We start from the raw sequence: 57,671 nt of genomic DNA, 5'->3' as shown, positions 1-57,671 counted from the left end.
GATCGCGAGCGTGCCGTCGGCGCTCTGCGGGAGGGGCTGCACCCCGTCGTTGGCGATGGTGAGGACCAGCTCGCCCAGGGCGGTCGTCCAGCTTTCGAGCCGGCAGTGCTCCGCCTTGCTGTGGCGCAGCAGATTGGTGATGGCCTCCCGGAGGACGGTCGCCATGATGGTGTTCACCTCGCCCTCGGTGGGCGCGCCGCGGAAGTCCGTGGTCACCTGGATGCCCGCGGCCTCAAGGACCGACTGCGCCGACACCGCCTCCGTGGCCAGCGACATGTCCCGGTAGCCGCGGGCCACCGTGCGGACGTCGGCGAGTGCCTGCCGTGAGATCTCCAGGATGCTCTTCAACTCCTCCAGGGCGCGCTCGGGAGTCGCCGGCACGAGGCGGCACGCCAGCTCGCTCTTGAGGGTGACCGCCGACAGGCTGTAGCCGAGCAGGTCGTGCAGGTCCCGGGCGAACCGCAGCCGTTCCTGGCTGACGGCCAGCCGGGCGAGCTCGGCCTGCGCCGCCTGCACGTCGACCACGAGCTGGGCGAGACGGCTCAGCCCGTACACGATCAGGCCCGTCAGCACGGTGGTGACGGTGATGTCGGCCGAGTCCGCGGCACCCATACCGAGCATCGGCCCCGTGGCGGCCGCCGTCATGGCGACGAGCCCGAACAGCGGCCAGGCCACCACGGGTTTCAGCACCAGCAGCAGTGAGGCACCCAGGAATCCGGCCATTTCGCCCCATCCGAGCCCCAGGACGAACAGTGGCAGATAGGTCAGCACGGCCTGCAGGCTGAGGGTCCACCGGTACCAGCGGGCCCGGAAGTGCCGCAGACGGTACGAGGAGTGGACCAGCTGGAGAAGGCCGATGAGGCAGAAGACGAGACCCGAGACGACGAGGATGACCGCGCCCGGTTTCTCGGCCATGACGTTCAGGAAGCCCACCAGGGCGAAGCCGCACTCGACGATCACCACGACGCTCAGGGCGAGCCGGGGTGGCGGAGCGTTCAGGCCGAGCGCGCGCACCGCCGTCGACAGGGCGGAACCAGCGATGCCGGCGCCGCCGGTGGAGATGTCCCGAGAGGACGTGTCGGTGTCTCTCCCCGAGCGCGGCGCAGCAGCCTCCATGAACGTCCCCCACAACGCGTACCGGATCAAGTGCTCTCAGTTTAGGTGGACTGGCTGAAATTCGAAGGGGGGAATGCGAGGCTCATGTACTAACTGTGGGAGAACTGGGGGAAGTTGATGACGGTTCGGGTGATGTGCCCAGGATGAAGCCGCCGACGCTTGGCTCGATCCGCCAGTCCGTACCGGTGGTGCGGGCGGCCAGTTCGATGTCGCCGCTGTCCAGGGCGCAGGAGGCCAGCCCCATCGCGGTTCCGATCAGGTACAGGTTCTGGATCACCGCGCCGACGTGCTTGAGCGTCAGCGCGTAGGGCAGGCCGCTGTACTTCCACGCCAGACGGTGGATGCGCGAGGTGATGGTGATGACCACGGCGGGCGGCTCGGTCAGCCCGGCGGTGATCTGCGCCTCCGCGAGCAGCTCGGACAGCGTCGGGTCCGTCTCGCCGTCGCCGAGCCGCACCAGGCAGTGCTCCAGCGGGGCGTAGTAGTAGGTGCCCGGCGGGATGTCGGCGCAGTCCCGGACCGTGAGGTAGAACTCCAGCTCATAGGCGCGGCCGCCGCTGGGGTAGGGGCGGTCGCTGAACGACTCCGGGTGGTCGGCCTCGTCGTCCGGCTCGTACAGGCTGCGGATCCTCAGCGCCCGGTACAGGAACTCGCCGAGCACGGCGGCCGTGAGCCGGGCCGGGCCGAAGGAGCGGACGGTGCGGCGCTCCTCCACCACGGTGGTCAGCGGAGGGTCGCTCGCCGCCACCTCGCTCAGACAGGGCCGGGCGAGGGGGAGACGCGGGCCGTCCGGCAGCGGCTTGACGGCCGGGGCGGGGGCCACGCGCTGGGCGAGCGGGTACGTGGCGCCGAAGTCCGCGTCGTGCCTGCCGAGCGTCGAACGGCTGTGGAAGAGCAGGTCGACGGCGGACCACGACAGCAGTGCCGGGTCCTCGTCCTCGGCGAAGTGCGGGACCGCGCCGCCGCCCGCCGGGGCATCGCCCTGCGTGCCCTCCCCGGTGTGCGGCTGCTCGGCGGGGACCACCATGCCGGTGGCCAGCAGATGGGCGATGATGCCCGCGATCACCGGGCTGCTCAGCGGTACGGAGGCCGCCATCTGGTCGACGGTGACCGGACGGCCGAGCATGCCGATCAGCCAGGAGACCTCCGGGCCGTGCACCACCACGCGGTACAGCGACGCGGGGGACTCCAGCACGAAGCCCTGGCCCTCGCTGTGCAGGAACGCGAAACGGGACAGCCGCACCGGATGGCTCTGGTCGGCCGCGACCGGCCGATAGCGGGCGGACCGGGCGATCGGGACCACCGACATCAGCAGACGGTCGGACTCCTCCATGCTCAGCGAGCGCACCACCAGGTGCTGCAGCCGGTGCAGCACCGCGAGGATCTCCGTCTCCGGCCCCCCGGAGGGAGGGTGCATGGAGTCGTCGGCCGTCAGCCCGGCCACCGCGTTGGCCAGCGAGATCGGGCCGAGACTCATCCGGCGCAACGTCTCACGCACCGACGGGCCCGCCCCGTGCAGCCGCACTTCCCCCCACCGCCCGGAGAGCACCACGGAACCGCTCGGGCCGCTCGTATCCACCAGGACGTCCTCGCGTAGCGACCAGAAGGAGACACAGCGTCTCTCGGCCTGCGTGGTCACGGTGGTGCTGAACGGGCTCACAACGGACATGGCGGCTCCTACGGTGTACCAGGCGGCGGCGGTGGGGGACGCTGCGCGGCTCGGGCGGACGCGGACAGACAGTGCTCGGGCGGACGCGGACAGACAGTCAGGGGCAGGGAGGAGACAGGCAAGGGGAGACGGCCATGGGGTGACGGCCAGGGGCGGCGAACAGGGTCAGGCCAACACGGAAACGGCTGTGTGTGGATGCACAGCCGCCGTGAGCTGATCGGCACTGATCCGCACCGATCGGCATACAGGGATTGTTCGGGCATCGAGGGCACCGAAGACAGTGTTCGTTTCATGGCTCCCCTGTGAATCCGTCATGGGTCGCCACCTCGGTAATTCATATGCGGCCGATGAAGCGCTCACTGGGGCGGCGTGGGCCGAGGTGCCATCGTTGAGCGCCGAGGAAGCCGAGCGGTTGGGGCTGCCGAGTGGTATTGGCTGTGGTATTGGCTGAAGGGAGAACCAGATGGAGATCCGGGTCCTGGGGCCGCTCGTCGCCCAGCTCGACCGTACGTCCGTGGTGCCCAGCGCGGCCAAGCCCCGTCAGGTGCTCGCCCTGCTGGCCCTGCACGCGGGCCAGGTCGTGACCGTGTCCACCCTGCTCGACGAACTGTGGGGGGACGCCCCGCCGCGGACCGCGCCCGCCACGCTCCAGACGTACATAAGACAGTTGCGCCGCATGCTGGCCTCGGCCCTGGGCCCGGCCGCCGTGCGCGGACCCAAGGACGTGCTGTGCACGCGCTACGGCGGCTACGCGCTGGACGTGGCGCAGGCCGGTGACGCGGTCGAGTTCCAGCGGCTGTCCGTGGCCGGGCAGACGGCGTTGCGTGAGGGAGCGCCCCGTGAGGCCTCCCAGCTGCTGCACCAGGCGTTGGGACTGTGGCGGGGGCCCGCCCTGGCCGATGTGCAGATCGGCCGGGCTCTGGAGATCGAGGTGGTGCGGCTGGAGGAGACCAGGCTCGGCGCCCTCGACGCCCGGATCGAGGCCGACATGCGGCTCGGCCGGCACGCGTTGCTGCTGGGCGAACTGACCGCGCTGGCCGCCCAGCACCCGCTGCACGAGACCGTGCACGCCCAACTCATGCTGGCGCTCTACCGCTGCGGCCGGCCCTCCCACGCCCTGAGTTCCTACCAGCGGCTGCGCGGCTCGCTGATCCGTGAGCTGGCCCTGGAACCGTCGATACGGCTTCAGCGCCTGCACCAGGCCATCCTCCAGGCCGACCCGGCCCTGGAGTCACCGGCCCCGTCCGTGGTCGGCGGCGACGACTGGTCGGCCCTGCCTCTGACGGCCGCTCCGGCCTGAGCCGGTCACCTCCGTTCGCTGCCGTTTGGCGGTCCTTAAGCGCCACTGGCGACGCTGTGTGCACTGGCTGTGTGTACTGAGGGCCCCCGCTCATTCGGTGGCCACCGCGTACCGAGAGGAGATCGGGGCACTATGACGCGATACCTGAGGCGCGGTGGTACGGGCCACCCCGACCGTCTCCGTATGTTCTGCTTCCCCTACGCGGGCGGCGGCGCCTCCGTGTACGCGGGGTGGCAGCGGCAGCTGGGAACCCGCGTGGAGGTGCTGCCGGTACAACTGCCCGGCCGCGAGGGCCGGATGGCGGAGCCGCGCTTCACCGATCTCCCCGCGCTCGTCGAGGACCTGGACCGCGAACTCGGCGAGGAACTCGACCGTCCCCATGTGGTGTACGGGCACAGCATGGGCGCCCTCATCGCCTTCGCCCTGGCCCAGCACCGCCGGGCCCGCGGCGAACGGCTCCCCCTCGCCCTCCTCCTCGCAGCCCACCGCGCCCCGCATCTGCCGGCTCCGCCGATCACCCACGGCTACGGGGCCGACGACAGCGAACTGGTGCGAGGACTGGCCTCGTTGGGCGGTCTGCCGCGGGTACTGCTGGACCGCCCGGACTGGCTGGCGGCCCTGCTGCCCGTCGTCAGGGACGACCTGATGCTCTGCGACGGCGCCGGAGGCGTGGACCGTACCCCGCTGCCGATTCCGTTGCACACCTTCGCCGGGGTCGACGACCGGCTGGTGACCGTCCCGGAGGTACGGGAATGGGCCCCGTACTCCACTCGGGACAGCGAGACCGTGGAGGTGCCGGGCGGCCACTTCTTCATCAGGGAGCAGGAGACGGCCTTCCTCGACCGGCTCTCGGACGTGGTGAGCCGGTACGTCGACATCGTCGATCTGATGGGCATGGACATGAACCTGGTCGGGGCGCCGGGCGACTAGGGCCGGTCGTCGAACCCCCGTCGTCCGCCCGGAGGGGGCACTGAGGCGCTTCTCCGTTCTGCCGCCGCGCAAGCCGTACTTCAGCGTCGCTCCCTACGGTCACGTCGGCGCTGCCCTCGGGCGAGTGGCGGCGAACCGAACACCGAAGGAGGTGCCATGGAGATCCCGGTACGGCTGCGACAGGCCCGCACCGCGCTGCTGCTGGTCTTTCTCGTCCACGGAGCGGTCTTCGCCCTGCTGGTCACCCGCATCCCGGCGATCCAGGATCGTTACGGCCTCAGCGACGCCCAGCTCCCGATGTTCCTCGCGGCCGTACCGGCCCTGGCAGGCGTCGGCAGCATCACCGTCTCGCGTGTGGTGCGCCGGGTTCCCGCGCCCGTGGTGGTCCGCGTGGTCCAGCCCGTGATCTGTCTGTGCCTGGCCGGGGTCGGGGCGGGCGAGACCGTCTGGCAACTCACGGCCTGCCTGGCCGTCTTCGGGCTGCTGGTGGGCGCCATGGAGGCGAGCCTGAACATGACGGGTGTCGGGATCCAGCGCGGCTACGGGCGCAGCATCATGCTGGGCTTCCACGGTGCAGCCAGCCTCGGCGGCATCCTCGGCGCCGTGCTCGCCTGGGCCGGAGCCCACTGGGACCTCTCCCTGCTCACCCTCTTCGCCGGTTCGGTCGCCCTGCTGCTGCCGGTCGCGATGGCGGTCGCCCCCCGCCTGACCCGGCAGGCGGACGGACCGGTCGGAGGGGACGGACGGGACGGATCGGCCGGACCGGCCGCGGAGCAGTCCTCCCCGCAGTCCGCTCGCCCGAGTGGAGTCCCCTGGAAGCCGCTGCTGCCGCTCTGCCTGATCATGGCCGTGTCCGTCGTCGCCGACTCCACCGCCACCAACTGGAGCGCCAAGTTCCTTGAGGACACCCTGAACAGCTCGGAGGCGATGGCGACCGTGCCGTACGCCCTGTACATGGCGGCCACCCTGGTGGGCCGCGGACTCGGGGACGGCTGGGTGCAGCGCTGGGGAGCGGTGGCCGTGGTACGGGCGGGCGCCCTGCTCACCGCCGTCGGGTTCGCCGTCGTCGCCGCCGCGCCGGAACCCCTGACCGGTGCGTTCGGTTTCGCCGTCCTCGGCGCGGGGCTGTCCGTGATCCTGCCCCAGGTGTTCGTGATCGGCGCGCAGCGGCTGCCGGGGGCGCCGGAAACCGCCGTGGCCCGCGTCAACCTCTTCAACTACGTGGGCTTCCTGGTCGGCCCGCCCCTGGTCGGGGCCGTCGGGGCGGCCGTCTCCTACCGGGCGGCCATGTGCGTGCCGCTGCTGCTCATCCTGAGCGTCGTCATCGTCGCCCGGTCCCTGACCCCGCCGGACCCGGCCGATCCCGATTCCGGTCCCGGTCCCGATTTCGGCTCCGGCTCCGGTTCCGACTCCGGCTTCGATTCCGGTTCCGGTTCTGGCTCCGCCTCCGGCTCGCCGGTCCCGCGACCGGAGGCGAGCACGACAACCACCAGCTGAGGAACACCAGTTGAACGTGCCCCGGCTGCCCGAACGGCAGCCGGGGCACGACCGTGTCCGCCCGCCCCGTACCCCGGGCCCCGGGCCGCCCGCGGGTCTTTAGCCAGGCCAAAGCCCAAGCACCGACGATCACCGCACGGCGGATCCCAGGACACCCCAGCGTGCGGCCCGCCCGATCGCAGACACCCGAGGAGCAGCGATGACCGCGACCAGGGTCGGATCCCTCCCGGCCCTGGTCCCGGAGGGCGACCGCGACATGCCCCTCTTCGCCGTCCCCGATGTCTGCCACGCCCTGACCGCCCTGCCGCCCACCCCCACCGGCAAGGCCCACCGCAAGGAGCTGTGCCGACGGCTCATGGAGGACACCGATGTCCGCTGACAAGAACCCCACGCGGCGCTCCGGCGACGACCTGACGCTCCGTCGGCTCGTCGACCGGTACGGCAGCCCGCTCTACGTCTACGACCTGGCCCGCGTGCGCACCGCACTGGAGGACCTGCGCGCGTCCCTGCCCCAGCCGGCCCGTATCTACTACTCGCTCAAGGCCAACGCGCACCCCTGCCTCGTCGCCGAACTCCGGCGGGGCGGAGCCCGCGCCGAGGTGACCTCGCGCGGCGAACTGGCCGTGGCCCTTCAGGCGGGTCATCCGGCGGCGGAGCTGATGTACTCCGGCCCCGGCAAGGTCCCGGCGGAGATCGACGAGGCCATCGCGGCCGGCCTGCGCACCTTCTCCGCCGAGTCGTTCGGCGACCTGGAGCGGATCGGGGCCGCCGCGGACGCCCGGGGCGTGACCGCGGACTGCGTGCTGCGGATCAACGCCGCCGGCGCCCCCGGCCAGGCCGGGCCGTGGACGACCGGCGGCCCGTACCGGTTCGGCTTCGACCTCGACGAACTGGCGGAGCACGGCGCCCGGCTCCTGGTGAAGGGCGTGCGGATCATCGGCACGCACTTCGTCCCGCTCAGCAACGCCGGGAACGAGGACGTTCTCCTCGCCGAACTGGCCCAGGGCGTACGCACCGCCGCCCGGCTCCGGGACGAACTCGGCATCCCGCTGCACCTGCTGGACCTCGGCGGAGGGTTCGCGGCCCCGTACGCGACCCCCGGCGAGCGGCCCGTCTACCCGGGCCTGCGCAGGGCGTTGTGTGCCGTCCTCGACGAGCACCTCCCGGGCTGGCGGCACGGCGAACCGGTGGTCGCGTTCGAGTCCGGGCGCCATCTGGTCGGCGACAGCGGACGGCTGGTCGTCACCGTCACCGATGTGCGGAACAGCCGCGGCACCACTTACGCGGTGCTCGACGCCGGCGTCAACCATCTGGGCGGTCTGCCCGGTCCGGGCCGTCTCCTGCCGCTTGCCGCCCAGCCACTGACCGCCCTCGACCGTGCGGCGGACGACACCGGCGACACGGGGGCCGCCGACCCGTCCTTCGTGACGCTCGCCGGACCGCTGTGCACGCCCGCCGACGTCCGGTCGCGCGCCGTGGACCTGCCCGGGGCGCGCCCGGGTGACCTGCTGGTGCTTCCCAACGTGGGTGCCTACGGACTGTCCGCGAGCCTGCCAGGGTTCCTCGGCCATCCGGCCCCCGTCGAAGTCGTCGTGGACGGCGGCGAGACCGTCTCCGCGACCCGCCTGACCCTGAGCCGCCGTATCGCCGAACCCCGCATCGCCGAACCCCGCACCTAGCCGCCGTCGAACCCGGCACCGCATCCGGCACCGCATCCGGTACGGACGACACCACCGCTCTGACCAGGGGTTCAGGCGTGCTTTATCGGTGCACAAGGCGCTCCTGCGACGGTCGCCTGACAACCCGAAACACGAAACCCGGCACCCCCGACGCCCGACACCCGAAACCCGACGCCCGACACGTCTGCGAAGTCCGCAACCCTGGAGGCCACCCGATGGACACCGCCTCATCGCCGTCCGCCGAGACCGAGACCAAGACCGGGACGGAGCCTGGACTCCAGTACCCCTTCCACCGTCCCTCGGCGGTGGAGGTGCCGCCCGTCTACGAGGAGCTGCGCGCCAAGTGCCCGGTGGCCAAGGTCCAGCTGCCCACCGGTGACGACGGGTATGTGGTCAGCCGTTACGACGACGTCCGTACCGTCCTGGCCGACCCCCGCTTCAGCCGTGCCGCGATGCTGGCCGAGGGGGCCCCGCAGCTCACCCCGGCCCCGCCCGTGCCCGGCAGCCTGTTCACGATGGACCCGCCCGAGCACACCAGGCTGCGCAGGCTCGTCTCGCGTGAGTTCACCGCGCGCCGGGTGCAGAACCTCCGCCCCCGTATCCAGGAGCTCACCGACCAGCTGCTGGACGAGATGGAGAAGCAGTCCCCGCCGCTCGACCTCAACCCCGCCTTCGCGTTCCCGCTGCCGGTGATGGTCATCTGTGAACTGCTCGGCGTTCCCTTCGAGGACCGGGAGAAGTTCCGCGGCTGGTCCGACGCCTTCGTCTCGCTCACCGCGCACACCGCCGACGAGGTGATGGCGCAGCGGATGGCGATGGTCCAGTACCTGGGCGAGCTGGTGCAGCGCAAGCGCGAGGAGCCCGCCGACGACCTCATGAGCGCCCTGGTCTCCGTGCACGACGAGGACGGCGACCGGCTCAGCGAGCACGAGCTGATCATCATGGGGATCACGCTGCTGGTCGCCGGGCACGAGACCACCGTCAGCATGATCGGCAAGTGTGTGCTGACGCTGCTGCGTCACCCCGAGCACCTGGCCGCGCTGCGGGAGCGGCCCGAGATGATCGAGCATGTGGTGGAGGAGCTGCTGCGGGTCAACCCCATCGGTGACGGCGGCCCGTTCCGCATCACCCTGGAGGACGTCGAGATCGGCGGTACCACCATCCCCAAGGGCAGCGGTGTGATCGCGGCGGTCGCCTCCGCCAACCAGGACCCGGACCGCTTCGGTGAGGCGCCCGACGCCTTCGACCCGTCCCGGTCCTCGGCCACCGCCCACCTGGCTCTGGGCCACGGCCCGCACTTCTGCCTGGGCGCCGCCCTCGCCCGGGCCGAGCTGCAGATCGCCATCTCCTCGCTGATCCGCCGCTTCCCGAAGCTGAGCCTGGCCGACGACGTCGACAAGCTCTCCATGACCAGCGGCATGATGGTGCACGCTCTGAACCGTCTGCCCGTCACCTGGTGAACCACCCCCGGTGAACGGCCGACGCTGCCCGGGTTCCCCCGAAGGGAACCCGGGCAGCGGTCTGTCGTACGGACGCGGACGCCGACCCGTGCGACGGATACGCCGGATATGACGGATCAGTTGTGCGAGGCCGGCTGCTGGACCACGCGCCGGGCCACGGTCGGACCCGGCTCCTGCACCTGGAAGTACGCCCTGGCCAGCACCCGCTGCTGCAAGGCCCGGTTGTGGTCCACGATCCGGTAGAGGGACCGGCGGCCCAGACCGCCCAGCCGGCCGTCGAGCGCGAACAGCCGCTCCTGGCGCAGCTGGAGGGCACGCGAGAGACGTACCGCTTCCTCACGCGACTGCTGGAACTTTTCGCCGGCCCGTGCCAGTGCGGCCGTGCCGCCGCCGTCGGCCATCGCCTCCTCGACCAGCGGCGCCAGGGTGACCGCGTCGATGATGGCGTGGTTGACGCCCTGACCGAGGATGGGGGTCAGCGTGTGCGCGGCGTCGCCCATGAGGACCAGACCGGGCATGGACCAGCGGGGCACCACGGTGGTGAAGATGTCCAGCATCGACGTGTCCGACCAGCCCCGCACCTCCTTGCGCACCGAGGCCGACAGCTCGGGGGCGAGCCGGTCCAGCTTCTCGTGGAGCGCGCTCAGCCCCTGGGCGCGCAGGTCCCTCAGGCCGCCCTTGGCGATGTTGAGGCCCACCCGCACACTGTCCGGGTGGGTGGGGATGAACAGCCCGTGCTCACCGCCCCGGATGCGGATGCGGTACGTGTGGCTGTCCCACTCCTCGGGGAAGGGCAACCGCAGCCAGATGACGTCCCGGTCCAGCGGCTGCTTGTCGTACGCCAGCCCGGACATCTCCCGGACCTTGCTGAACCGTCCGTCGGCCGCCACGGTCAGGTCGGCCCGCACGAGCAGTTCACCGTCGGGGGTGCGGGCGCGCACCCCGGTCACCGGGCCGCTCTCGCCCTGCTCCCGGAGCAGGTCAATGGCGGTGGCCCCCTGGCGGAGCGTGAAACCGGGGTGCTCGCGTCCGGCGTCGGCGAGGGCGGACAGCAGGGCGGGCTGGGGCAGTTCCACCGGGTACGGGTGGGGGTAGGGGAAGTCGGAGAAGTCGACGCTCAGCACGGTGCTGCCGGAGTCGAGGATCTCCATACGGTGCATCTGCGCGTACGTTCCGTCGAGCCGGCCGAGCAGTCCGAGCCGGTCCAGCAGCCACACCGAGTCCGGGGACACCGACTCGCCGCGGAACGACCGGTTGAAGTGCCCGCTCTGCTCCAGCACCACCACGGACACGGAACGCTTGGCGAGCTCCACGGCCAGGGTGAGCCCGGCGGGTCCCCCTCCGACCACGCACACCTGTGCGGTCAGCTCTGCTGTCATCGTTTTGCCGCCCCTCCAGGGAAAGTCATGGTCGGTCGATCGTGGGACGGCGGACTAAAGCTCCCCTTGCAGCGACCCGGGGCCCGGCGCCGAGGTGGCCGGTGCGGGCGAGGGCGGCGACCGAGGCCGCGCACACCAGCCCGGTGGCGGTCAGGGCACCCCAGGTGAGCCAGCGGGCGTCATGCCGCTCGGCGAAGTCCCACAGGGCGCCGGTCACGAGGTTGCCGAGGGTGATGCCCAGGCCGGAGACGGTGTTGTAGAGGCCGTAGTGGGTGGCGACCAGGCGGTTGCCGGACAGGGCGACGACGGTGTCCATCTCGAAGGGGTAGACCACGGCGGAGCCGGCCGCGAGCAGCGCCACCGCCGTGACCAGCGACGCGAGGACGACCATTGACGAACCGGGTGGGGTGAGCGCGAGCGGAAGGAACGCCAGACCCATCGCGGTGAGTCCCCGCACCAGCGCCTGGCTGGGCCGCCACCGGGTCTTCGCCCAGCCGGTCAGCCGCAGTTGGCCGACGACGGAGACCGCGGCGGAGACGACGAAGAGCCCGCTGGTGGCGGCCGTGCCGTGCGCGCCGAGAGCGTCGGACGCGGCCAGCGGCAGAGCCAGGTAGACCTGGAAGGCCAGCACGTACGAGCCGATCATCGCGGCGGCGAAGAGCAGGAAGGGCCGGTTGGCGACCACCGTGCGCCACTGGGCCAGGACCCCGCCCCGGCCCTCGGTCTGACCGCGGTGGTCGGGCAGCGCACGCCACTGCAGCACGGTCAGTACGGCGAAGATGGCCGCCGCGACCGCGCACACCAGGCGGAAGTCGGCGGCCAGCAGGGCCAGTCCGACCAGCGGGCCGAGGAACATGCCCGCCTGGTAGTAGACGTTGAAGGTGGCGAAGGCGTCCACGCGCCGCTCTCCCGCCTCGGCGGCGAGGTAGGCGCGCACGGCAGGGTTGAACAGGGCCCCGGCGAAGCCGGTCGCGGCGGACGCCGCGATCAGTGCGGGCAGATGGTCGACCCAGCCGAGCAGCGCGAAGCCCACGGTGCGCAGGAGGCACCCGGCGAGGATGGGCGTCTTGTAGCCGAAGCGGTCGGCGAGGGTGCCGCCGATGAGGAACATGCCCTGCTGGGAGAGGTTGCGCACGCCCAGCACCAGACCGACGGCCCAGGCGGCGAGCGCGAGTTCGCCGGACAGATGGGCGGCCAGGTAGGGCATGAGCATGTAGAAGGCGAGGTTGATGGCGAACTGGTTCGCCATCAACAGCCTCACGGCCGGCGGGAAGGAGCGGGTCTGCCGCCACAGAGCCCTCACACCGACACCTCCACCGTGAGGCGCTCGCGGCCGGCGTGCTCCTTGCCGAACTGTGCGGCCAGGGGGTCGACGACCGTGGTGCAACGCGTCCAGCGGGCGACGGTCGTCTCGCCGGGGTGGGCGATCTCCTCCGGCTCGTCGGCCACTTCACCGTGCAGCAGTCCGTGCGTACGGCAGTAGGCGTCGTCGAAGACGGTGCCGACATAGCGCTGCGGCCCGTCGGGGAACACCGCGACGATCCGTGCCTCGGCCGGCATCCGGCCCGCCAGCCAGCGTGCCACCAGGGCGACCGCGCCGACGCTCCAGCCGCCGCTGGCGTACCGGCAGCGGGCCAGCGAGCGGGCCGCCCACACCGCTTCGGGGGCGGCGACCCAGTGGACCTCGTCGAACAGGTCGTAGGCGACGTTGCGGGGGTAGATGCTGCTGCCCAGGCCGCGCATCAGCCGCTGCCCGGCGGGCTGCCCGAAGATCGTCGATCCCGTGGTGTCGACGCCCACGATCCTCAGGGAGGGGAAGTAGCGGCGCAGCACCGAGCCGATCCCGGCGGAGTGGCCGCCGGTGCCGACGGACACCACCAGCGCGTCGATACGGCCGAGCTGGGCGACGAGTTCACGGGCGAGCGGTGCGTAGGCGGCCACGTTGTCGGGGTTGTGGTACTGGTCGGGGCACCAGGCGTCCGGGTACGCGGCGAGCAGGCCCTCGACGCGTTCACGGCGGGCCTGCTGCCAGCCGCCGTCCGGGTGCGGGGTGTCGACGACCTGGACGTCGGCGCCGTACGCGGTGAGCAGCCCGGTCATCAACGGTTCCATGCCGGGGTCGGTGACGACGGTGACCGGGTGGCCGAAGGTGACCCCGGCCAGGGCGAGTCCGAGGCCGAGGGTCCCGGAGGTCGACTCCACGATGCGGGCGCCGGGCAGGAGCAGGCCCCGATCCCGGGCCGCCCGCACCATGTGCAGGGCGGTGCGGTCCTTGATGCCGCCGGGGTTGTGGCCTTCGAGTTTCGCCCAGAAGCCGTGTCCGGCGGGGGTGAAGGGCTCTCCGATCCACAGGACGGGGGTGTCGCCGACCAGCCCGGCCGGGGTGAGCGTGGGGCGTTTGGCCTCGGCGAGGAGTTGGGCGGGGCAGTCGGGGACGGTGGTGCGGATGGGGTGATTCATGGCGTGATTCATGGCGTGGTTCATGGGGTGGTTCATGGCGTGGCTCTCCCGCGGTCGGCGGGCGCAGGGCAGGCCGACCGGATGGTGGTGGTGACCGGACGGAAGGGGGATCCGGCCAGGAGGGCGGGACTGATCGACGGCCGCGGTGGGTCGGACTGCTCGACGGGTGCGGTGGCTCGGCGGGAGCGTGGCTCGCCGCTCGGTCCGTCGGTGCGGCTTCAGATGTCGGTCAGGTCCGCCACACGCCCAGGCGGGCTCGTGCCTGCCCGGCGGGAGACGGCGCGGCGCCTGGATGTGGCGGCGCGCCCGCGCGAACGGAGGAGGGCTGCGGTTCGCCGTGCTCGACGGCGGGCTCGGTCTGGAGGGCCGGTGCCGCAGGGGCCACACCACGGGGCGGCTGCACGATGGGTTCGTCCCGGTCCAGGCAGCCCGCCGCACCGCCCGAGCCCTCTACGCTCCGCTGCTCACCTTCACGGTGAGCGCTGTGCGGCGTGCCGGACGGCTGCCCGCAGGACGGGGACGCGGCAGCCGCCGACGGGGAGTCGACGCGGCCCGTGGCCGTCGGTGTCGGGCCGTGGGAGCAGGCGAGCAGATGCAGCAGGGCGGCCAGCAGCACCACGAGCACCGCCCCCGCCCACGACCGGGAGCGGCTGCCCTGGAAGACCGTGACCGTCCCAGCCGTCATGAACACACACCGTAGTCAAATGAACGCACAAAGTTCTCGCGAGTTTGGCGGTGCGGTGCGCGCCGTGGGGTCGCGGCGGATGCGGGGAAACCGGGGGAGTGGGGGAAAGCTGCTGGATGGCGGCCGGCTGCTGCGGCCTGGGCGGACGAAGAAATCCGGCTCCGGATCATCACCGCATCGGGTGAATCGGCCCCCGATCGGCCGGTTCAGGGGAGGGGATTCAGAGTTCAGGGTGTTCTGAATTCAGGAAACTGTGTATCGTCAGGCTCATGCTCTCCATCGCCTCTGACATCGACGCCCTGGCCCGATTCGGCCGTGCGCTCGCCGACCCGATCCGCTGCCGCATCCTGCTCGCCCTGCGCCAAGCCCCCGCCCACCCGGCCGATCTGGCCGAGAAGCTCGACATCTCCCGCACCCGGCTGTCGAACCACCTCGCCTGCCTGCGCGACTGCGGCATCGTCGTCGCCGTCCCCGAAGGTCGCCGCGTGCGCTACGAACTCGCCGATGCCCGCCTCGGTCACGCCCTGGACGACCTGCGCGGCGCGGTCCTCGCCGTGGAGGCCGACCGCACCTGCCCGGACGCCGACGAGGACGGATGCTGCTGATGACGACGGTTGCTCTCGGCCCGAGCCCGCAGCGCGCCACCCGACTGGCCCGCCGCATACGGCTGCTGGTCGCCGTCACGATCACCTACAACGTGATCGAGGCAGCCGTCGCGATCACCGCGGGCACGATCGCTTCCTCCACCGCCCTCATCGGTTTCGGCCTGGACTCGGTCATCGAGGTCTCCTCGGCGGCGGCCGTCGCCTGGCAGTTCTCCACCGCCGACCACGCCCTCCGCGAAGCCCGCGAGAAGACCGCCCTGCGCGTCATCGCCGTCTCCTTCTTCGCGCTCGCCGCGTACGTCACCGTGGACTCCGTCCGCGCGCTCGCGGGCACCGGCGAGGCCGGGCACTCCACCCCGGGCATGGTGCTGGCCGCCCTGTCCCTGCTCGTGATGCCGTTCCTGTCCGCGGCCCAGCGCCGCGCCGGACGCGAACTCGGCTCCGCCTCGGCGGTCGCCGACTCCAAGCAGACCCTGCTGTGCACCTACCTGTCCGCCGTGCTGCTCGCGGGCCTGCTCGCCAACTCCCTGCTCGGCTGGTCCTGGGCCGACCCGATCGCCGCCCTGGTGATCGCCGCCGTCGCCGTCAAGGAGGGCCGCGAGGCATGGCGCGGCGACACCTGCTGCGCGGTGCCGGCGGCCGGTACCGTCCCTCGGGCGCAACAGGACGAGTGCGGCTGCGGCCAGGGATGCGCGTGCCGCGCCCCGTTGCGGGAAGCGGGCGTACGGTGACCGGCTGGGCCTGGACGGCACTCGTGCTCTACGTGGTGTGGCTGGGCGCCGCCTTCGGCATCCGCACCCTCATCCAGCGCCTCCGTACCGGCGACACCGGCTTCCGCCGCCCGTCCGGCGCGCAGGGCTCGGCCGCACGGTGGGCCGGAGTGCTCTTCGTCGCCGCATTCCTCGGCGCCGTCGCCGCACCCGCCGCGACCCTGGCCGGCTTCCCGGTCCTCGTCGAGGACGCTCCGGTCCTGTACGGCGCCGGGGCGGCGATCACCGTGCTCGGCATCGTCGGCACACTGGTCGCCCAGGGAGCCATGGGAACGTCCTGGCGCGTCGGCGTGGACCGGGAGGAACGGACCGCCCTCGTCACGAGCGGCCCCTTCTCGTACGTACGGAATCCGATCTTCACCGCGATGGGCATCACCGGGATCGGACTCGCGCTCATGGTGCCCGGCATCCTGGCCCTGGCTGCCCTCGCCGCGCTGGCCGTCGCCGTCGAACTACAGGTCCGGATCGTCGAAGAACCCTACCTACGGGCCGTCCACGGCAGGGCCTACCTCGCTTACGGATCCACGACCGGGCGCTTCGTGCCCCGCGTGGGGCAGTTGGGATCCGCCGCGAGGAACCCGGACACCACGTGACGACCAGGCCCTGGCGCCCGGCCGCCAGGGCCCGCGTCACCGTCCCGGCCCGCGGCCGACTGAAGAGGCCCACCGTCGTCCGGCTGAGTCAGGGCCCTCCAGGCAGCCTCGGGATTCCGGTTCAGCGGACGCAGTGTCTCCGACGACCGCCGTACCACCCCGGCGATCGCATCGAGAGCCACCGGTTCGGCCGCGACCTGCTCCCTGACCGCTCGCGTGCGCCGATCCCGCAGGCGCGAGCGGGAGTTGCCTCCCTCACATCCATGCCGTCGAGCCGTCGGGGCGTACCGGCACCTTCCGCTTCCAGGTGACCCAGTCGTCCGTCGCCAGCGCGCCCTCGTCGATCTCGATGCCCCACCCGGGGCGGTCCGGTCGCAAGGTGAGGTATCCGTCGGCGGGGAGGTAGGGGTCGGGGCACCACGACACGTCGTCCAGCTTGTACTCAAGGATGCTGAAGTTGGTCGTCGCGGCCGCGAAGTGCACGTTCGCCGCGGTCGCGAGCGGTCCGAGCGGATTGTGCGGCGCGACCGGAACGTAGTGCGCATCGGCGATGGCAGCCGTCTTCACCATCTGGGTGAGACCTCCGACGACGCAGATGTCCGGCTGCACGATGTCGGCTCCGCCGGCGCCGAGCAGGGCCAGGAACTCATGCGGGGAGTACAGGGACTCACCTGTCGCCAGCGGCACCGTGAGGGCGGACCGGATTCTGCTCCAGGCGGGGATGTGCTCGGGCCGCAGGGGCTCCTCAAGGAAGAGCGGCTGGTTCGGGGCGAGCGCGGCACCGAGGTCGATCGCCTGCCGCGGTTCCCACAGACAGGCGTGCGCGTCGAACGCGAACTCCCACTCCGCGGGGTGGCTTTCCCTGACCTGACCGAAGTACTCGCCCAGCTCGCGGACGACGAGCCCGAACCGGGTCCGGTGCAACTCGGTCCGGTACGGACTCAGCTTGAACGCCGTGAAGCCGAACCGCTCATGCAACGCCGCGGTCGTCTCGCGCAGTTCCTTGACGTCGGGCGCGGAGTACAGGCCGGCGTAGACGCGTACCCGGTCGCGTACCGCACCGCCGAGCAACTGGTAGACGGGTACTCCCATGGCCTTGGCCGCGATGTCCCACAGCGCGTGGTCGATGGCGGAGATGGCGGCCAGCCCCAGCGCACCCTGCGGGAAGCGGCAGGACTGCAGCAGGAACTGGTTGACCCGGCTCGGGCTTCGGGCGTCCATGCCCTTGATCTGGTCGAACAGGTAGTCGAGCAGCGGTGGGTAGGCCAGGTCCGGGCCGTGGTTGTACACCTCCGACCAGCCGTCGATCCCCTCCTCGGTGCTGATCTTGACCAGCACTCTGGGCCGGTCGCCCACCCGTTGCAGGAAGGTCTGGAGCGACTGGATCCTCATGCCGCACGCTCCCCGGAGATCCCGGAGATCCCGGAGATCCCGGAGACCCCGGAGACCCCGGAGACCCCGGAGCCCTCGGGCACCACGGGGCGCCACCGCACCAGGCGGCCCGGCGGACCGGCGTCCAGGCGGGCGATGTTCGGCGAGGTGGTCACAAGGTGCTCCCTTCACGGGGTTCGGCGGGCTCAGCGGGCGGATCCTGGTGCCGCGCCACAGGCTGGACACGAACCCAGAGCAGATAGATCGCGGCGCTGATCAGACAGCACGCCGCCGCGCCGAGCAAGGGGCCCTCATAGGACCCGTTGCTCGAAGCCAGAAAGAGTCCGATGGCGATGGGGCTGAGGAGGTTGCCCACCTGGGAGCCGAAGTTCTGGAAGCCGGCCACCGCGCCGACGCTCTCCGATGAGCGAGCCACCTCCGCCGGCAGACTCAGGATCGCCGCGCCGGCGAACGAGTGCGCGGCGCTGCTGATGGTGAGCACGACCATCAGCACCAGATTGCTCTCGATGAACGGGGCGAAGCCGATGCAGGCGCTCAGGCCGAGCCCGGAGACGATCGGAACCTTCCGGGCCAGGTTCGGGGAGAGTCCGGACGCCAGCATCCGGTCGGACACGACGCCGCCGAGCACGGTGGAGCCGATCGCGATGAGCGCGGGTATCCAGCCCACCATGCCGAAATCCGCCTCGGAGAATCCGCGGTCGTCGAGCAGATAGCTGGGATACCAGGTGAGGAAGAACGCCCCGGCCAGAGAGCGGAACACATAGCCGATCATCAGGGCCCACACCTGAGAGTCGTTCAGCAACTCCCGCCACGGCACCTGGGCGCCGGGCGATTCCTCGGCGATCGTCGAGCCCTGGTCGGACCGAATATGCGCCAGTTCAGCCGCGGAGACGCGCGGATGGCGGTCGGGTTCGCGGTAAACAACCGCCCACCCCACAATCCACAGCAGCCCGCTGACGCCGATCACGATGAAGGACAGACGCCAGCCGCCGAAGAGCGCCAGCGCTGTCACCACCGGGATCGACAGCGCCGTACCGATCTGCTGGCCCATGTCGAACAGGCTTGACGCGAAGGCGCGTTCCTTGCGCGGAAACCACCGTGAGACGACCTTGATGTTCGCCGGTTGCACCGGCGCCTCACCGATGCCCAGGCCGAGGCGGAACACCATGACCGACCCGACCCCGTGAGCCAGGGCCGTCAGCGCCGTCCAGATCGACCACCAGCCCACGGCGATGGGATAGATGATCCTCGGGCCGAAACGGTCGAGCAGCCGGCCGGAGGGAATCTGGAACAGCGCGTACGTCCAGAAGAACGCCGAAAGCATCACGCCCTGCACCGAGGAGCTGATGTGGAACTCCTCCGACATGTAGGGCATGGCGACGCTCAGCGCGGCACGGTCGAGATAGGCGATGGTGAGGCCGAGCGCCGAGAAACCGACGATCGTCCACCGCATGCTGCTGCGCTGTCGAGCCGGTGATCTCCCGGCTTTGGCCAAGCGCGCGCTGGAAAGGGGCACCCTCGCTCCTTGATTTAGGTAGGCTCCCCTAAGAGGGGAGTATCGGAACTCTCTGTCGCGGCCCGGGATCTTGGCGGTGAACGGGCCGCATCTCATCTGACAGTTCAGTCAGTTCAGCCGGTTCAGCCGGTTCAGCCGGTTCAGCCGGCTCGGTCGGCTCGGTCGCGGAGCAGGGACTCTGGACCGCCCGCTCGTGGCGCGCACCGAGGCACGGGGTGATCCCCCCGTGGACACCAAGGTCATTGAGCCCCCAATCCAGACATAACGCATCTCGTATATGACGTACGATGCACGACGCGATGAAGGTAGGAGTCCCCTCCTGAATTCGTCAACGCTTTTGACAAAATCAGCCGTTGACGAGCCGTCGCCCGGGTGTTGGTCAGGTGCTGAACGGGAGCGGCTCGGCGGGTATCCGCTCCAGGACTCCGCCCGCGAACACGTCGTACAGCGGCAGGGTCTCCAGGTGGACGTAGCCGATGTGGCAGTCGCACAGGGCCAGCGGGCAGGCGCGGGGGCGCAGTGCCCGCCGGTAGGAGCCGTCGTAGAGGTTGCCCAGCTCAGAGCGGACGAAGTGGCAGCGGCGGACCGTGCCCTCGCCGTCCACCGAGAGGACGGACTCGCCCGTCCGGCAGGGCAGTCCGGCGCTGCGATGTGCGTGGCGGCTGTACGGGAAGAGCGGGTCGAGGGCGGTCCACTCGTCGGCCTCGGCGTCGGTGTACGTACGGCCCTCGGCGGCGTTGACCCACAGGTACACATGAGCGGGGAGGTCGGCGCGCAGACGCCGCGCGTGCTCCAGGTGCTCGGGCAGGCCGACGACGCCCACGCTGTGGCGGACCCCGCGGGTGGCCAGGTCATGGCACTTGCCCAGGAAACGGTCGTACGGCGTCTGCCCGGGGTGGAACGTGCACCACAGGGCGACGGTGTCCAGGTCGGCGGAGGCGAGCCAGTCCGTACGGCAGCTGAGATTGGTCTGGATCGCCACCCGGCGGATGTGCGGCAGCCGGCTCAGCTCCACGAGCGCCCGCCGGTACCAGGAGCGCACCAGGCCCTCGCCCCACGGCGTGAACAGCAGGGAGAGCCGGTCGTCGCGCTGCGCGGCCGCCCAGGTCGCGAACCGCTCCAGCGCGGCGCGGTCCGCGGCCAGTTGGGCGCGGCTGTCCCGTCGCTTGGCGAAGGGGCAGTACGGGCAGTCGTAGTCGCACGACGCCAGCGGACCGCGGTAGAGGATCGTCAGGTCCATACGGGCTCCGTCACTTCGGTTCGTACGAGGCCATGCGCTTCCGCACGGCCGCGGAGAACAGCTCGGGCCCCAGTGCGTCGGAATGGGCCAGGCCCTCCGGGGAGAGCCGCAGCAGGCCCGGCCCCACGGAGTCGTCCAGCCAGCCCCGGTCACCGAACCGCCCCAGCTCCGTGGCGAAGTCGTCGACGGGCGAGGTGCCGAAACGGGTCCGGTAGCCGGCGACGGGCATGCCCTCGGCCTGCAGCAGCGACTGCAACAGATGGCGGCGCCGGGCCTCCCCGGCGTCCATCCGCCAGCCGAAGTCGGCGTGACGGAAGTCCTCGACCCCGCGGGCCGTGTAGTCGTCGATGATCCGGCGTATCTGGTGCATGTCCACGGCGTAGTCGAAGGAATAGTGCAGCGCGGAGGTGTAGGACCGGGCGCCGCAGCCGAGGCCGACCATGCCGTCGGTCTGGCACGCGTAGTCCTCCCCGCCGGTGCCGGGGGCATCCGCGCGGCGGAACATGCGCATCGACACCTGTGCGTAGCCCTGTGCGAGCAGATGGTCGCGTCCGTGGCGGTACAGCCGCAACCGCTGCTCGTCCCACTCGGCGTCGCCCGGTTCCGGGCCGAGGTGCCGACCGAGACCGGTGAGCGGGCGGACGTAGAGGGGGTAGAGGTACAGCTCCTCGGGCCGCCAGGCGAGCGCCGCGTCGAGGGAGTGGCGCCAGGATTCCTCGGTCTGGCCGTCGATGCCGTAGATGAGGTCGATGTTGAGGACGGGGATGCCGACGTCGCGGATCCTGGCGAGGGCCGCCTCGACGTCCGTACGGCGCTGGGGGCGTACGGCCGTGCGTGCCTCGGCGTCGACGAAGCTCTGCACGCCCAGGCTCAGCCGTGTGGTGCCGCGCGCGGCCAGCACGGCCAGCCGGTCGGCGGTCGCGGTGGCGGGCGAGGCCTCCACGGACAGCGGGATCGCCGACAGATCGGCGCCCAGGCCCTGCTCGGCCAGATCGCACAGCCGCTCCAGCTCGGCGGCCTCCAGGAACGTCGGGGTGCCGCCGCCGAAGGCCGCGGCCGCGAACCGCGCGCCGTCGCCCAGCGCCTCGCGCACCGCGGCCGCCTGACGCTCCAGCGCGTCCAGGTAGGCGGTGGTCAGGCCGTCGGGCGCCCCGATCCGGGTGAAGAGGTTGCAGAAGCCGCAGCGCACCTCGCAGAAGGGGATGTGGAAGTAGAGCGACAGCGCGTTCTTCGGCTCGTCCGCCCACAGGTCGCGCAAGGGCGCTTCGTCCCGGAGCAGCGGGCGGTACGCGGTCTTGTGCGGATACGCGTACACGTAGTGCTGGTACGGGCGGACGGCGGGCGAGGCCGCCGTTTCGGTGAGGGGCGTTTCGGTGAGGGTTGCTTCGGTGCGCGTTGCTTCGGTGAGGGGCGTTTCGGCGCTGGTCATGAGGCCTCGTCGAGGAAGAAGTGGGCGTAGGGCACGGTCCAGACGACGTCATGGCCGATGCGGTGGCCGCTGTAGCCGTCCTCGCCGTACGCGGTGCCGTGGTCGGAGCAGACGATGGCGAAGCAGGGGCGGCGGCTGCGGGCGGCCGCGAAGAGCCGTCCCATGTGCCGGTCCACGTACTCAAGGGCCGCGGCGTGCGTAGCCCGGGAGTCGCCCGCGTCACGGGTGGCGCCGGGCAGATGGAACCAGTTGGGCTGGTGCAGCGCCGACACGTTCACGAAGAGGAACAGGCGCTGTTCCCGTGGGAGCCCGGCGACGACCTGCTCGGCGCACGCCACCTGCGCTTCGAAGGACGTGGGGGACGGCACTCCGAACTCGGGTTCCCAGTGGCTCTCCTGGAACATCCCGGGCAGGACGGAGCCCAGCGGTCCCCGCTTGTTGAAGAAGCCGACGCCGCCGATGCACACGGTGCGGTAACCGGCGGCGGCCAGACCCGACACCAGGTCGGGTGTGTCGTACACGAAGGTGTCGGTCGCGGTGGTCTCGCTGCCCTCGAAGCGGGCGGCGAACAGACGCGGGTGGGGTCCAGGGGTGGCCGGTGTCGGCAGGAAGCCCGCGAACATCGCCTGGTGGGAGGCGTAGGTGAAACTGCCCGGCGCGTGCCGGCGTTCCCAGACGCCGCCGGGCAGGTGCCGGGCGAGGTTCGGGATGCGACCGTCCGCCGCCAGTTCCTGGGCCACGTCGTAGCGGAGCGTGTCGAGCGTGACCAGCAGGAGGTCGTGGCTGCCCACGACGTCGTTCATGTTGACCGAGTGGACCGCGTTGACCGAGTGGACCGCGTCGATCGGTGGCGTCATGACGGTGTTCCTTGCGTCTCGCGCATGCGCACGGCGGCCGGTCCGGCGGCGACCTGCGCGGCGTAGGTGTCCATGCCCTCGGCGCCGCTGCCGGGCAGGCCGGTCAGACGGGGCAGCAGGTCCCCGAAGGCGTTCACCTCGCCGACGGTGAAGCGCCGCCATCCGGTGGACGGCAGGACGTCCACGCCGACGCACAGCGTGCCCGGGAAACAGGCGGCCGCCTGCTCGGCGGCGTCCAGTACCCGGTCGAAGCTGCCGCCCGCGGCCCGGATGGCCTCGCGTGCCGTGTTCAGGTCGCCGCGGGCGCCCCCCAGGTGCAGATTCGTCATGGGGTGACGGCTGGTCCGCACGACGGCGTGCGTGGCGCGTCCGGCGACCACCACCACTCGGAGATCGGCGGCGCGTCCGCCCTGCGAGGCCTTCGGCAGCCACTGCTCGACATGGATCCCGTCCGGGGCCAGCGCGTCGACGAGGGCGGCGACTTCGGGCTCCGAGGCGTACTGCCGTACCCGCAGGGAGTTGAAGAGCCGGCCGTCGGAGGCGGTCTCCACGGAGGTCGTCGCCCTGACCCGGCCGGGGCCCGCCACCGAGAGCGCCACGACGCCGGAGGCCGACGAACCGTGCGCCGGCTTCACGAAGGCCCGTGAGATGCGCGCGGTTCTCAGCTTCTCCCGCAGCTCGTCCCAGCCGTCGAGCGGGCCCGTCAGGGCGGGAGGCACCGGGACACCCGCGGCGGCGAGCCGGGCATGGCAGCGCCGCTTGTCGAACATCACCGCGACGTCCTCGGCACCGGCGGAGGGCACCGCACCCGCACGCCGCGCCGCGTCCGTCACCTCCCGGACCGCCGCCGTGAAGCGCCGGTACCACAGGGCCGTTCCCTCCACCCGGGTGGGATCGTCGGTGTTCCGCAGCAGCCGGTCGACCTCGGCGTTCTCACCGGGGGAGTCGATCCGTACGAACTCGCCCGCCCTGAACGCGAACCGCCCGCGCAGCACGTCGCGCCACGCCAGGACGCGCGGTTGCGTGTGCCCCGCCGCGCGGACGGCGTCGGCGAACAACGTGGTCCGCCGGTTCTCCGGATTGCCGACGACGGCGAACCGTACGCCGGTGCCGGGGGTGTGGCTACTCGGAGACAGCGACATAGCGCCACTCCTGGTTCTGCCAGCGGTGCGGGGTCTGATGCTCGGACAGGTCCACCTCGGTCCCGGCGGAGCCGAAGGCCGTACGGACCCGGTCGGCCATGGCCTCACTCAGGAAGTGGTGGTGCAGGTCGAGCCACTTGAGGTCGGTCAGCGGCTGGCCGCCGAGCAGGGCTTCGGCACCGCTGTCGGTGAGGGTGCCCATGGACAGGCTCAGCGATTCGAGCTGGGCGACGACCGGCGCCGACGCGACCGCCGCAGCGATCTCGTCCTGCACCTCGCTGTCCTGCAACCCGAGATGCCGCAGCGCCGGGAACCGGCCGCCCGCCAGGATCGGCGCGAGGTCGGAGACGGTCGCGTCGCCGCCGTAGTGCGACACCCCGAGCCACAGCTCCAGGTGCTCCAGAGCGGGCAGTTCGCACGCTCCGACGGCCCGCACCACGTGTCCGGGCAGGCCTCCCGACTCGAACCGCAGTACGCGCAGCGCCTCGTGCCGCACCGGGCGCAGCGACAGGGGTTCCTCGCCCAGCCCCTGGGAGTCGCCGCCGCGGACGCAGAACTCCTCCAGCAGCGGAAAGGCCTCCAGGACGGGGGTGACATCGGTGAGCTGCAGCCAGGAGATCTCGCACTCCTCGCCGGTGACGTCGGCGAGGAAGAGGGCGCGCAGCGCGGGGAAGCGCTCCGCGTCGGCCAGGATCAGCTCCAGCGCCGGGCGCAGCTCGGTGTACTCGTCGTCCCACCACGGCCCGATGACCAGAGCCCGCACATCCGCGCTCGGCACCCGGTCGGTGAAGCTCCGCCACAGCTCGGCGAACGGCATCTCCCCGGCGTCGAAGCAGTCCAGCCGCCAGGCCACGCCGTCCGCGGCCGGGAGAGGCTCCTCCCGGGGCTCGGGGAGAGACAAGACGGGCAGCCCGTGAAACGTCTCAAAGTGATCAGCGAAGGTCATGACCGCCTCATTACCGTCATTCCGGGACTCGTCATTCCGGGACTCGTCATTCCGCGACTGGTCATTCCGCGACTCGTCATTCCGAGACCGCGGTGAAGCGGTGGACGACGCCGTCGTCCTCCCACGAGTCGCCTGGCTCGGACAGGTCGACCTCGACGCCGGCCGGCTCCAGCGCCTCCTGAACCCGCCGGGCCACCGGCTCCGTGACGAAGTTGTGGTGGAGGTCCAGCCGGGCCAGGTGGGTGAGCGGCTGGCCGCCGAGCAGCGCCGTCACGCCCTCGTCGGAGAGCACACCGAGGGACAGGTCCAGCGACGTGAGCTGGGCGACGACCGGGGCCGAGGCCACGGCGGCGGCGATCTCGTCCTGGATCTCGCTGTTGCGCAGGCCGAGGTGGCGCAGCGCCGGCAACTGCCCGCCGGCCAGGATCGGCGCCAGATCGGCCACGGTCGCGTCGCCGCCGTACTCGTCCACACCGAGCCACATGTCGAGGTACTCCAGCGCGGGCAACTCGCTGGCGGCGACCCCGCGCACCACCTCGCCGGGCAGGCCTCCGGCCTCGAAGCGGAGCCTGCGCAGTTGCTTGTGCCGTACAGCGGGGAAGCGCAGTTTGGTGCCGCCGCGGACGCCGAACTCCTCCAGCAGCGGATAGGCGTCGAGGACCGGCGTCACATCGGACTGCTCGATCCAGGAGATCTCGGCCTCCTCCATCTCCAGGTCACCGATGAAGACGGCCTGAAGGCCCGTCAGCCGGTGCCGGGCATCCACCAGTCGCTGCACGATGCCGCTGGAGTCGTTGTCGTAGGGCTCGTCCCACTGGCCTACGACGATGGCGCGGACACCCGCAGGGTCCACCGAGTCGAGGAAGCGGTCCCAGACGTCATCCCACTCCTCATCGCAGACGCCCCTGTAGGGATCGACGGCCAGCCGCCAGGCCACCGCGCCTGCCTCCGGCAGTTCCTGCGGCGCGCCGGGCTCGGGGAAGTCGAAGGCCGGGAGGCCGTGCAGTTCCTTCAGATGCTCGACGAGGGACATGTCGCTGGCCTCCAGAGGCGGATGAACGTGGTGCGCTGATGCGGTGTGTTGCTTGCGGAGAGTTCTACCAACCCGCACTGACAACGCCTTCCACGGGCCCGTGCGGGTTGGTCGGGAGGACGTCGGTCCGGAGGCTGACCGGGGCCGGTCCGGGGCCGGTCAGCCTCCGGACCGGGGGGCGTTGTCAGACCCCCCGCGTAGCTTCGTGGACATCGGGTCGGCGAGGCGCCGACGCTGAAGGGAGACACGCATGTACCGGCAGGGGGACGTCCTGATCGTGCCCGTCGCGGAGGCGGCCGTGCCGCCGGGCACGGACCGGCTGCCGCGGCAGCCGCGCGACGCCCGGGGACGGCTCGTACTGGCCCTCGGCGAGGTCACCGGACACGCCCACGCGGTGGTGGGGCCGGGCACCCTGGTCCGGGAGGCGGGGCCGTTCGGTGCCTCCTACCTCCATCTCCCGGACGGCGGACGGGTGGTGCACGAGGAGCACGCGGCGATACCGCTGCCGAAGGGCTGGTACCGGGTGGTGCGGCAGCGTGAGTACGTGCCCGGCGCGGTGCGCGTCGTGGCGGACTGAGGCAGCGGGGAGCAGAACGATGACGACGACAACGACGCACACCGCACAGACAGATGCGACGACCGCACAGACCGACGTGACGGCGGTGTGGCGCGGGGTCGCGGCGGCGACCGGCCCGGCGGACCGCACAACGGCGGAGGACGGCGTGCGCCTGGCCTACCGGCTGGCGGGCCTGCCCGAGCCGGTGCGCATCGTCTGGGCGGGCTCGCCCCGCGAGGGCGCGGCACTGGCCGCTCGGCTCACGGCGGAGGGCACGGCCGGCCGCAGTGTCCGCGACGAGGTGCGCACGCGGCCGTGGGCAGCCGCACGGAAGCGGCTTGCCGACCGCCTCGGGCCGGCCGGCTGGGCCGAGCACTGGGCCTTGACGGGCGCTCAGCTGTGGGACACCACACTCATGCTGACCGAGCGCATACGGACGAGCGCGGTCGAGGCATCCAGCGGTGTGCCGGGAGGGGAGCAGGCCGTTCGGCTCGTCATGCTCGACGCGGTCATGGGCCAGCACGACGCGCCCTGGCTGGCCGCCTTCGACGGCCAGGACGGCGGGGAGGAGCTCGACGGAATCGCCGCGGTCGCCCGCGCCGCGGGCTGGTGGTGGCCGTACGAGAAGACGGCGGTCGTCGCTGAACGCCCCGTGGAACTGCACCGCGACGAGGCAGGCCGGCTCGACCGCGCGGACGGCCCGGCACTCGCCTTCCCCGACGGCTTCGCGCTGCACGCCTGGCACGGCATGCCGGTACCCGCGGAATTCCTCGACGGCCTCGCCACCCTGACCCCGCGGCGGATACGCGAGGAGGAGAACGCCGAGCTGCGCCGCGTGATGCTGGAGCACTACGGCTACGACCGTTACCTGGAGGAGTCCGGCGCGAAACCCGTGCAGCGGGACGAGGCCGGTGTGCTGTGGCGGATCGAACTGGAAGGGGACGAGCCGCTGGTGATGGTCGAGGTCGTCAACTCCACCCCGGAACCCGACGGCACCCACCGCACCTACTGGCTCCGAGTACCGCCACGGACCCGGACCGCCAGGGAGGGCGTCGCCTGGACCTTCGGACTGGATGAGGCCGACTACACGCCGGGGAGGGAAACCTGAGCTGCGCAGAGGAACCATCCGCGCGGAGTGAGGCGACCGGTCGAGGGGCGACAGCGCGGCGAGTGAACCCGCTTCGCTTTCGCCTTGCCGGTGAGGACGCACCCGTCGGTCATCGCGTTGCCGTCGGAGTCGGTCGACCAGTTCACTGCGCCACCCTGGTACGGCCACACTGATCAGGTCGGTGTCCCCGCCGGATACCGTCCTGGTGAATGGTGCGGTCACCATGTCACCACCGATCGACAGAGAGCCGTTGTCGAGGCCACCAGCGGTTGGTAGGCGGCGGGTGACGGAGGCGCGCAGTGCGCCCGGGCCGAGCCGGTGCGGCGCGCGGTTCGTCGTGAAACAGGCGGCTGTCAGCGGTTTCCGGAGCCCGGTCAGGCACCGGCCGTGGACGGGGCGCCGTCGAGGAACTCGGCCACGATGCCGTCGGTGGCGGCGAGGACGGCCTCGCGGGTCGCGGCAACCGGACGGTCCGAGACCGTGTCGTAGACGAGCCGGACGGCGATGTCCTCCAGACCGCAGAACTTGGAGATCCCCACCCGCAGATGACGGTCCATCATCTCGTCCAGGCCTTGCTCGGCGTAGGCCGCACGCGATCCTCCGGCCAGGCCCAGCCACAGGATCCTTTTGGTCGCGAGGGGAGAGGGGTCGACACCGTAGGTGAGACCGTGGTTCCACACCCGGTCGATCCAGCCCTTCAGGATCGCCGGCACGTCGAACCACCAGACCGGGAAGACCACGACCAGGGTGTCGGCCGCGTCGACGCGCGCGATGTGCGCGTGGACCTCGTCGGAGTAGCGTTTGCCCGGGTCGTCCCAGTCGGGCTCGTCCTGCGCGGACATGCGCGGATCGAAGCCCTCGGCGTGCAGATCGAGCACGTCGACCGTGTACCCGTGTCGCTCCAGGTGCTCCTGCGTGCGCCTGCCGGAGTGCGCCGTCAGAGAGTCAGCGCGCGGGTGCGCCAGCACGAGCAGTGCCCGCCCGGTGCGGTCCCCCGGTTCGATTGCGGATGAGCCGGTGAGAGACAAGATAATGAGCCTTTCTTTTTTCCCGAGAACTGACGGGCGCCACATTTCCAGAGCCTGAGGGGTGCCAAAGCGGCGGAGGAGCAGCCCGACAGCGTGCGGCGCACTCCGCTTCCTGCCACAACACCCGGCCGCCGCAAGGCCATTCCTGCCGGACGTCGCTGTCGGCCGAACCGGCGCGCGGCCGGACGGAGGCGACCGCGGGGGATTACCCGCGTTCGAACAACCGCCCGGCCGCGCGCCGTGCCGTCCTTTCTGTGCCGCGGGGCACTACGTGCGCCCGCGGCGTGCGGTCAGGCCGCCCGTGCCGGAGCGGGGGCCGGGGGGAAGTGGCCGGCCCGTACGAAGAACTCGACGTAGCGGGTAGTTCTCGAACCGCTCCTCGGACAGGCCAAGGCGCTCCTCGGCCAGGTCGCCCACCTCGATCGCGAGCCGGTCCGCGTCGACCGCTTCCCACACGCCGTACCACTCCATGTTGGCCGGCAGCCGGGCGAGCGCCGCGTCGTGGTCCTCACCGCGCACCAGGCAGTACACGGTCGCCGTGGTGTCGCGCATCAGATCGTGGAGCAGGAAGGCACCGAGGAATCCGGTCGCCTCGGCGCTTTTGCCGGCCAGGAGCAGGTCGGCGAGCTTGACGTGCTTGCACGCTCGGCAAGGCGAGGACGGAGCCCGTCTCCGCCGAGCGGATACGGCCGAGGGCGACGGTGGACAGCACCATTCAGCCGTGAGCGAGCCCGGCGAGGGGGATCTCCGCCGCGTAGCGGGCAGCTCCCGGTGACCTTGTCGCGGCCCTCCAGGCGGCTGTGCGCGGTGCCGACGAAGCCCTGCACAGTCGAGGTCATCGGAGGGCCTCCTCGGCGAGTTCGGTCAGTACGGCCACGACGAGGTCGCGCATCAGCGCCACCTTGTACGTGGTGTGGGGCAGCGGTGTCGCGGCGGCCAGTTCGGCGTCCGCGCAGGCGGCGAACGCCTCGGCTGTCGCCGGTGCTCCCAGTAGCGCCCGCTCGGCCTTCCGGGCGCGCCACGGCCGGGACGCGACCGCCCCGAAGGCCAGGCGCACATCGCGTACGACGCCGTCTTGGACGTCGAGCGCGGCAGCGATCGAGCCGACCGTGAAGCGTAGGACGCGCGCTCGCGCACCTTCCGGTACCGGGAGCGGGCGGCGACCGGGGCGAGCGGCAGGGTGACACCGGTGATCAGGGAAGCGGGCGGCAGAGTCGTCTCCCGGTGCGGGGTGTCACCACCGGCAGGTAGAAGTCTCCGGGCAGCGTCTCGCAGGGCCCCTCGGCGCTCGGGTACGACACCACGGCGTCGAAGGCGATGAGCGCGCCGCCATGTCCGCGGGGCGGGAGGACACACAGTGCTCGGAGGCGCTGAGGACCGCGTGGTTGTGATGCCCGCCACCGCCCGCGTCGCCCTCGTCCTCATCAGCCAGTGGAAAAGACAGCGGGACATGGCACGGATCGCTGAGCTGATGCGCCAATATCGGGGCTTTCCGCGGATGCTCGGTGGTCGCTGCGGGTGTGCCCTTCTTCGGCGGGTCGGCCTTCGCCGCCGCGACCACCTTGGAGAGGACGACGACCGGCCCGTTCGGAGTAGCCGGCTTGCCGCCGGGCCGGGGCGCGCCGTTCTGTGTCCAGGCGTACAGCGGGCCACCCAGGCACGAGGTGGGGTAGCCGTCCTTGTGGCCCTTGATCTCGTCCCCGGCGCCGTTCTCCTGGAGGTGCTCGATCGCGTCGCGAATCGCGTGCAGCAGCTCGTCCGCTGTCGCGGCCTTGTCCGACACTGCGCCTGCTCGCGCTCCCGTACGCCGATCGCGACGGCTACCAGGAGTCCTGGCGCCCGTGAGCCCGAACGCAGCGAGGCCCCGTCGACCTGAATGACGGGGCCTCTGTGTTGTGCGTGTAGCGCTTCCCGGCAGCGGGGCCAGCGGAAACGACCGGGCACTGTCAACAGGGTGGACGCGCCCACCGGCAGCACGGCGCCAGCTTGGACGGCGGAGGAGGTTACCCGCCGATACAGGAATGTGCATATCCGACAAAACCCACGAATGGGTGCGCACGGTGTGGGCACTCCGACCAGGGAACCCCATCCAGCGAACGGAGCCACCCATGATCATCAAGCGAATGCACGACATGGGCGTCCGCAGCGAACATGCCTACACCGCCGCCATGGCATCCATCGTCTTCTCCGTCGCGGCCTGGGCCGCGAGCCTGGCCGCCGAACCCGGGCAGGGCCTCGCCCGCGCCGACCGGTGGGGCATCTTCGTCGGCGAATGGGCGCCCACCTTCTTCGGCCTCGGCGTAGCCCTATCCCACTACGAGCAGCAAGAGGGCACCCTCACCTCCAGTGTCCGCGAACTACGTGAACAGAAGAAGGCCGGCTGACGCGCGGACGCCCCACCCCTCAACCGGTGAGGCGTGGGGCGCAAGGCGATGGAGGGGGAGCCGCCCTCCAGCGCACGGCAGTCAGGTGGCGATCTCCCGCCTCGGACCAGATCCGCCCGCACCCGGTGCGGCGCGCGACCGGGCTCGCGCCAGCGCCTCCGTGGAGGGTGGCATCGCCGCCGGGCCACGGTGCGCGCCTGCCCGCCGCACTCCCATCTCTGTGCTCCGGGGGATGAATCCGACGGTACGCCGATTCGTGATGGGAGCAAGGCGCTTGGCTAAATACCGCTGTCAGGGCGGGCATGAAAAGACCCCTCACCTAAACGTGCAGGTGAGAGGGCGTTTGCGCCCCCGGCAGGACTCGAACCTGCGGCCAAGCGCTTAGAAGGCGCCTGCTCTATCCACTGAGCTACGGGGGCCAGGTGTGGTGGCCTGTGTCGTGGTGCCCGGGTGTGGGCTGATCCGTGACGTTGCCGGGGACAAGGATAGGGCTCTCCGGTCCTTGTCCCTGTTGCTTCGCCTCCGTGGCTCAATGTGGAGGTTCGGTGAAGCGGTCCTGATAATCGCAGGCAGGTACGAATCGTGCATCGCTTTTGGCGTCTCGGGCATCGGGTGTTGTGTACTCGTTATGCCTGCGTCCCACTAGTCCCTTCCGTCCCTTGTGTTCTGTCGGCGCGCTGACATGCTCATATGCTTCCGAATGGCCGTAAAATTGGGCATTCTTCGCATGTGGTGACCTTGGACGTACGGCCTCAGCTGCTCGACGCACTCTCCGCGCTGCGCGATCGTGTCGCCGCCGTGCGCTTTCCGCTGCCCCTGGCGGGGGCCCCACGGGCGCGTGCCAACCGCGACGAACTGCTCGCACAACTCGACGACTACTTGGTGCCCCGGCTGAGGGAACCCGAAGCACCGTTGCTGGCCGTCGTGGGCGGATCCACGGGGGCCGGGAAGTCGACACTCGTCAACTCCCTGGTGGGCCGGCGGGTGAGCGAGGCGGGTGTACTGCGGCCCACCACACGCAACCCCGTGCTGGTGTGCCACCCGGAGGACCATCACTGGTTCACCGGGATGCGCGTGCTGCCCAACCTCACACGCGCGCGGGTGCCCCATCAGGAGCCGGGCAACGAGCCCTTTCTCCTGGGCAGGGGCATCGAGCCCTCCACACCGGGCAGGAAGAACGAGCGGGTCCTGCGGATCGAGACCACCGAGACCCTCCCACCCGGGCTCGCGCTCCTCGACGCGCCCGACGTCGACTCCCTGGTCGCCGACAGCCGCGTGCTGGCCGCCGAGCTGATCTCCGCGGCCGACATCTGGGTCATGGTCACCACGGCCGCCCGTTACGCCGACGCGGTGCCATGGCATCTGCTGCGTACGGCCAAAGAGCACAAGGTGACGCTCGTGACCGTGCTCGACCGGGTGCCCCACCAGGTGGTGGCCGAGGTGTCACGGCAGTACGGGGCTCTGCTCGCCAAGGCCGGGCTCGGCGAGGTGCCCCGGTTCACCGTGCCCGAGCTGCCCGAGTCCGCGTGGGGCGGCGGGCTGCTGCCGGCCACCGCTGTCGCACCGCTGCGCACCTGGCTCATCCACCAGGTGACCGACCCGGGCGCCCGGGAGGAGGCGATGGCCCGTACGGCCCACGGAGTCCTCGACTCGCTGAGGGCGCGGATGCCCGAGCTGGCCAGTGCGGCAGCCGCCCAGTACGCCGCCGCCCTCCGGCTCACCGCGGCCGTCGACGCCGCATACGACAGCGAGCACGCGCGCGTGAGGACGCGCTTGCAGGCCGGGGCGGTGCTCGCCGGGGACGCGCTCAAGCGATGGCGCAGCTATCCGCTCGACTGCACCGCCGGTGAACTCCTCGACGCCCTCGTCGAGAGCCTCTGCGCGCTGCTCCTGTGCGCCGTCACGGCCGCCGACGAGCGCGTCGAGGAGGCCTGGCGGCGCGAACCGGCCGCGAAGGCGCCCGGACTGGCCGGCGGCGACGCGACGCTCGACGGCGCGGAGGACCGCATCGGGATGGCCGTACGGCGCTGGCGGCGCGTCCTGGAGGAGTACGCCGAGGAAGAGGTGCGCGACCTCGACCGGAGCGTTGCCCCGGACTCCGAGGTCGTGGCAGCCCTCGTGGCCACCGTCCTCCTGGGCGGCCGCCGGGCGCGGTCCGCGGGGGAGGGGCTCGCCGAGCGGATCAGTGCGCAGAGGGCGCTCCGGTTGCGCGACCGGGGCGGGCGGCTGCTCACCGAGTACCTCGACAAAGCGCTGTACGCCGAGCGGGAGCGCCGCCTCGCCCCGCTCGACGCCCTCGACGTACACCCGGAACCCCAGGCCGAGCTCATCGCCGCGCTGTCCGTACTGCAGAAGGAGAGGTGACCGCGGTGACTGCTGTCACTGACCGCACGGATCACGCCGACCACACCGGGGGCGAGGGCTCGGGGGGCGCCGGCCGGTCTTCCGGCAAAGCCACCGGGAAATCCTCCGGCACATCTCCCGGCACATCTCCCGAGGAGGCCTCCAAGAGGGCTCCCGAGCGGGCCTCCGAGGACGGCGATCCCGGAAACACCCTCCCTGGGGAGAGCGCTTCGGGAAACGGGCGCCCCGTAGAGAGCGCCTCCGAGGGGCGCCCGCCGGGCGAGGGCGCCGGTGAGAAGGCAGGCCCGGAAAACGCAAACCCTCAACGCGCAAACCCTCAAAACGCAAACCCTCAGAACGCAGACTCTGAAAACGCCGACCCTGAAGCGGACGAGAAACGCTCCCGCGCGCGCGTGAAGGACGACGACTCGCCCGCACGGGACGGCGACTCCTCCGTGCTGGAGAAGTTCCGCAGGAAGGTCCGTTCACGAGCCCGTACCGAGCCTCCTGCGGACACCAGCCCACCCGCTGCCGCTGCCGCTGCCGCTGCCGCTGCCGCTGCCGCTGCCGCTGCCGCGGACCGCGACACCGAAGCTGCGGGCGACGACTGGGACGACGGCCTGATCGCCCGGCGCGTGACCGAGGAGGACGCCGCCGAGCAGGCCGCGGTCGTGGAAACGAAACTCTCCGGTGCGCCCGCGGTGACCCCTCTCACGTACGACGGGCCGCTGCGCTCGCGGCTCGACGCGCTGGGCGAACTGGTGGGGCTCTCGCGGACGCGGCTGGACAGCAGGACGCTCGCCGAGGCGGGCCGTGTCCTGGACGAGGCGGCGGCACGGCGCAAGCTCTCCGGGCAGCACACGGTCGTCGCCATCGCGGGCGCCACCGGCAGCGGCAAGTCGATGCTCTTCAACGCGCTCGCCGGAGTGACCATCTCGGAGACCGGCGTCCGCCGGCCCACGACGGCCGCACCCATCGCGTGCAGCTGGAGCGACGGCGCGGCCACGCTCATCGACCGGCTCGGCATCCCGGGACGGCTGCGCAGGCGCCCGATCCAGAGTCCGGACGCGTCGCAGCTGCGCGGGCTCGTACTGGTCGACCTGCCCGATCACGACTCCGCGGCCGTGCAGCACCGCGAGCAGGTGGACCGCGTCCTGGCGCTCGTGGACGCGGTCATCTGGGTCGTCGACCCGGAGAAGTACGCCGACGCCGTCCTCCACGAGCGCTATCTGCGGCCCATGGCGGGGCACGCCGAGGTCATGTTCGTCGTCCTCAACCAGGTGGACCGGCTCCCCGGGGACGCCGCCCACCAGGTCCTCAACGATCTGCGGAGGCTGCTCGACGAGGACGGGATCCCGCTCGGGGACTACGGCGAACGGGGCGCGACCGTACTCGCCCTGTCCGCGCTCACCGGGGACGGCGTCGGGGAGCTGCGAGAGGCGCTGGGCCAGTTCGTGGCCGAGCGGGGCGCCGCGGGCCGCCGCATCTCCGCCGACCTGGACGCGGCCGCGTGGCGTCTGCGGTCCGTGTACACGACCGGGCAGCGCACGGGCCTCAGCGAGGAGGCTCGCGACGAGTTCGCCGACCGGCTCGCCGACGCCGTGGGCGCCACCGCGGCGGGTGAGGCGGCCGAGCGCGCGTGGCTGCGCAACGCGAACCGCGCGTGTGGGACGCCCTGGTTGCGGCTGTGGCGGTGGTTCCAGGACTACAGCGAACCCTCGACCGGGCGTCTTGGCCTCCGTGCGCCCGTGGACGAGGAGGCCACCGCGCGTCAGCGCGTCGAACAGGCCGTGCGCACCGTGTCCGAACGGGCCGCCTCGGGGCTGCCCGCCCCCTGGGCCCAGGCCGTGCGCGAGGCGGCCGTGCGCGGCGCCCAAGGGCTGCCCGAGGCCCTGGACGAGCTGGCGGCTCGGGCCGGGGCGCCGCAGGGCAGGCCGCCCCGGCCGGGCTGGTGGCCGGTCGCCGTGCTCGCCCAGGCAGCCATGACGATCCTCCAGGTCATCGGGGGGCTCTGGCTGGTGGCGCAGATCATCGGGGTCATGGCGCCCAACATCGGCGCGCCGGTGCTGCTGATGTCGATGGGCATCGTCGGCGGTCCGGCCGTCGAGTTGAGCAGCAGGCTGGCGGCGCGGGGGCCGGCCCGGCGGTACGGGCTCGAAGCGGAACGGAAACTGCGGGAGGCGGCCGCCGGGTGCGGGCGGGCGCAGGTACTGGATCCGGTGGCGGCGGAACTGCTGCGGTACCGGGAGGTCCGCGAGCAGTACAGCCAGGTTCTGGGGACCACCGTGGCCGTGCGGTGAGGGGAAGCCAGGCGTGCTGGGCAGGGGCATCCAGCCCTTTCGGGTGACGGAGTTGTCCACAGGCCAGGGGTTGTGCACAGCGCTCGGCGGGCTCGGCCCGACGGAGGCAGTCTGATCTCGCGGAGACCACGGCGGACGTGGTCACCGCGGCAGACGCAGCCGTACGGGACGGGCCCGTACGCGTATCCACCCGGCATGGGCGCCGGGGCGAAAGAGGGGTTCGCGATGAACGAGACGACGCTGTGCGTGGTGGGGAACGTGGCCACCCAGCCGGTGTGCAAGGAGACGGCCACGGGCACCTCGGCCCGGTTCCGGTTGGCGGTGACGTCGCGGTACCTGGACCGGGAGAGGAACGAGTGGACGGACGGCCACACCAACTTCTTCACGGTGTGGGCCAGGCGGACGCTCGCGGCGAACGTCGCCTCGTCCGTGTCGGTGGGCGATCCGGTGGTGGTCCAGGGGCGGCTGAGGGTGCGGACCGAGAGGACCGAGCAGGGCGAGAGCCGCACCTGGGCGGACATCGAAGCGGTGGCGATCGGCCACGATCTCGCGCGCGGCACGTCGGCGTTCCGCCGCGCCTCAAGGGGAGACACGGCAGCGACGGCGCCGTCCTCCTCCCGGCCTGAGCCCAACTGGGAGACACCGCCCGCGAATCGGCCGGGTCCAGTAGCCCAACCACAGCCGGAGCCAGCAGGAGTGACATGACGTCAGTCGCTGATCGGCCGACCTGCCCGGACTGTGGCTTATTGGCGACTGCGTTCCGAACAGTCCCGGAGAAAGTGTGGATAGGCGCAGCTCAAAGACTGTGTGAGCGATAACGATTCCGAGTCGGATCGGTTGTCCGACGAGATGACGGGGAAGAGCGGCGCGCCGCCTCCCTAGGATGCCGGGACAGCCCACGGGTCTGATGATGCTGTTGTGGGACCCCACCCCCACATGCCAACGGGTCCTGCTCGAAGGGGAATTCTGTGTTTTCTGTGTTCTCTGCGTTGTCCGCTCGCAGGCGAACAGGCCGGCGGCCGGAGGCCGCTCGTCTCGCCGCCGCGTCACTGGTGTCCGGGCTCGTCGCGGCGGGTGTGCTCGCCGCCGCGGGCACGGCCGTCGCCGGGGAGACTCCGCAGGGCCCTGGCGGCGCGACCGCGACGATAACCGGCCTGAAGGCCCACGGGACCGCTGTGATCCGCGAGAAGGGCGAGGAACAGCAGGTCTCCGCGGGCCTGTTCGAGATGTCCGTCGAGGGCGGCGGCATGCTGCAGACCTACTGCGTCGACCTGTACAACCCGACGCAGCAGGACGCCAGGTACCACGAGACCTCGTGGAGCGGCACGTCGCTGAGCGACAACAAGGACGCGGGCAAGATCCGCTGGATTCTGCAGAACTCCTACCCGCAGGTCAACGACCTCGCGGCGCTCGCCAAGAAGGCCGGTGCCTCCGGCCTCACCGAACAGGACGCCGCGGCCGGCACACAGGTGGCCATCTGGCGCTACTCGGACGGCGCCGACGTGGAGGCTGTCAACCCGCAGGCGGAGAAGCTCGCGGACTACCTCCAGAAGAGCGCGCGGAACCTGGCGGAGCCCGAGGCCTCGCTGACTCTCGACCCGCCGGCGATCTCCGGCCGCGTCGGCGAGCGGCTCGGTCCGGTCACGGTGCGCACCAACGCGGACTCCGTGACGGTCACGCCGCCCGCGGCGGCGATGGCGGAGGGAGTGAAGATCGTCGACGAGACCGGCGGGGTCGTGACCTCCGCGGGCAACGGCAGCCGGCTGTACTTCGCGGTGCCCGAGGACGCCGCGGCCGGCTCGGCCGAACTGACCCTGCAGGCCTCCACCACCGTCCCCGTCGGCCGCGCCTTCACCTCCGAGACCCGCAGTCAGACACAGATCCTCGCGGGCTCCAGCCAGTCGACGGTCTCCGCCGTGGCGAGCGCGAACTGGGCGGGGAAGGGGGCGATACCCGCGCTGTCCGCCGAGAAGAACTGCACGGCGGGCGGCGTGGACATCACGGCGGCCAACGAGGGGGACGAGCCCTTCACCTTCGAGCTCATGGGCATCAGGCACACGATCGACGCCGGCACGACCGAGACGGTGACGATCCCGCTGCAGGAGGACCAGGCGTACGACTTCACGATCAGGGGGCCGAACGGCTTCGAGAAGCGGATCAGCGGCGTGCTCGACTGCGAGACCGACACCGAGGCCGCCGAAGGCGGCGACTCGGTCCAGACGCTCAGCGAGCCGAGCCCCGCGACGGCGGGCATCGCGTCCACCACGGGCACCGACCTCGCCGAGACGGGCAGTTCCGACGCGACCCTGCTGATCGCGGGCATAGCGATCGTCCTGGTCGTGGTCGGCGGCGGGGCGATGCTCATGGTCCGTAAGAAGAAGACGCCCTCGCAGGAGTGAGGAGAGCTCAGCGGGAGCGACCGAGCGGGACTGATCCTTGGCAACTCAACAGTGAGTGACCGCGCGGTGACCCACGCGAACGACGCGGCCCCGGGGCGCCTTCCAGGCGCCCCGGGGCCGCGTCTTCCGCCCGCAACGGCCGCTCTCGTGGCCCCCACCATCCGGTTTCCGTCGAGGGCTGGCCGTGCGGCAAGATGGCTGGTACTGCCCACTGCCAGATTTCAAGCTGCCGGACGGTTTCTCTTGGCTGAGTACATCTACACCATGCGCAAGACGCGCAAGGCTCACGGCGACAAGGTGATCCTTGACGACGTCTCGCTGAACTTCCTGCCCGGCGCGAAGATCGGTGTGGTCGGTCCGAACGGTGCCGGTAAGTCGACCGTCCTGAAAATCATGGCCGGCCTTGAGCAGCCGTCGAACGGTGACGCGTTCCTCTCGCCCGGCTACAGCGTCGGAATCCTGCTGCAGGAGCCCCCGCTGAACGACGAGAAGACCGTCCTGGAGAACGTCCAGGAGGGTGTCGCCGAGATCAAGGGCAAGCTCGACCGGTTCAACGAGATCGCCGAGCAGATGGCGACCGACTACTCGGACGCGCTGCTGGAGGAGATGGGCAAGCTCCAGGAGGAGCTGGACCACGCGGAGGCGTGGGACCTGGACGCCCAGCTGGAGCAGGCCATGGACGCCCTGGGCTGCCCGCCCGGCGACTGGCCCGTCACCAACCTCTCCGGTGGTGAGAAGCGCCGCGTCGCGCTGTGCAAGCTGCTCCTGGAAGCGCCTGACCTGCTGCTCCTCGACGAGCCCACCAACCACCTCGACGCCGAGTCCGTGAACTGGCTGGAGCAGCACCTCGCCCAGTACAAGGGCACCGTCGTGGCCATCACCCACGACCGGTACTTCCTCGACAACGTGGCCGGATGGATTCTGGAGCTCGACCGTGGCCGCGCCATCGGCTACGAGGGCAACTACTCCACGTACCTGGAGACCAAGCAGACCCGCCTCAAGGTCGAGGGCCAGAAGGACGCCAAGCGCGCCAAGCGCCTCAAGGAGGAGCTGGAGTGGGTCCGCTCCAACGCCAAGGGGCGGCAGGCCAAGTCCAAGGCGCGTCTGGCCCGCTACGAGGAGATGGCCGCCGAGGCCGAGAAGATGCGGAAGCTGGACTTCGAGGAGATCCAGATCCCGCCGGGCCCGCGCCTGGGCAACGTGGTCGTCGAGGTCAACAACCTCAACAAGGCCTTCGGTGAGAAGGTCCTGATCGACGATCTGTCCTTCACGCTGCCGCGCAACGGCATCGTCGGCGTCATCGGCCCGAACGGCGCGGGCAAGACCACCCTGTTCAAGATGATCCAGGGCCTGGAGCAGCCCGACTCCGGCTCGATCAAGGTCGGCGACACCGTCAAGATCTCCTACGTCGACCAGAGCCGCGAGAACATCGACCCCAAGAAGACGCTGTGGGCCGTCGTCTCCGACGAGCTGGACTACATCAACGTCGGCCAGGTCGAGATGCCCTCGCGCGCGTACGTCTCCGCGTTCGGTTTCAAGGGCCCGGACCAGCAGAAGCCGGCCGGGGTGCTCTCCGGCGGTGAGCGCAACCGTCTGAACCTGGCGCTCACCCTGAAGCAGGGCGGCAACCTGCTGCTCCTCGACGAGCCGACCAACGACCTCGACGTGGAGACCCTGTCCTCCCTGGAGAACGCGCTGCTGGAGTTCCCCGGCTGCGCCGTGGTCGTCTCCCACGACCGTTGGTTCCTGGACCGTGTGGCGACGCACATCCTCGCCTACGAGGGCGACTCCAAGTGGTTCTGGTTCGAGGGCAACTTCGAGTCGTACGAGAAGAACAAGATCGAGCGGCTCGGCGCGGACGCGGCCCGTCCGCATCGCGCCACCTACAAGAAGCTGACCCGGGGCTGATCTTGCGGCACATCTACCGCTGCCCGCTGCGCTGGGCGGACATGGACGCGTACGGCCACATCAACAACGTGGTCTTCCTCCGCTACCTGGAGGAAGCCCGTATCGACTTCCTGTTCCGCCCGGAGAAGGACTTCAAGCAGGGGTCCGTGGTGGCGCGCCACGAGATCGACTACAAGCGGCAGCTGGTCCACCGGCACACGCCGGTGGACATCGAGCTGTGGGTGACGCAGGTACGGGCGGCCTCGTTCACGCTCACCTACGAGGTCAAGGATCCGGACCAGGTCTACGTCCGGGCCTCGACGGTGATAGTGCCGTTCGACTTCGAGGCGCAGCGGCCGCGCCGGCTCACTTCCGAGGAGCGGGAGTTCCTGGAGGAGTACAGGGACGACAAGGACGAGGCCGTCGCGGCATGACGGTGCTTCACCTCGCCGACGACGGGGAGGCGGCGGACCTCGCCGCCTTCCTCGCACGGCTGATCCACTACGACCGGGCGGCCGCGGTGCGTCTGAAGGGCGCCGGGACGACACTCGCGGTGTTCGGGCGGCCGCCGTCGTTCGAGGTCCTCGCGATCCGGGCGGTACGGCTCGCGAAGCCGTACGAGGATGGGCTCGACGTCACGCTCGACTCGACCGTGTCCGCGGGTGAACTCCTGGAAGCGACGGACGAGTCGGCGGCCACCGCGGTGGTGCCGGCCGCGGTCACCGGACCGCCGTGGGCGGGGGTGCTTCCCCCGCGTGGGGGCTGGCAGGTGGAGCCGGGGCTGCCGGCACCGGACGCGGTACGGGCGACGGTCGCCGCCGCCGTGGCCGAATTCCGGTCCCGTACACAGGAACTGGCACCGGACCGGCGGACTCGGGCCGAGCTCGACAAGATCGGGCGGGAGATCTGGTCCCGGCCGATCGGTGACACCGGCCTTCCGGTACGGGCCGCGCACGCGGCACAGGGGCTCGGCTTCCTGCGTCCCGCACGGGTGGCCGAGCGGCCCGGCGAGGAGCCGCTGACGCTGTTCTCCTCGGGGGCGTGGCTGAGGCTGCGTACACCGTACGGGTCGATCGCCGTGCGCAGGGCGGGACTCGGGGCGCTGGGCGTCACGGTGCGCTGAGCACCGGGTGTACCGATCACGGGGCGTGCTGGGGCCTGCCGATTGCGGGGCATGCCGATCACCGGGTGTTTCGTGTGCTGGGCTCATGACTCGCTGTCGTCCGGCCACACGCCGATGTGGTCCCGTTCCAGTTCCAGGGCGACGCGGTGGCGCATACCGAGGGCTTCGGTGTACTCGGCGGGGAGTTGGAGCCGGCCGGCCCGGTCGAGTGTGGCGTACTCGCGGGCGACGACCGCCTCCTGACCGGTGGCCGCGTCGATCTCGGTGCGGCGCAGGACCTCCGTCGAGGTGCGGCCGTCGCGGATGGCCACCGTGCGCCGGACCTCGCCCGCCACGGCCTGGTCGTGGGTGACGATCACGATGGTCGTGCCCAGGTGTTCGTTGGCCGTGCGGAAGGCGGCGAAGATCTGTTCGCCGGTGTGGGAGTCGAGTTCGCCGGTGGGTTCGTCGGCCAGCAGCACCTTCGGAGCGTTGGCCAGAGCGACCGCGATCGCCACGCGCTGCTGCTGGCCGCCCGACATCTCCTGCGGGCGGCGGTCGCGGCAGTCGGCGACCTCCAGCAACTCCAGGAGTTCCAGAGCACGTTCGGAACGGTCCCGGCGGCGGGTGCGGGCGCCGCCCAGTTGCATGGGCAGGGCCACGTTCTGGGCGGCCGTCAGATAGGGCAGGAGGTTGCGGGAAGTCTGCTGCCAGACGAAGCCGACGATCTCACGGCGGTAGCGCAGGCGGTCCTTGGCGGTCATCGTGAGCAGGTCGTGGCCTGCGACGCGGGCCGCTCCGGCGGTGGGAGTGTCGAGCCCGGCCAGGATGTTCATCAATGTCGACTTGCCGCTGCCGGACGAGCCCACCAGGGCCATCAGTTCGCCCTCGCGGACGAGCAGGTCGAGACCCTGGAGTGCCTGCACCTCCACGCCGTCCGTGGAGAAGATCCGGACCAGGCGGTCACAGGTGATCAGCGCGTCGTGGCCGTAGGCGGGGCGGTCCCGGCGGGCCGCCGCGCGGTGGGCGAGGTCGGCGAAGGTGGGGCCCGTGCTGGTCATGGGACGACTCCCTCAGCGGTCGTGGGGTGACTCCGGCAGTGATGGTCCGGGGGGCTTCCGTGCTCGCCGGCCGGTATGCGCGGGGCGGTCATCGGGGATCCCCCACCCGCAACTCCCTCACCGAACTCCGTCTCCCGGTCCACCAGGCCTGCGCCGCCGCGATGCCCGTCGTCAGGATCACGACGGCGAGGGCCGGGACCAGCAGGGACCACGGATCCGTGCGCAGGTGGGCACCGGCCGGCGCGGAGTCCGTCGCCGTGGCGAGCGCGACCGTCGTCAGGTCGATGCCGGGGGAGAGGAGGCGGACGGCGGCCCACCCCGCGAGGGTGCCGCCCAGCGCGGCGAGCAGGGACTGCGGGAGGGACTCCAGGATCAGCAGACGGCGGCCCTGGGCGCGGGTCAGCCCCATGGTGCGCAGACGGGCCAGGAGCGCGGTGCGTTCGGGGGCGGAACGGATCAGGGTCAGCAGCAGGGCCAGGGTCGCGAAACCGGCGCCCGCGGCCACCGCCGCCGTGTAGACGCGTTCGGCGCCGGACTGAAGGGGCGAGTCGACGTAGCGTGCCAGGACCTCCGACCGCAGGCGCACGTCGGCGTTCCCGCCGGCCAGCGTGCGCAGCGCCGCACCGTCCAGGTGGGAGCCGGTCACCAGCAGCGTGGTCGGGCCGGTCTTTCCGGCGGTGGGCTCGGGGAGGCCGGGGAGCCGGGAGCGGTCCACGACCAGGAAGTCCGCGCCCGGCGCGGCGGGAGTGGTCTCGCGTACCAGGGTGATCCGGAGACCGACGAGGCTGCCGTCATCCAGCCGTACGGAGAAGGGCCGGGTGCCGAAGCGGTCGGCCAGGGACGGGGACGCGAGGGCGGGCAGGACGTCCGACCGAGGTGGGCCCGCGGGCTTCAGCGCAGCCGCCGGGAACGGGCCGAGAGCGGTCCGGCGCGCCAGTGACGCGTACGAGCCCGGGTCGACGCCGGCCAGCGTCACCGGTTCCGCACCGTCGTCCGGATTGACGTCGTACGCGATGTTCACCGGGCTGACCTCCCGCACCCCGGGACTCCGGCGGACCTGATCCGGCAGCGCCGCGGGCAGCGCTCGCAGGGACTCGACGCGGGCGTCCGCGCCGGTCGCGGACAGCGCCGCACGCTCGCGTACGTCGGCGACGCCCGCGAGGACCGAGCCACCGAAGGCGGCGGTGGTGAGGGCGGTCAGCAGGGCGAGCAGGGGGAGCACCGCGGAGACGGGCGTACGGCCGGCGCGGGCCAGCGACAGGTAACTGATCGCGCCCCGCAGCCGCCCCACACGGCGCGCGAGCCAGCGCAACGGCAGCGGATACAGCCGCACCAGCACCAGCGCGGCGATGATCCCCACCAACACGGGTGCCAGGGAGATCAGATGATCGGCAGAAGCGCCCGACGTGCCTGAAGCCCCCGAAGCACCCGAGGCCCGGGAGATCCCCGGGTCGGAGGACCCCGACCCGTCCGTCCCCCTCCGCCGCAGCGCCACCACCGCGCCCAGCGCGAGCACCACCAGGGTGACTTCGGCGACCGTACGGCGCCGTGAGGGGCGTACGGAGGTCAGGTCCTCGCGTGCGCCGTGGACCCGTACGAGGGCGTGCCGGGCCGCGGCGCGCAGGGGCAGTGCGGCGCAGGCGAGGAGCGTGACGACCGTGGCCGCGACCACCGCGTGGGCGTGGCGCGGGGCGGGAACGGCGAGGAGGGCGACCGTCAGGCCGGCCGCGCCCGCGGGCACCGCGACGACCGCCGTCTCGGCCAGCAGCCGTCCCGTGACACCGCGCAGGGAGCCGCCACGGGCGCGCAGCAGGGCGAGTTCCGTACGACGGCGTTCCGCGGCGAGGCCGCCCGCCATCAGCAGCACCACGGCCGCGACGGTTCCGGTGCCGAACGCGGCGACGGACACGAGCGGGGTGATGCCGTCGCGCAGGCGCTGGTGGGAGAGGAGCACCGTGTCCAGGCCGGTGTTCGCCTCGGCCGCCGGGTCGGTGACCTGGCGCACCGCCAGCAGGCCGGATCCCGACAGCAGGGAAGCGAGGGAGGAGGAGAGAGCGGGCAGGTCGCGGGCGTTCAGCGAGGCGGTGGCGGGGGCTAGCTGCCAGTAGCGCTCCGGGCCTCCCTGCGTTCCCAGCAGGACGGGTGCCGCGTCCGGGGGCAGCAGCAGGGCGCCCAGCCAGTATGTGTTGGCGGGCGGAAGCGCCTGGGGATTCCGCATCAGGGAGGGGGTGCGCAGCAGCGGTTGCGTCGACCAGTACGCGCCCTGGGGCTCGCGTGGGGCGACGATGCCGGTGACGCGCACGGCCAGCGGCTCCCGCATCGCGCGGGGGACGTGGATCACTGATCCCACCTTGATCCGCAGGCGTTCGGCGGTCTCGGTGGTGACGGCGGCCTCCACGGCCTGGCTGCGCGGGGTGACCGATCCGGTGGTGCGCGGCAGGCGGCCCTGGCGCAGCCGGGCATGGTCGGCGAGTCCGTTCTGCGCGACGAGTGACACGTTGGCGGGCAGCCCGCTGGGCCGGGGCAGCCAACGGTCCAGTGCCTCCGCGGGTTTGGTGGTGCGCACGCCGTACGACGACTGGGCGCGGTCGACGACCAGCGGCCGGTCGACGGCGGCCAGCACCCGCGCGTACTGCTCCCTCAGCGTGTCCGGGCGGAGGGCCGACTCCCACTCGTCCGGCGGGAGTTCGGTCGTGGACTGCTCGGCGTAGAACTGCACGGTCGTCCGCTCGGCCGGCGCCTTGGTGACGGCACTGCGCAGGCCCGCGTCCTCGTACCGGTCCACCGCCCGCGGGAAGGCCGCGGCCAGACAGGCGGTGAACGCCACCAGCAGGGCCAGCGCGCAGGCCGCTCCGGGCGCGGCCCGCAGCCGGGTCCGCACCCAGGGAGCCACGGAGGACGGTGCGAAGACTCGGGTGGCGCGGGAAGTCCGGGAACTCGTGGAGGAGCACGCACCCATCGCGTCACTCACCTCCCTGGCGCCGCAGCGTGCCGACCGCGTCCGGTCGTCGTGCCGCCAGCACGGCCGTGACCGCGAGCGGGGTCACCGTCACCGCCGCCAGCAGCAGGGCCACCGGGGCGACGGGTAGTTCCACCAGGACTTCGGGCACCGGACGGGAAGCCTGTGGAGTGAGGACGATCAAGGGGATCACCGCCCGGGTGAGGACCGTGCCGAGGGCGACGCCGGCCGTGAGCGCCACGGCCACCAGCACGCCCTGTTCGGCGGCGATGAGACGGGCCAGTTGCCGGCGCGGGGCGCCGAGCGCGCGCAGGACGGCGAACTCGTCGGCCCGCTCACGCAGGGACCCCGCCGTGCTCACCGCGAATCCGACCGCGGCCAGCGCGGCCGCGGCTACCGCCACCGCGGCGAACGCGGCCGTGGGACCCGCCCCGAACGGATCGTCCCGCAACCGGTCCGCGACCTCGTCCCGTACGACGACCTGCGACGGCTCGACATCGGGACGCGCCCGCAGCTGCGCGGCCACCTGCCCGGCCGCGCCCGGCGCCGTCCGCAGCCACCACTCGGTGGGCTCGGCGGCCTGGCCGTCCCGGGCCTCCAGCACACGGTTCACGGACCGGAGATCGATCAGCAGCGCACCGCCGTCGCCGTCGCCGCCCTCCGCGGTCGTCGGCAGTGCCCGTACGCTCCGCACGATCCGTACCGGCACCGTCGAGTCCCCGAACCTGACGTCCATCCGCCGCCCGGTTCCGGAGAGCCCGGCCGACGCGAGGAACCGGTCGGTGGCGACGCCCGTCACCTCGGACGCCGCGGGCTGGGTCACCCGGAGGCGGACCGTGAACGACTCGGGCTTCCAGGAGCGTTCACGGGGCACGTACCCGGTGCTGTAGCGGACCACGAGGGAGCCCGGTGGCGACTCCTCCACACGCGGGGTCGTCGGGAATGTGGAGCCGTCCGGGGACGGCGACGTGCTGCCGGAGCGCGACGTGACCGTCCAGGAGGTGGCCGTCGGCAGCGGTCTTTCCGTCCCGTCGGCGCGGACGGCGCTCACCTTCTCCAGGGTCAGGCGGTGTTGCTCGGCGCCGCCGACCGGTTGCTCCATGGTCAGCCCCACGCCGGTCAGTGTCAGGTGCCCGGCCGCCCGGCCCGTCGGGGCGTCCGCCGCGCGGGCGAGGTCCAGGGCGAGCACGTGGAGCCGTCCGTCGACGGCCAGTCGGCCGGCGGGCACCGGGTACGGCACGCCGTAGCGGTCCTGGAGAGTGACCGTCACATCGGCTTCGGCGCTATCGCCGCCCCTGTCGGTGTCCGCCGGGTCGCCGCCGTCCCGGTCGCTGCTCAGCCGCAGCGCCATGCGGAGCTCCGTCGCCCCCGGGGGCAGTCGAGGGCCCTCCGTCCTCCCCTTCGGCGGAAGACCCGCCAGGAGGGGCCCTACCGGCTCGGAGGCCAGGTCACGCCGGAGCAGCAGTCCGTCGGCCGCCGAGGTCGTGTCCAGGGCCACAACGGTCGCTGTCCGGCCGCCGGACAACGGCAGCGCCGTACGGACGGCCGGTGTGGATGCCCGTACTCCGTCGATGTCCGCGTAGCGCCCGAAGCCGCCGAGGCCGTTCGCGCCGCCCGCGAGGACACGGACGTCCGTACCGGCGCGGAAGTCCGCCTGGTCGTCCTGCGAGCGGTTCCAGGAGGCGCCCTCGCCGATCGCCAGCATCCCCAGGGCGACCGTGAGGACGAGGAGCAGCACCGGGCCGGCGCCGCGCGACGGGCGGCGGCTGAACTGCCAGCCGGCCAGGGCGCTCGGCAGGCCCCGGCCGACCGCAGCACGGCGCTCGGCGAGCCGCGCCACGAGCGGCAGCAGTCGCAGGGTGAGGACGGTGCCGGCGAGCAGGGCCAGGGCGGGGGCCGTGACCAGCAGCGGGTCGATGCCGAGGGAGCCGACAGTGCCACCCCCGGCGCCGCCGGACAGGGCACCGGTGTTCCGGCGGTCCAACTGCCAGTACGCGACCCCGGCGACGACCAGCAGCCCGACGTCGGCCCCGGCGCGCACCGGGGCGGGCAGGGCACGGGCCCGCCGCACGGTGAAGGACCCGGAGGCCAGCGCCGGCACCGTCACCGCGAGCGCGCACCCCAGTGCCACCGCCGCCGCGACCAGCCACACCTCCGCGCGCCCGCCGGAGGTGTCGATGCGCAGCCCGATCCGCGCCAGCGCCCCCTGCTCGGCGAGCAGCCGCGTCAACGGCCCGGCGAGCAGCGGAGCGCAGACCGCCGCGGGCAGCGCGAGCAGCAGCGCCTCCAGCGCGGCGAGCCCCGCGATCCGGCGGGGCGAGCCGCCGCGCGCCCTGAGCAGCCGCGTCTCGCCCGCCCGTTCGGCGCTCAGCAGCCGGGCCACGAGGAACAGCGCGTACCCCGCGAGGAGGGCGATCAGCAGGGCCACGATCAGCAGGGTCGAACGGGAGACGAGGAGGGAGCGTTCGATGTCGTCCAGCGTCTCCGGCAGCGAGGTCGTCGCGGCCGTGGTGCCGCTCAGCGCGTCGGACGCGCCCAACGCGGCCGTGCCGTCACGGGCCGCCTGCCGCAGCGCGCCGATCCGGTCCGTCGTCAGCGTGGCGAACTCGGCGGAGACGAGCCAGGCGGACTCTCCCGTGCTCACCCGGCCGCCGGCGAGTACGGACGGATCGGTGAGCAGGGGGCCGTACGTCGTGAAGGAGAGCTTGTGGACCCCTCGGCCGCGGAGGTCGTCAACCTGCCAGTACGGGGCGGTGATCCGTTCGGGCCGGTACAGGCCGGTGATCAGGACGCGTACGTCGGGGCCGTCGAAGCGGTCGGTGAGGGTGAGGCGAGCGCCCGGCTTCAGCCCGAGCGGCTCGGCGGCGGCCCGCGGCAGGGCCACCTCGATGGCGCTGCCGCCACCGCGTGGCAGCCGTCCCTCGGTGACCCGCACCTGGGTGCGGTCCAGAGCCGCGAAATGGGTGAGATCGGGGTTACCGGACCGGGCGGAGGGTGGCTGGAGGGAGCGGGGGAGGGCGTACGGGCCGGACCGCACGAGCGTGCGCACGGTCACCGGCATGCCGTCGAAGGTCCGTCGAGCGCCCTCCCGCACGGCACGGTCGGCGGTGGCGCGCCGGTCCGTGGACGGGGTGTCCGCCTTGACGATCAGGGAGGTGCCGACGGCGTTCTCGGGGGCGGCGAGCCAGTGGCGCAGGGCCGCGTCGCCGATCGCGCCCGAGTACGCGGTGAGGGTCGTCGGCACGGCCGTGGTCAGCAGGACGGTGAGCAGTGCGGCGGCGAGCAGCAGCCGGTGCGCTCGCACGCGCAGAAACACAAACCCCGTCACCCGGCCCCCCGTCAGCCGCCCCCGGCTCCGGGACGACCGGAGACCTCCGGGTGATGCTGTCAGACGGTGGGGACAGCCGGTAAGCGCCTGTAGGCCGGACTTGACCGGATCGTGACCGGAATTCGGTGCCGCGCGACCGGAATGCGCGCCCTGCGAGGGGGCGAACCGGCCTCAGCCCGCGGTGTTCACCATCGAAGCCGCCGCGTACGTCAGGTAGTTCCACAGCGTGCGCTCGTGCTCCTCGGAGAGACCGAGCTCGTCGACGGCCACCCGCATGTGCTTCAGCCAGGCGTCGTGTGCGGCCCGGTCGACGGTGAACGGGGCGTGGCGCATCCGCAGGCGGGGATGCCCACGGTTCTCGCTGTATGTGGTGGGGCCGCCCCAGTACTGGATGAGGAACAGCGTGAGGCGCTCCTCGGCCGGGCCCAGGTCCTCCTCCGGGTACATGGGTCGCAGCAGCGGGTCCTCGGCGACGCCCTCGTAGAAGCGGTGCACAAGCCGCCGGAAGGTCTCCTCGCCGCCGACCTGCTCGTAGAAGGTCTGCTCCTGAAGCGTGCCGCGCCGAATCTCATTCACGCACCCATGGTCTCAGACGGGGGGACGGAGGGCTCAAGGCCTAGGACCGCACCGATCGGCGATCAAGAGCGGCACCGGTCGTCGATCAAGAGCGCACCTGTCGTCGATCAAGAACGAGCCGACTCCGGACTAGCCGACTCCGGACGAGGGGATTCTGGACGAGCCGACTCCGGACGAGGGGATTCTGGACGAGCTGGTTCCGGGTCAGCCCGTCGTGGTGCTCGCCTCGGTGCCGATCGCACAGCACAGTGTGTATATGGGCACACATGCGGTCGATCGGGACCATGACCTCGCCGCGGAGGCCAGGGCGGCCCTGGTCCGCGAGATCGCGGCCGGCGGAGCCTGGGACGCCGATCCGGTGTGGCGGGAGGCGTTCGAGGCGGTTCCGCGCCACCTCTTCGTGCCGTACTACTACGTGGGAGGTGGGCCCGCCCCCTCCTCGGGAGCCGGGAGTCCGGGCGGGGGCGGCTACGAGCGGCTCTGGGGCGAGGAGCGTGACCCGAGACGACGCGAGCGCTGGCTGCGCGGCGCGTACACCGACGTCCCGCTCGCCACACGTCTGCGCGACGGTGAGTTGATCTCCTCCAGCAGCCAACCCTCGCTGATGGCGAACATGCTGACCGAACTGGAGGTGGAGGACGGCAACCGCGTGCTGGAGATCGGCGCCGGCACCGGCTACAACGCGGCCCTGCTCGCATACCGCCTCGGGGACGACCTGGTCACCACGGTCGACCTGGACCCCGACATCACCGAGGGGGCACGCAGGCATCTGGCCGCCGCCGGGTTCCACCCGACCGTCGTCACGGGCGACGGCGCGCGCGGGATGCCCCAACGCGCCCCGTACGACCGGATCATCGCGACCTGCACACTGTCCTCGATCCCGCGCCCCTGGCTCGCTCAGTGCGCGCCCGACGCCCGCATCCTGACGCCGCTGGCCACGGGTCTGGTCCGGCTGCGGGTACGGGACGCCGAGTACGCCGAGGGGCGTTTCCTGCACACGCCCGCGTACTTCGTGCCGCTGCGCGGCGACGGGGGAGGGCCCGCGCGGCCGCATCCCCATCTGGGTGGGCTGCCGCGCCGGGCCAGGGGCCACGAGCTCTTCGGGTTCCTGCTGGCCCTGACGGCGGGCAGCCTCGACCCGCACGAGGCGCTCGCGCTGTGGGACCGCGAAGGGCACCCGACGCGTGACCGGTACGGGATCACGATCAGCGCCGACCGTGCATGGGCGTGGCTGGACGACCCGGAGGGGCCGTACGCGTGGCCCCTCCCGTGAGCCGTCCCTGAACCGGCCGTTCGTGAGCCGATCGTCCGTGGACCGGCCGTTCGCGCCCGGCCGTGTGGTCAGCCTCGCCGGACGGTGATCGTCGTCCAAGCCCCCACGTGTACCCGGTCCCCGTCCTGCAGGGGGATCGGCACGAACGGCTGGATGGGCTCCTCGGAGCCGTTGACCGTGGTGCCGTTCGTGGAGTTCTGGTCGACGACCGCCCAACTGCCGTCCGGCTGCTGGACCAGGACCGCGTGCTGGTGCGAGACACCCGGGTCCTCCGGCGGCACCGACAGATCGATGTCGGGGGTGTCGCCGGTGGAGTGACGGCGACGGCCGATGGTCATCTGGTTGCCGACGAGGGTGCGCTGCTGCTCCGGGGAGTACGCGGGCAGGTTGAGTCCAGCGGCCTCGGGGCCGGAACGCTGCATCATCGACATGAAGTAGTCGCGGTCCGGGCCGATCGTCGCCGTCCAGGTGGCCGGCTGCTGCGGGTACGCCGGAGCGGGCGGGGCCTGGGTGGCTCCCGGCTGCGGGTATCCGTACCCACCGGGTGCCCCCGGTCCACCGGGTGAGGGAGGCGCACCGGGACCGGACGACGGCGGGGAGATCACCCAGTCGTCCTTCCCGCCACCGAAGGACGGGCCGCCCGGCTGGGGACCGCCCGGCCCAGCCGGAGCCGGCGCACCCGGCTGTCCCGTCCCGCCCGGGAAGGTGGGCGGAGCGGGCGCCCCCGACTGCTGGAAGGCCTGCGGCAGCCCACCGGCCGCCGGACCACCACCCGCACCCGGACCGCCGAAGCCTCCGGGACCCCCGGGCCCACCCGGGCCGGCAGGTCCGCCGGGTCCGCCGGGGCCGGGTCCACCGGGGCCCCCGGGCCCGGGAGGGCCGCTGGCGAAGGGCGGCCCCGGCGGGATGGGCTCCGCCGGCCGGTTCACCTGCGAGGGCCGCGAGCTCTGGTAGTCGTACGAGTCACCGCCGCCGAAGGCCGGCCCCGGCCCGGGCGGCTGCTGGAACCGGAGCGCCGGGTTCGGCCCACCAGGCCCACCAGGCCCACCAGGCCCACCGGGCCCGCCAGGTCCACCTTGCTCCCCGTGCCCAGCGGGCGCTCCAGGGCCGCCGGGACCGCCGGGACCCGCAAATGGCGCGGGGCCTCCAGGGCTGGCGAACGGCGCGGGACCTCCAGGACCCGCGAACGGCGCGGGACCGCCGGGCCCCGCGGGTCCTCCGGGCCCCGTCGGTCCAGAACCAGAACCAGGACCAGGACCGGGCCCAGGTCCCGGCCCGGACGGCCGGGGCGCGGCCGGGGTGTATGTGGTGGCCGTGTTCGTCAGGAAGTTCCACCGGCACTGCTCGCAGAAGGGCGCGCCGCCCTCGCGGGGCGTACGGCACTGCGGGCAGAGCTCGGGTGCGCCGCCGGGCACGGCGGACGGATGCGGGTGCCCCCCGGGCTGGCCGCCCGCGCCCGGAGGCGGGGGAGGGGGCGGAGGTGAGCCGGGGGGCGGATAGCCGTAGCCGGCGGCAGGCGGCGGGGGCGGAGGTGGCGGGGGCACGGCACCGGCCATGCGGTGACCGCAGACCTCGCACCAGTCGTCGGAACCCGACTGGTGTCCGTTCGGGCAGGTCGGCATGTCGGCGCGTCCCCCTTTCCTTTCCGGCCGTCCGGGCCGGTTTTCTCGACCGCTGTGGGCCAGTGTGGTTGGTTTTGTCCGCTCCCCGGAGTGGGGTCGGCAACGCTATTTCTTTACGCGAACGGTTTTGGTGGACCGTGTCTCAAGAGTCATCTCATCGGTCACCGCGACCTTCGCCTTCAGTCGCACAGTACCTGCCGCTGCGTCGACGACGTCCACCACCTTCGCAAGCAGTTTCGCAGTATCGGCATTACCCGACTCGCCGGCGAGTTGAACGGCCCGGCCCAGCTTGGCCGTTGCTCCGTCGATGTCCCCGGATTTGCGGGCATCCAGACCCTGCTGGATGACTTGTGCCAGTTCGGCCTGGCCCGTGTAGTGCGCGACCTGGGGATTGATGGAGGTCGAGGCCGCCATGTCGTCCGTCCACACGGCCCGTACGAGACCCTGCGCGCCCAGGTTGTGGACGGTTCCGTCGGGTTGCGGGATCACCAGCGAGACGCGGGCGGCCAGCATCTCCTGGCCGAGGCCGGCGGCGGGCACCTTCACACACACGTGGTAGTCGCGCGACTCGTCACCCCATGAACCGGTCGGGTAGTCCCCGGCGCGCGGGCCCGCCTCGGTGCGGCGCTCGGTCAGCTCCTCGACCGTGGGGGCCACCTGCTTCACGAACTTGATCTCCGTGCCCACGGGTGTCCACAGTCGCAGCGCCACGTCCGCGACCTCCTTGCCCATGGCCGTCTCCATCATCCGTGTGAAGTCGGCCGAGAGGCCCGCCGGGTCGGCGACGATGTCGGCGGTGCCGAGCAGCGCGGACGCGATCCCTGTGACCTCCTTCACCTCCCAGTCGGTGCCCACGCCCCGCGCGTCACAGGTGAAGCGTCCGGCGGTCGCGTCGAGGGCGGCGCGCAGGTCCTCCGGGGACTCGTGCTCGTTGCGGCCGTCGGTGAGGAGGATGCCGTGCCGTATGGCGGCGTCCGCCGAGGCGAGCAGGCGGTCGGCGAGCTTCAGCCAGGTCCCGATCGCGGTGCCGCCGCCCGCGCTCAGCTTGCGCAGGGCCTGTTTGGCCTGGTCGCGGGTGGTGGCGTCGGCGACGGCGAGCCGGCCGTCGCCGGGGTAGACCTCCTTGGCGATGTGCGTGCCGCCGATCACCGCGAAGTGCACACCGTCGCGCAACGCGTCGATCGCGGCGGCCGTGGCGTCCCGCGCCCCCCGCATCTTCGTCGGCGGGTAGTCCATCGAGCCCGAACAGTCGACCATGATCGCCACGGCCGCGGACGGGCCCTGCCCCGGCGCGTACAGGTGCGGGGCGGCGACGGCGCTGCCGATGGTGCCGCCGCCGGTCGAGCTCACCGTCACGATGGCGTTGACCTCGCGGCCGCCCTCCGGCAGGTACTCGTTCTGGTACACGTCCACCGAGAACTGCGGCACGTTCGACTTCGAGAAATTGGCCATGCGTTCTCTGCTCCCCCTCAAGGCCCCCACGACGCGTGGGCCGATGACTGTGGCTGCGTGAACGGGCCGGTCCCCACCGGTCCGTTGGCCGACGCCGCCGACCGGCCGTTCCCCTGCGTGCCGCCGATCGGCGGGCCGTTCCGTCCAGCGAGCCGGCCGTCCAGCGAGCCGGCCGTCCCTTGAGCCGGCCGTCCAGCGAGCCGGCCGTCCCTTGAGCCGGCCGTCCAGCGAGCCGGCCGTCCCTTGAGCCGGCCGTCCAGCGAGCCGGCCGTCCCTTGAGCCGGCCGTCCATCGAGTCGGACGCCCGTCGAGCCGACCGCCCGACCGTTGCGTCCAGCGAGCCGGCCGGCCCCGTCTGCCGGTTGCTCGTATCCGTTCCACCGGCCGTTCCCACACGGCCATGACGGCGCCGTCGCGAGCGCCCTCAGGCCGATCCTGCCCCGTGGGGCGGGGCCGGGAACGGGAGGACGGCCACTGTTACGTTGTCGTGGCCCCCGCCGTCGAGGGCGTGGCCGACCAGAACCTGGGCGGCGTGCAGCGGGCGTTGCGCGGCGTCGAGGGGTACGACCTCGGCCATCTCCTCGGCCGTCTCCGCGTAGTTCCACAGCCCGTCGGTGCACACCACCACCACACCCGGCCGGTCCGGTTTGAAGGCAGCGGTGTGCGGCTCCAGTTCGTACGCGTCGGCGCCGAGCCAGCCCGTGATGGCGTGGGCGCGATGGTCGGCGTACGCCTCGGCCTCGTTCATCAGTCCCGCGGCCACCATCTGCGCGGCCCACGAGTCGTCCTCGGTCAGCCGGGCCGGGGGTGAGCTGCGGTCCGTGGGGACCCAGTAGGCGCGGCTGTCGCCGACCCAGCCGACGATCAGCAGGGTGGAGGTGACGACGACGCCGACCAGCGTGCACGCGGGCGCGTTCTGGTGGGGGGCGTGCTCCTGGGCCGTCCGGGGTTCCTCGGCCAGGGAGTTGACGGCGTTCGAGGCGGCCACGATCGCGTCGTGCATGGCCTGCTGCGGGTGTGTGCCGCGCGGCAGGGTCTCCAGCAGCGCCTCGCCCGCGGCGCGGGACGCGGCGAGCGAGGCGTCGTCGGGACGGGTCGCGGACGACACGCCGTCGCAGACGATCGCGACGACCGCGGGCGAACCGTCGGGCAGGGCGGTGGAGGACACCGTGAACGCGTCCTCGTTGCGGTGGTGGCGCAGCCCCCGGTCGCTGACCGCGGCCACCGCGCCCAACTCCTTCTCCATGTGGTCGCGTTCGCGGGGCTGGGCATGGCCGCAGTTCTCGCAGTAGCCGTCCCGGTCGACCTGCCCCGCGCGGCACGCCACGCAGGTCTTGGTGCCCGCGGGCGGTGTCGAGAGGTCCGCGGTACGGGGGTCGACGGGCTGGGGCGCGGCCAGGTGGTAGTCGCCCGCGTCGGAGGCAGACGAGGCAGAGACAGGCGAGGCAGACGAGGCCGAAGAAGGCGACTCGGCGGACGAGGCCGACTCGGCAGGCCGGTCGAACCGTACGCCCCGCGCCGGACGCTCGGCCCCACCCGGCGACGGCGCCTCGCCGTGCGGCGCGCCCCCGCTCACCTGCGACTCTCGGGTGGGCGGCTCGGCTCCGCCCGACTGTGGCCCTTCGGCGTGCGCTTCGGAACCGCCCGAGTCCGCCCCCCGGAGGTCGCCGGGCAGGTGCACCGGTGCCGGAGTGCCGGAGGCGCCGGTCTCGGGGGCTACCGGCCACACCGGCGCCGCCGCGGGCGGCGGGGGAGGCGCCGTCCCGTTCATGGTGATCGTCGGGGTGTCCTTCGGCGGCGGGGGGACCACCGACAGGTCGTACCCGCACGCACCGCAGAAACGGTCACCCGATTCGAGGGGCCACTCACAGCTCGGGCAGGCGGCCAGTTGGGGCATCTGCGACATCAACTACACCCACGTCCGGGGGCGGTAACGGTTGGCACGTTCCACCAGGTCGATCCTTTCCTTGCCGCCCTGCGCGAGCCGGGCCAGCGTGCGGTACGAGCGCTCCAGACCGAAGCGGAGGCCGCGCTCGTCGAGCGCGCTGCCGAGCAGCACACGTCCGCCGCCCTCGGGTGGCGCCGAACCCTGGCTACCGGAGAGTACCCAGTCCAGCGCACAGCCGAGGACCTCTGTGGACAACTGCTCACGGCGCACGGCGTCCAGACCGTACCCGCCGAGGGCCTCGACCTGACCCGCGGCGGCGGTGAGGTCGTCGAGGAACGGCGATCCGGCGCTGTCGTTCGTACGCTGACGCAGGCGCGCCCGTACGGCGGCGACGCGAGCCGCCGTGTAGTGGATCGACGCCCCCGGTACGGACTCCAGCGTCCGCACGGCACCGCTCCGGTCGCCCGCCGCGAGCTGCACCCGGGCGAGTCCGAACGCACCGCTCACATAGCTGCGGTCGGTCGACCACACCAGGCGGTGGTACTCGGCCGCGTTGTCCAGCTGTCCGAGGACCTCGGCGCACAGGCCGAGGGCCAGCTTCGGCGCGGGCTCGCCGGGGAACGCGTCGTAGACGGCGTCGAACGCCAGCGCGGCACTCTCGTGGTCGCCGGTCGCGAGCGCCGCCACGCCCCGGTACCAGATCACCCGCCAGTCGTCCGGATGGTCCCGTTCCAGGGCGTCCAGCGTGCCGAGGGCACTGGTGAACTCGCCCATCTCCAGCCGGGCGCGCAGCTCCCGCAGCCGTAGCTCCAGCGAGCCGGTGGGCGCCGCGTGCAGCGCGGTGATCAGCTCCGCGGGCGCCGAGGCGATGAGTCCGGCGAGGAACCCGGCGTTGGGATCAGCGGGGTCGACCCGGGGGACGGGCAGCGCGAGCGCGGCGGCGGCCGTGTCGAGAGGCTTGACCACGGGGTTCGCGGCGCCCCCGGACGGCAGCGGCAAGGGATGCGACCCTTGCGGCTGCGCCCCGGGCTTTGCGCGTACGGGAGCGACCCGCGCCCCCAGCCGTGACACGTCCCCGTCCAGTGCGGCGAACAACTCCGTGTCCGTGACCCTGAGCTCGGGCCCGAACAACGTGGACAGCGCCGGCCGGGGCCGCCCCGTCTGCAGGGACACGACCTCGCGCAGCACGCCCGTGAGCTGCTCGGCCATCTCCTGCGCGGAGGCGAACCGGCGGGCCGGGTCGGGGTCGGTGGCGCGCACCAGGAACCGGTAGTACGACTCGTACTGCCGGAAGACCTCGATGTGGTCCGGGTCGGGCAGGGAGTCCACGAACACGTTCGTGTAGCCCTGGAAGTCGAAGGTGAGGACGGCCAGCGTGCGCGCGACCGTGTAGAGGTCGGAGGCCACCGAGGGACCGACGTCCGCGACCTCCGGCGCCTGGTAGCCGACCGTGCCATAGATGGCGGACTCCTCGTCGTCCATCCTGCGCACCGCGCCCATGTCGATCAGCTTGAGCTGGTCCTCGGTCTGGATCGCGTTGTCGACCTTGAAGTCGCAGTACAGCAGGTTGCGGCTGTGCAGATGACCGAGGGCCTCCAGCGCCTCGATGCCGTACGCGCACGCCTGCTCGACCGGCAGCGGGTCGCGTTTCCCGGCGGGCGTGCGGCGCTCGTTGGCGATCTCCTTGAGGGATTTGCCGCCGACGTACTCCATCACGATGTACCCGTCCAGCGAGCCGGTGCGCTGGTCGAGGTGCTCGACGAAGTTGTAGATGCGGACGATGTTGGCGTGCTCGATCTCCGCGAGGAAGCGGCGCTCGGAGATCGCGGCGGCCATCGCGTCCTGGTCACCGGTGTCCAGCAGGCCCTTCAGCACGACCCAGCGGTCCGACACGGCACGGTCCACGGCCAGGTATATCCAGCCGAGACCGCCGTGCGCGAGGCAGCCCGCGACCTCGTACTGGCCGTGCACCACGTCACCGCCCCGCAGCTTCGGGACGAACGAGTAGGGGTGGCCGCACTTGGTGCAGAAACCCTCCACGCGCCCCGGCCGTTCGCCGCGCGCCCGCCCCACCGGCGCCCCGCAGTCGGAGCGCGAGCAGAACCGCTTCCGCTCGGGCACCTCGGGGTTCTCCAGGACCATGGCCCGCGGGTCGGGCCGCGGCACCTGCGGCACCTGCACCAGACCGGCGCCCAGACGGGCCCGCCCGGAGGAACCGGTGGCCGAACCGGAGCTGCGCACCGACACCGAGCGGCCCGTCGGCTTCCCCGACAGGGAGCGCGAGAGCCGGCCGGAGACCGAGCGCCGGGACTGGGAGGACCGCGCGGACGTCCGGGAGCCGGCACGGGAGCCGGCGCTGGAGCCGCGGCTCGACCCGCTGGACCCGCCCGACCCCCTGGAACCGCCGGAACCGCGGGCCCCCTTGCCGCCGACGGTGACCCCCGTGGCCGGCGAACTGATCATGCCGCCCGCCGCGACCACCGGCGCCAGACCACAGGTGTCGCAGTACAGTTCGCCGCCGCCCACGTCCTCGTACGCGCCCGAGCAGTCGGGCCGCTGGCACGCCTGCCGCTCACTCATCCCGTATCACCTCTGTCGCTCACGCGCCCGGCCCCTCCGGTCCGGTGGCCCGACCGGCCCCGCCCTGCCCTGGCACGACCGTGCCCAGCAGCTCCGCGACGGCCCGCTGGTAGCGGAGCACCGCCTG

Annotated in this window: 47 protein-coding genes, 1 tRNA gene and 1 pseudogene (2 of these 49 running past the window's edge); 21 read left to right on the top strand and 28 right to left on the bottom strand. The window is 72.0% G+C overall.

All coding sequences use genetic code 11. The features are described 5' to 3' along the window. A protein-coding gene (locus tag IE262_RS09945; RefSeq protein WP_134041822.1) for a sensor histidine kinase crosses the window boundary here: on the bottom strand, positions 1 to 1,116 show its 5' portion. Its footprint begins 141 nt before the window's first position; only the first 1,116 of its 1,257 coding nucleotides appear in the window; it begins with the start codon at positions 1,114 to 1,116; its stop codon lies off the left edge, out of view. Between the two features lie 82 nt (positions 1,117 to 1,198). After that, complete coding sequence (locus IE262_RS09940) at positions 1,199 to 2,785, bottom strand: SagB/ThcOx family dehydrogenase (RefSeq protein WP_189872795.1); 1,587 nt, start codon at positions 2,783 to 2,785, stop codon at positions 1,199 to 1,201. 463 nt (positions 2,786 to 3,248) lie between these two features. Between IE262_RS09940 and IE262_RS09935 the strand changes: the two genes are divergently transcribed. From IE262_RS09935 to IE262_RS09910, 6 genes are all read left to right on the top strand, one after another. Further along, positions 3,249 to 4,085 carry an AfsR/SARP family transcriptional regulator gene (locus IE262_RS09935; protein ID WP_134041818.1) on the top strand — a complete coding sequence of 279 codons (837 nt, stop codon included), beginning with the start codon at positions 3,249 to 3,251 and terminating at the stop codon, positions 4,083 to 4,085. Between the two features lie 132 nt (positions 4,086 to 4,217). Then, the gene (locus tag IE262_RS09930; RefSeq protein WP_229877180.1) at positions 4,218 to 5,015 is read left to right on the top strand and encodes a thioesterase II family protein; all 798 of its coding nucleotides are present in this window, start codon (positions 4,218 to 4,220) and stop codon (positions 5,013 to 5,015) included. Between the two features lie 156 nt (positions 5,016 to 5,171). Beyond that, positions 5,172 to 6,512 carry an MFS transporter gene (locus IE262_RS09925; protein ID WP_189872792.1) on the top strand — a complete coding sequence of 447 codons (1,341 nt, stop codon included), beginning with the start codon at positions 5,172 to 5,174 and terminating at the stop codon, positions 6,510 to 6,512. A 199-nt stretch (positions 6,513 to 6,711) separates the two neighbouring features. After that, positions 6,712 to 6,891 (top strand): hypothetical protein, encoded by a 180-nt coding sequence (locus IE262_RS09920; RefSeq protein ID WP_189872943.1) that lies wholly within the window; start codon positions 6,712 to 6,714, stop codon positions 6,889 to 6,891. Continuing rightward, the gene (locus IE262_RS09915; protein ID WP_189872790.1) at positions 6,881 to 8,191 is read left to right on the top strand and encodes an alanine racemase; all 1,311 of its coding nucleotides are present in this window, start codon (positions 6,881 to 6,883) and stop codon (positions 8,189 to 8,191) included. Before IE262_RS09920 ends, IE262_RS09915 begins: the two co-directional genes overlap by 11 nt. A gap of 215 nt (positions 8,192 to 8,406) precedes the next feature. Beyond that, complete coding sequence (locus IE262_RS09910; RefSeq protein WP_189872788.1) at positions 8,407 to 9,651, top strand: cytochrome P450; 1,245 nt, start codon at positions 8,407 to 8,409, stop codon at positions 9,649 to 9,651. 116 nt (positions 9,652 to 9,767) lie between these two features. Here the strand turns inward: IE262_RS09910 and IE262_RS09905 are convergent, their stop codons facing one another. From IE262_RS09905 to IE262_RS09890, 4 genes are all read right to left on the bottom strand, one after another. Further along, positions 9,768 to 11,030, bottom strand: coding sequence for an FAD-dependent oxidoreductase (locus IE262_RS09905; RefSeq protein ID WP_189872786.1), 1,263 nt, complete (start codon positions 11,028 to 11,030; stop codon positions 9,768 to 9,770). A gap of 25 nt (positions 11,031 to 11,055) precedes the next feature. Beyond that, positions 11,056 to 12,333, bottom strand: a complete 1,278-nt coding sequence (locus IE262_RS09900; RefSeq protein ID WP_134041808.1) for an MFS transporter — start codon at positions 12,331 to 12,333, stop codon at positions 11,056 to 11,058. Beyond that, on the bottom strand, positions 12,330 to 13,490 hold the full coding sequence (locus IE262_RS09895; protein WP_189872784.1) for a PLP-dependent cysteine synthase family protein: 1,161 nt from the start codon (positions 13,488 to 13,490) through the stop codon (positions 12,330 to 12,332). The genes IE262_RS09900 and IE262_RS09895 overlap by 4 nt, the downstream gene beginning before the upstream one ends. 229 nt (positions 13,491 to 13,719) lie before the next feature. After that, positions 13,720 to 14,175, bottom strand: a complete 456-nt coding sequence (locus tag IE262_RS09890) for a hypothetical protein (protein WP_189872782.1) — start codon at positions 14,173 to 14,175, stop codon at positions 13,720 to 13,722. 269 nt (positions 14,176 to 14,444) lie between these two features. Here IE262_RS09890 and IE262_RS09885 point away from each other — a divergent pair, with 269 nt between their 5' ends. Genes IE262_RS09885 through IE262_RS09875 form a run of 3 tightly spaced genes read left to right on the top strand, consistent with a single transcriptional unit; the run spans position 14,445 to position 16,143 of the window. Next, positions 14,445 to 14,780 (top strand): ArsR/SmtB family transcription factor, encoded by a 336-nt coding sequence (locus tag IE262_RS09885; protein ID WP_134041804.1) that lies wholly within the window; start codon positions 14,445 to 14,447, stop codon positions 14,778 to 14,780. After that, positions 14,780 to 15,511, top strand: a complete 732-nt coding sequence (locus tag IE262_RS09880; protein ID WP_189872780.1) for a cation efflux transmembrane domain-containing protein — start codon at positions 14,780 to 14,782, stop codon at positions 15,509 to 15,511. Before IE262_RS09885 ends, IE262_RS09880 begins: the two co-directional genes overlap by 1 nt. Then, a complete protein-coding gene (locus IE262_RS09875) occupies positions 15,508 to 16,143 on the top strand; it encodes a methyltransferase family protein (protein WP_189872778.1) in 636 nt (211 codons plus the stop codon). The genes IE262_RS09880 and IE262_RS09875 overlap by 4 nt, the downstream gene beginning before the upstream one ends. Positions 16,144 to 16,398: 255 nt before the next feature. Here IE262_RS09875 and IE262_RS09870 read toward each other — a convergent pair whose 3' ends face one another. From IE262_RS09870 to IE262_RS09830, 9 genes are all read right to left on the bottom strand, one after another. Continuing rightward, positions 16,399 to 17,535: a mandelate racemase/muconate lactonizing enzyme family protein gene (locus IE262_RS09870; protein ID WP_189872776.1), complete on the bottom strand. Its 1,137-nt coding sequence runs from the start codon at positions 17,533 to 17,535 to the stop codon at positions 16,399 to 16,401. Then, positions 17,532 to 17,690 (bottom strand): hypothetical protein, encoded by a 159-nt coding sequence (locus tag IE262_RS09865; RefSeq protein WP_189872941.1) that lies wholly within the window; start codon positions 17,688 to 17,690, stop codon positions 17,532 to 17,534. Before IE262_RS09865 ends, IE262_RS09870 begins: the two co-directional genes overlap by 4 nt. Then, positions 17,687 to 19,051 (bottom strand): MFS transporter, encoded by a 1,365-nt coding sequence (locus tag IE262_RS09860; protein ID WP_189872774.1) that lies wholly within the window; start codon positions 19,049 to 19,051, stop codon positions 17,687 to 17,689. The genes IE262_RS09865 and IE262_RS09860 overlap by 4 nt, the downstream gene beginning before the upstream one ends. Positions 19,052 to 19,430: 379 nt before the next feature. Then, complete coding sequence (locus IE262_RS09855) at positions 19,431 to 20,291, bottom strand: STM4011 family radical SAM protein (RefSeq protein WP_189872772.1); 861 nt, start codon at positions 20,289 to 20,291, stop codon at positions 19,431 to 19,433. A 10-nt stretch (positions 20,292 to 20,301) separates the two neighbouring features. After that, entirely contained in the window at positions 20,302 to 21,720 is a 1,419-nt protein-coding gene (locus IE262_RS09850; RefSeq protein ID WP_189872770.1) for an STM4012 family radical SAM protein, read from the bottom strand. Next, a complete protein-coding gene (locus IE262_RS09845; protein WP_189872935.1) occupies positions 21,717 to 22,523 on the bottom strand; it encodes an STM4013/SEN3800 family hydrolase in 807 nt (268 codons plus the stop codon). Before IE262_RS09845 ends, IE262_RS09850 begins: the two co-directional genes overlap by 4 nt. Before the next feature lie 50 nt (positions 22,524 to 22,573). Further along, positions 22,574 to 23,719 (bottom strand): STM4014 family protein, encoded by a 1,146-nt coding sequence (locus IE262_RS09840; RefSeq protein ID WP_189872768.1) that lies wholly within the window; start codon positions 23,717 to 23,719, stop codon positions 22,574 to 22,576. After that, positions 23,700 to 24,665: an STM4015 family protein gene (locus IE262_RS09835; protein WP_189872766.1), complete on the bottom strand. Its 966-nt coding sequence runs from the start codon at positions 24,663 to 24,665 to the stop codon at positions 23,700 to 23,702. The genes IE262_RS09840 and IE262_RS09835 overlap by 20 nt, the downstream gene beginning before the upstream one ends. A gap of 76 nt (positions 24,666 to 24,741) precedes the next feature. Beyond that, a complete protein-coding gene (locus IE262_RS09830; protein ID WP_189872764.1) occupies positions 24,742 to 25,698 on the bottom strand; it encodes an STM4015 family protein in 957 nt (318 codons plus the stop codon). A 250-nt stretch (positions 25,699 to 25,948) separates the two neighbouring features. Between IE262_RS09830 and IE262_RS09825 the strand changes: the two genes are divergently transcribed. Together IE262_RS09825 and IE262_RS09820 are read left to right on the top strand one after the other, a co-directional pair. After that, positions 25,949 to 26,275: a DUF8820 family protein gene (locus IE262_RS09825; RefSeq protein WP_134041787.1), complete on the top strand. Its 327-nt coding sequence runs from the start codon at positions 25,949 to 25,951 to the stop codon at positions 26,273 to 26,275. 19 nt (positions 26,276 to 26,294) lie between these two features. Continuing rightward, entirely contained in the window at positions 26,295 to 27,362 is a 1,068-nt protein-coding gene (locus IE262_RS09820) for a DUF6745 domain-containing protein (protein ID WP_229877179.1), read from the top strand. Between the two features lie 374 nt (positions 27,363 to 27,736). Here IE262_RS09820 and IE262_RS09815 read toward each other — a convergent pair whose 3' ends face one another. The 3 genes and pseudogenes from IE262_RS09815 to IE262_RS09805 all read right to left on the bottom strand — a co-directional run. After that, positions 27,737 to 28,390 carry an NAD(P)H oxidoreductase gene (locus IE262_RS09815; protein WP_229877178.1) on the bottom strand — a complete coding sequence of 218 codons (654 nt, stop codon included), beginning with the start codon at positions 28,388 to 28,390 and terminating at the stop codon, positions 27,737 to 27,739. Positions 28,391 to 28,657: 267 nt separating this feature from the next. Beyond that, positions 28,658 to 29,002, bottom strand: a complete 345-nt coding sequence (locus IE262_RS09810) for an SDR family oxidoreductase (protein ID WP_268249566.1) — start codon at positions 29,000 to 29,002, stop codon at positions 28,658 to 28,660. Positions 29,003 to 29,225: 223 nt separating this feature from the next. After that, a pseudogene (locus tag IE262_RS09805) lies at positions 29,226 to 29,789 on the bottom strand (FAD binding domain-containing protein); the annotation flags it as partial. 362 nt (positions 29,790 to 30,151) lie between these two features. Here IE262_RS09805 and IE262_RS40525 point away from each other — a divergent pair. Together IE262_RS40525 and IE262_RS09800 are read left to right on the top strand one after the other, a co-directional pair. Then, positions 30,152 to 30,235 (top strand): DUF6221 family protein, encoded by an 84-nt coding sequence (locus tag IE262_RS40525; protein ID WP_373305012.1) that lies wholly within the window; start codon positions 30,152 to 30,154, stop codon positions 30,233 to 30,235. A gap of 263 nt (positions 30,236 to 30,498) precedes the next feature. Beyond that, positions 30,499 to 30,774 (top strand): hypothetical protein, encoded by a 276-nt coding sequence (locus tag IE262_RS09800; RefSeq protein WP_134041782.1) that lies wholly within the window; start codon positions 30,499 to 30,501, stop codon positions 30,772 to 30,774. Positions 30,775 to 31,120: 346 nt separating this feature from the next. Here IE262_RS09800 and IE262_RS09795 read toward each other — a convergent pair. Next, a tRNA-Arg gene (locus IE262_RS09795) sits at positions 31,121 to 31,193 on the bottom strand. A gap of 310 nt (positions 31,194 to 31,503) precedes the next feature. On the opposite strand from IE262_RS09795, the gene IE262_RS09790 reads away from it, so the two are divergent. The 7 genes from IE262_RS09790 (at position 31,504) to IE262_RS09760 (ending at position 40,826) form a co-directional block, all read left to right on the top strand. Beyond that, positions 31,504 to 33,138, top strand: coding sequence for a dynamin family protein (locus IE262_RS09790; protein WP_189872760.1), 1,635 nt, complete (start codon positions 31,504 to 31,506; stop codon positions 33,136 to 33,138). Positions 33,139 to 33,530: 392 nt separating this feature from the next. Further along, positions 33,531 to 35,417 (top strand): GTPase, encoded by a 1,887-nt coding sequence (locus tag IE262_RS09785; protein WP_373305004.1) that lies wholly within the window; start codon positions 33,531 to 33,533, stop codon positions 35,415 to 35,417. 225 nt (positions 35,418 to 35,642) lie between these two features. Further along, complete coding sequence (locus IE262_RS09780; protein WP_189872757.1) at positions 35,643 to 36,122, top strand: single-stranded DNA-binding protein; 480 nt, start codon at positions 35,643 to 35,645, stop codon at positions 36,120 to 36,122. Positions 36,123 to 36,406: 284 nt separating this feature from the next. Then, entirely contained in the window at positions 36,407 to 37,816 is a 1,410-nt protein-coding gene (locus IE262_RS09775; RefSeq protein WP_229877177.1) for a Cys-Gln thioester bond-forming surface protein, read from the top strand. 243 nt (positions 37,817 to 38,059) lie between these two features. Further along, complete coding sequence (gene ettA, locus IE262_RS09770) at positions 38,060 to 39,724, top strand: energy-dependent translational throttle protein EttA (protein WP_134041772.1); 1,665 nt, start codon at positions 38,060 to 38,062, stop codon at positions 39,722 to 39,724. A gap of 2 nt (positions 39,725 to 39,726) precedes the next feature. Further along, positions 39,727 to 40,137, top strand: coding sequence for an acyl-CoA thioesterase (locus IE262_RS09765; RefSeq protein ID WP_134041770.1), 411 nt, complete (start codon positions 39,727 to 39,729; stop codon positions 40,135 to 40,137). Then, the gene (locus IE262_RS09760) at positions 40,134 to 40,826 is read left to right on the top strand and encodes a DUF8185 domain-containing protein (RefSeq protein ID WP_134041768.1); all 693 of its coding nucleotides are present in this window, start codon (positions 40,134 to 40,136) and stop codon (positions 40,824 to 40,826) included. The genes IE262_RS09765 and IE262_RS09760 overlap by 4 nt, the downstream gene beginning before the upstream one ends. An 83-nt stretch (positions 40,827 to 40,909) precedes the next feature. Here IE262_RS09760 and IE262_RS09755 read toward each other — a convergent pair whose 3' ends face one another. The 4 genes from IE262_RS09755 to IE262_RS09740 form a co-directional block, all read right to left on the bottom strand. Further along, entirely contained in the window at positions 40,910 to 41,866 is a 957-nt protein-coding gene (locus IE262_RS09755) for an ABC transporter ATP-binding protein (protein ID WP_189872753.1), read from the bottom strand. 88 nt (positions 41,867 to 41,954) lie between these two features. Continuing rightward, positions 41,955 to 44,825 (bottom strand): FtsX-like permease family protein, encoded by a 2,871-nt coding sequence (locus IE262_RS09750; RefSeq protein WP_229877195.1) that lies wholly within the window; start codon positions 44,823 to 44,825, stop codon positions 41,955 to 41,957. Between the two features lie 4 nt (positions 44,826 to 44,829). Further along, positions 44,830 to 48,129 carry an FtsX-like permease family protein gene (locus IE262_RS09745; RefSeq protein WP_229877176.1) on the bottom strand — a complete coding sequence of 1,100 codons (3,300 nt, stop codon included), beginning with the start codon at positions 48,127 to 48,129 and terminating at the stop codon, positions 44,830 to 44,832. 195 nt (positions 48,130 to 48,324) lie between these two features. Then, positions 48,325 to 48,729 (bottom strand): globin, encoded by a 405-nt coding sequence (locus IE262_RS09740; RefSeq protein ID WP_134041762.1) that lies wholly within the window; start codon positions 48,727 to 48,729, stop codon positions 48,325 to 48,327. A 256-nt stretch (positions 48,730 to 48,985) separates the two neighbouring features. Between IE262_RS09740 and IE262_RS09735 the strand changes: the two genes are divergently transcribed. Continuing rightward, positions 48,986 to 50,002 carry a methyltransferase domain-containing protein gene (locus tag IE262_RS09735; protein WP_189872749.1) on the top strand — a complete coding sequence of 339 codons (1,017 nt, stop codon included), beginning with the start codon at positions 48,986 to 48,988 and terminating at the stop codon, positions 50,000 to 50,002. Between the two features lie 68 nt (positions 50,003 to 50,070). Here the strand turns inward: IE262_RS09735 and IE262_RS09730 are convergent, their stop codons facing one another. The 5 genes from IE262_RS09730 to IE262_RS09710 all read right to left on the bottom strand — a co-directional run. Continuing rightward, positions 50,071 to 51,624: an FHA domain-containing protein gene (locus tag IE262_RS09730; protein WP_189872747.1), complete on the bottom strand. Its 1,554-nt coding sequence runs from the start codon at positions 51,622 to 51,624 to the stop codon at positions 50,071 to 50,073. Positions 51,625 to 51,729: 105 nt separating this feature from the next. Further along, on the bottom strand, positions 51,730 to 53,076 hold the full coding sequence (locus IE262_RS09725; RefSeq protein ID WP_189872745.1) for a vWA domain-containing protein: 1,347 nt from the start codon (positions 53,074 to 53,076) through the stop codon (positions 51,730 to 51,732). 424 nt (positions 53,077 to 53,500) lie between these two features. Beyond that, entirely contained in the window at positions 53,501 to 54,982 is a 1,482-nt protein-coding gene (locus IE262_RS09720) for a PP2C family protein-serine/threonine phosphatase (RefSeq protein WP_373305003.1), read from the bottom strand. Between the two features lie 3 nt (positions 54,983 to 54,985). After that, positions 54,986 to 57,544, bottom strand: a complete 2,559-nt coding sequence (locus IE262_RS09715; protein WP_189872741.1) for a serine/threonine-protein kinase — start codon at positions 57,542 to 57,544, stop codon at positions 54,986 to 54,988. Positions 57,545 to 57,563: 19 nt separating this feature from the next. Continuing rightward, a protein-coding gene (locus IE262_RS09710; RefSeq protein WP_134041750.1) for a hypothetical protein crosses the window boundary here: on the bottom strand, positions 57,564 to 57,671 show its final stretch. 1,230 nt of this gene lie beyond the right edge of the window; only the last 108 of its 1,338 coding nucleotides appear in the window; the start codon falls outside the window, past its right edge; it ends in the stop codon at positions 57,564 to 57,566.

The sequence above is a fragment of the Streptomyces bluensis genome (assembly GCF_014650715.1).
Lineage (GTDB): Bacteria > Actinomycetota > Actinomycetes > Streptomycetales > Streptomycetaceae > Streptomyces > Streptomyces bluensis.
Note: the sequence above shows the minus strand (reverse complement) of the source record. Positions and strands in the feature narration are given on the sequence as shown.

Excerpts from the sequence above, each read along its gene's own strand:
- IE262_RS09940 (WP_189872795.1), bottom strand. The coding sequence starts at position 2,785 with ATGTCCGTTGTGAGCCCGTTCAGCACCACCGTGACCACGCAGGCCGAG.
- IE262_RS09935 (WP_134041818.1), top strand. The coding sequence starts at position 3,249 with ATGGAGATCCGGGTCCTGGGGCCGCTCGTCGCCCAGCTCGACCGTACG.
- IE262_RS09930 (WP_229877180.1), top strand. The coding sequence starts at position 4,218 with ATGACGCGATACCTGAGGCGCGGTGGTACGGGCCACCCCGACCGTCTC.
- IE262_RS09925 (WP_189872792.1), top strand. The coding sequence starts at position 5,172 with ATGGAGATCCCGGTACGGCTGCGACAGGCCCGCACCGCGCTGCTGCTG.
- IE262_RS09920 (WP_189872943.1), top strand. The coding sequence starts at position 6,712 with ATGACCGCGACCAGGGTCGGATCCCTCCCGGCCCTGGTCCCGGAGGGC.
- IE262_RS09915 (WP_189872790.1), top strand. The coding sequence starts at position 6,881 with ATGTCCGCTGACAAGAACCCCACGCGGCGCTCCGGCGACGACCTGACG.
- IE262_RS09910 (WP_189872788.1), top strand. The coding sequence starts at position 8,407 with ATGGACACCGCCTCATCGCCGTCCGCCGAGACCGAGACCAAGACCGGG.
- IE262_RS09905 (WP_189872786.1), bottom strand. The coding sequence starts at position 11,030 with ATGACAGCAGAGCTGACCGCACAGGTGTGCGTGGTCGGAGGGGGACCC.
- IE262_RS09895 (WP_189872784.1), bottom strand. The coding sequence starts at position 13,490 with ATGAATCACCCCATCCGCACCACCGTCCCCGACTGCCCCGCCCAACTC.
- IE262_RS09890 (WP_189872782.1), bottom strand. The coding sequence starts at position 14,175 with ATGACGGCTGGGACGGTCACGGTCTTCCAGGGCAGCCGCTCCCGGTCG.
- IE262_RS09885 (WP_134041804.1), top strand. The coding sequence starts at position 14,445 with ATGCTCTCCATCGCCTCTGACATCGACGCCCTGGCCCGATTCGGCCGT.
- IE262_RS09880 (WP_189872780.1), top strand. The coding sequence starts at position 14,780 with ATGACGACGGTTGCTCTCGGCCCGAGCCCGCAGCGCGCCACCCGACTG.
- IE262_RS09870 (WP_189872776.1), bottom strand. The coding sequence starts at position 17,535 with ATGAGGATCCAGTCGCTCCAGACCTTCCTGCAACGGGTGGGCGACCGG.
- IE262_RS09855 (WP_189872772.1), bottom strand. The coding sequence starts at position 20,291 with ATGGACCTGACGATCCTCTACCGCGGTCCGCTGGCGTCGTGCGACTAC.
- IE262_RS09850 (WP_189872770.1), bottom strand. The coding sequence starts at position 21,720 with ATGACCAGCGCCGAAACGCCCCTCACCGAAGCAACGCGCACCGAAGCA.
- IE262_RS09845 (WP_189872935.1), bottom strand. The coding sequence starts at position 22,523 with ATGAACGACGTCGTGGGCAGCCACGACCTCCTGCTGGTCACGCTCGAC.
- IE262_RS09840 (WP_189872768.1), bottom strand. The coding sequence starts at position 23,719 with ATGTCGCTGTCTCCGAGTAGCCACACCCCCGGCACCGGCGTACGGTTC.
- IE262_RS09835 (WP_189872766.1), bottom strand. The coding sequence starts at position 24,665 with ATGACCTTCGCTGATCACTTTGAGACGTTTCACGGGCTGCCCGTCTTG.
- IE262_RS09830 (WP_189872764.1), bottom strand. The coding sequence starts at position 25,698 with ATGTCCCTCGTCGAGCATCTGAAGGAACTGCACGGCCTCCCGGCCTTC.
- IE262_RS09825 (WP_134041787.1), top strand. The coding sequence starts at position 25,949 with ATGTACCGGCAGGGGGACGTCCTGATCGTGCCCGTCGCGGAGGCGGCC.
- IE262_RS09820 (WP_229877179.1), top strand. The coding sequence starts at position 26,295 with ATGACGACGACAACGACGCACACCGCACAGACAGATGCGACGACCGCA.
- IE262_RS09800 (WP_134041782.1), top strand. The coding sequence starts at position 30,499 with ATGATCATCAAGCGAATGCACGACATGGGCGTCCGCAGCGAACATGCC.
- IE262_RS09780 (WP_189872757.1), top strand. The coding sequence starts at position 35,643 with ATGAACGAGACGACGCTGTGCGTGGTGGGGAACGTGGCCACCCAGCCG.
- IE262_RS09760 (WP_134041768.1), top strand. The coding sequence starts at position 40,134 with ATGACGGTGCTTCACCTCGCCGACGACGGGGAGGCGGCGGACCTCGCC.
- IE262_RS09755 (WP_189872753.1), bottom strand. The coding sequence starts at position 41,866 with ATGACCAGCACGGGCCCCACCTTCGCCGACCTCGCCCACCGCGCGGCG.
- IE262_RS09750 (WP_229877195.1), bottom strand. The coding sequence starts at position 44,825 with ATGGGTGCGTGCTCCTCCACGAGTTCCCGGACTTCCCGCGCCACCCGA.
- IE262_RS09735 (WP_189872749.1), top strand. The coding sequence starts at position 48,986 with ATGGGCACACATGCGGTCGATCGGGACCATGACCTCGCCGCGGAGGCC.
- IE262_RS09730 (WP_189872747.1), bottom strand. The coding sequence starts at position 51,624 with ATGCCGACCTGCCCGAACGGACACCAGTCGGGTTCCGACGACTGGTGC.
- IE262_RS09725 (WP_189872745.1), bottom strand. The coding sequence starts at position 53,076 with ATGGCCAATTTCTCGAAGTCGAACGTGCCGCAGTTCTCGGTGGACGTG.
- IE262_RS09720 (WP_373305003.1), bottom strand. The coding sequence starts at position 54,982 with ATGTCGCAGATGCCCCAACTGGCCGCCTGCCCGAGCTGTGAGTGGCCC.
- IE262_RS09715 (WP_189872741.1), bottom strand. The coding sequence starts at position 57,544 with ATGAGTGAGCGGCAGGCGTGCCAGCGGCCCGACTGCTCGGGCGCGTAC.